General features: G+C 62.3%; 58 protein-coding genes and 1 pseudogene (2 of these 59 only partly in view). 25 read left to right on the plus strand and 34 right to left on the minus strand.

Annotation, left to right across the window (positions count from 1 at the left end; genetic code table 11):
- The 3 genes in view from B9A31_RS00270 to B9A31_RS00280 are tightly spaced (at most 9 nt apart) and all read right to left on the minus strand, a layout consistent with a single transcriptional unit that may run on beyond the window.
- Positions 1 to 338, minus strand: the start of a protein-coding gene (locus B9A31_RS00270) for a COX15/CtaA family protein (protein WP_084296577.1). 742 nt of this gene lie to the left of the window's left edge; 338 of the gene's 1,080 nt are visible here — the first part of the coding sequence; its start codon is at positions 336 to 338; its stop codon lies beyond the left edge, outside the window.
- Between the two features lie 9 nt (positions 339 to 347).
- Entirely contained in the window at positions 348 to 929 is a 582-nt protein-coding gene (locus B9A31_RS00275; protein ID WP_025754204.1) for a hypothetical protein, read from the minus strand.
- Positions 898 to 1,635: an SURF1 family protein gene (locus B9A31_RS00280; RefSeq protein ID WP_027614788.1), complete on the minus strand. Its 738-nt coding sequence runs from the start codon at positions 1,633 to 1,635 to the stop codon at positions 898 to 900. Before B9A31_RS00280 ends, B9A31_RS00275 begins: the two co-directional genes overlap by 32 nt.
- A 52-nt stretch (positions 1,636 to 1,687) precedes the next feature.
- Between B9A31_RS00280 and B9A31_RS00285 the strand changes: the two genes are divergently transcribed.
- Complete coding sequence (locus B9A31_RS00285) at positions 1,688 to 1,891, plus strand: twin transmembrane helix small protein (protein ID WP_019098091.1); 204 nt, start codon at positions 1,688 to 1,690, stop codon at positions 1,889 to 1,891.
- Positions 1,892 to 2,000: 109 nt separating this feature from the next.
- Here the strand turns inward: B9A31_RS00285 and B9A31_RS00290 are convergent, their stop codons facing one another.
- From B9A31_RS00290 to coxB, 4 genes are read right to left on the minus strand one after another with little or no spacing between them, the layout of a single operon-like run.
- Positions 2,001 to 2,888: a cytochrome c oxidase subunit 3 gene (locus B9A31_RS00290; RefSeq protein WP_019098090.1), complete on the minus strand. Its 888-nt coding sequence runs from the start codon at positions 2,886 to 2,888 to the stop codon at positions 2,001 to 2,003.
- 16 nt (positions 2,889 to 2,904) lie between these two features.
- On the minus strand, positions 2,905 to 3,471 hold the full coding sequence (locus tag B9A31_RS00295) for a cytochrome c oxidase assembly protein (RefSeq protein ID WP_016712829.1): 567 nt from the start codon (positions 3,469 to 3,471) through the stop codon (positions 2,905 to 2,907).
- 10 nt (positions 3,472 to 3,481) lie between these two features.
- Positions 3,482 to 5,071, minus strand: a complete 1,590-nt coding sequence (gene ctaD / locus B9A31_RS00300) for a cytochrome c oxidase subunit I (RefSeq protein WP_016497403.1) — start codon at positions 5,069 to 5,071, stop codon at positions 3,482 to 3,484.
- Positions 5,072 to 5,114: 43 nt separating this feature from the next.
- Positions 5,115 to 6,242, minus strand: coding sequence for a cytochrome c oxidase subunit II (gene coxB, locus B9A31_RS00305; RefSeq protein WP_019098089.1), 1,128 nt, complete (start codon positions 6,240 to 6,242; stop codon positions 5,115 to 5,117).
- A gap of 369 nt (positions 6,243 to 6,611) precedes the next feature.
- Between coxB and B9A31_RS00310 the strand changes: the two genes are divergently transcribed.
- On the plus strand, positions 6,612 to 7,253 hold the full coding sequence (locus tag B9A31_RS00310) for a hypothetical protein (RefSeq protein WP_019098088.1): 642 nt from the start codon (positions 6,612 to 6,614) through the stop codon (positions 7,251 to 7,253).
- A gap of 76 nt (positions 7,254 to 7,329) precedes the next feature.
- Here the strand turns inward: B9A31_RS00310 and B9A31_RS00315 are convergent, their stop codons facing one another.
- The 6 genes from B9A31_RS00315 to prlC all read right to left on the minus strand — a co-directional run bounded on the left by B9A31_RS00315 (position 7,330) and on the right by prlC (position 15,609).
- Positions 7,330 to 8,862, minus strand: coding sequence for a SulP family inorganic anion transporter (locus tag B9A31_RS00315; protein WP_025754206.1), 1,533 nt, complete (start codon positions 8,860 to 8,862; stop codon positions 7,330 to 7,332).
- Positions 8,863 to 9,052: 190 nt separating this feature from the next.
- On the minus strand, positions 9,053 to 9,772 hold the full coding sequence (locus B9A31_RS00320) for a carbonic anhydrase (protein ID WP_016712825.1): 720 nt from the start codon (positions 9,770 to 9,772) through the stop codon (positions 9,053 to 9,055).
- Positions 9,773 to 10,045: 273 nt separating this feature from the next.
- Complete coding sequence (locus B9A31_RS00325; RefSeq protein WP_084296578.1) at positions 10,046 to 11,104, minus strand: PA0069 family radical SAM protein; 1,059 nt, start codon at positions 11,102 to 11,104, stop codon at positions 10,046 to 10,048.
- Positions 11,105 to 11,174: 70 nt separating this feature from the next.
- On the minus strand, positions 11,175 to 13,169 hold the full coding sequence (locus tag B9A31_RS00330) for a M3 family metallopeptidase (protein WP_084296579.1): 1,995 nt from the start codon (positions 13,167 to 13,169) through the stop codon (positions 11,175 to 11,177).
- A 110-nt stretch (positions 13,170 to 13,279) separates the two neighbouring features.
- Complete coding sequence (locus B9A31_RS00335; protein WP_019098084.1) at positions 13,280 to 13,561, minus strand: YheV family putative zinc ribbon protein; 282 nt, start codon at positions 13,559 to 13,561, stop codon at positions 13,280 to 13,282.
- The gene (gene prlC / locus B9A31_RS00340; protein WP_232889095.1) at positions 13,558 to 15,609 is read right to left on the minus strand and encodes an oligopeptidase A; all 2,052 of its coding nucleotides are present in this window, start codon (positions 15,607 to 15,609) and stop codon (positions 13,558 to 13,560) included. The genes B9A31_RS00335 and prlC overlap by 4 nt, the downstream gene beginning before the upstream one ends.
- 102 nt (positions 15,610 to 15,711) lie before the next feature.
- On the opposite strand from prlC, the gene B9A31_RS00345 reads away from it, so the two are divergent.
- Together B9A31_RS00345 and B9A31_RS00350 are read left to right on the plus strand one after the other, a co-directional pair.
- The gene (locus B9A31_RS00345; protein ID WP_016712820.1) at positions 15,712 to 16,260 is read left to right on the plus strand and encodes a gamma carbonic anhydrase family protein; all 549 of its coding nucleotides are present in this window, start codon (positions 15,712 to 15,714) and stop codon (positions 16,258 to 16,260) included.
- Positions 16,261 to 16,319: 59 nt separating this feature from the next.
- A complete protein-coding gene (locus tag B9A31_RS00350; RefSeq protein ID WP_025754209.1) occupies positions 16,320 to 16,970 on the plus strand; it encodes an HAD family hydrolase in 651 nt (216 codons plus the stop codon).
- Positions 16,971 to 17,003: 33 nt separating this feature from the next.
- Here the strand turns inward: B9A31_RS00350 and B9A31_RS00355 are convergent, their stop codons facing one another.
- Complete coding sequence (locus B9A31_RS00355) at positions 17,004 to 18,077, minus strand: aminopeptidase (RefSeq protein WP_027614791.1); 1,074 nt, start codon at positions 18,075 to 18,077, stop codon at positions 17,004 to 17,006.
- Positions 18,078 to 18,162: 85 nt separating this feature from the next.
- Here B9A31_RS00355 and B9A31_RS00360 point away from each other — a divergent pair, with 85 nt between their 5' ends.
- Positions 18,163 to 18,576 carry a PA0061/PA0062 family lipoprotein gene (locus tag B9A31_RS00360; RefSeq protein ID WP_016712817.1) on the plus strand — a complete coding sequence of 138 codons (414 nt, stop codon included), beginning with the start codon at positions 18,163 to 18,165 and terminating at the stop codon, positions 18,574 to 18,576.
- 55 nt (positions 18,577 to 18,631) lie between these two features.
- On the plus strand, positions 18,632 to 19,045 hold the full coding sequence (locus tag B9A31_RS00365; protein WP_019098083.1) for a PA0061/PA0062 family lipoprotein: 414 nt from the start codon (positions 18,632 to 18,634) through the stop codon (positions 19,043 to 19,045).
- 35 nt (positions 19,046 to 19,080) lie between these two features.
- On the opposite strand, the gene B9A31_RS00370 is transcribed toward B9A31_RS00365, so the two are convergent.
- Positions 19,081 to 19,314, minus strand: coding sequence for a DUF1161 domain-containing protein (locus B9A31_RS00370; protein ID WP_016712815.1), 234 nt, complete (start codon positions 19,312 to 19,314; stop codon positions 19,081 to 19,083).
- Between the two features lie 73 nt (positions 19,315 to 19,387).
- Entirely contained in the window at positions 19,388 to 19,813 is a 426-nt protein-coding gene (locus B9A31_RS00375) for an OsmC family protein (RefSeq protein WP_027614792.1), read from the minus strand.
- A 154-nt stretch (positions 19,814 to 19,967) separates the two neighbouring features.
- Between B9A31_RS00375 and B9A31_RS00380 the strand changes: the two genes are divergently transcribed.
- Entirely contained in the window at positions 19,968 to 20,972 is a 1,005-nt protein-coding gene (locus tag B9A31_RS00380; protein WP_025754211.1) for an LLM class flavin-dependent oxidoreductase, read from the plus strand.
- Positions 20,973 to 21,009: 37 nt separating this feature from the next.
- On the opposite strand, the gene B9A31_RS00385 is transcribed toward B9A31_RS00380, so the two are convergent.
- Together B9A31_RS00385 and B9A31_RS00390 are read right to left on the minus strand one after the other, a co-directional pair.
- Complete coding sequence (locus B9A31_RS00385) at positions 21,010 to 21,231, minus strand: DUF1161 domain-containing protein (RefSeq protein WP_025754212.1); 222 nt, start codon at positions 21,229 to 21,231, stop codon at positions 21,010 to 21,012.
- 101 nt (positions 21,232 to 21,332) lie between these two features.
- Positions 21,333 to 21,548: a dodecin gene (locus B9A31_RS00390; RefSeq protein WP_003253076.1), complete on the minus strand. Its 216-nt coding sequence runs from the start codon at positions 21,546 to 21,548 to the stop codon at positions 21,333 to 21,335.
- Positions 21,549 to 21,699: 151 nt separating this feature from the next.
- On the opposite strand from B9A31_RS00390, the gene B9A31_RS00395 reads away from it, so the two are divergent.
- On the plus strand, positions 21,700 to 22,023 hold the full coding sequence (locus tag B9A31_RS00395; protein ID WP_016712811.1) for an ElaB/YgaM/YqjD family protein: 324 nt from the start codon (positions 21,700 to 21,702) through the stop codon (positions 22,021 to 22,023).
- Here the strand turns inward: B9A31_RS00395 and B9A31_RS00400 are convergent.
- On the minus strand, positions 22,020 to 22,916 hold the full coding sequence (locus B9A31_RS00400; protein ID WP_027614793.1) for a LysR family transcriptional regulator: 897 nt from the start codon (positions 22,914 to 22,916) through the stop codon (positions 22,020 to 22,022). The two genes, B9A31_RS00395 and B9A31_RS00400, sit on opposite strands and share 4 nt — an antisense overlap.
- A 110-nt stretch (positions 22,917 to 23,026) precedes the next feature.
- Here B9A31_RS00400 and trpB point away from each other — a divergent pair, with 110 nt between their 5' ends.
- Positions 23,027 to 24,244, plus strand: a complete 1,218-nt coding sequence (gene trpB, locus B9A31_RS00405) for a tryptophan synthase subunit beta (RefSeq protein ID WP_015268451.1) — start codon at positions 23,027 to 23,029, stop codon at positions 24,242 to 24,244.
- Positions 24,241 to 25,050 (plus strand): tryptophan synthase subunit alpha, encoded by an 810-nt coding sequence (trpA, locus tag B9A31_RS00410; RefSeq protein ID WP_019098079.1) that lies wholly within the window; start codon positions 24,241 to 24,243, stop codon positions 25,048 to 25,050. The genes trpB and trpA overlap by 4 nt, the downstream gene beginning before the upstream one ends.
- Positions 25,051 to 25,170: 120 nt before the next feature.
- On the opposite strand, the gene B9A31_RS00415 is transcribed toward trpA, so the two are convergent.
- Together B9A31_RS00415 and B9A31_RS00420 are read right to left on the minus strand one after the other, a co-directional pair.
- Positions 25,171 to 25,503, minus strand: coding sequence for a DOPA 4,5-dioxygenase family protein (locus B9A31_RS00415; RefSeq protein ID WP_019098078.1), 333 nt, complete (start codon positions 25,501 to 25,503; stop codon positions 25,171 to 25,173).
- A 23-nt stretch (positions 25,504 to 25,526) separates the two neighbouring features.
- The gene (locus B9A31_RS00420) at positions 25,527 to 26,426 is read right to left on the minus strand and encodes a choline sulfate utilization transcriptional regulator (RefSeq protein ID WP_025754213.1); all 900 of its coding nucleotides are present in this window, start codon (positions 26,424 to 26,426) and stop codon (positions 25,527 to 25,529) included.
- A 108-nt stretch (positions 26,427 to 26,534) separates the two neighbouring features.
- Between B9A31_RS00420 and betC the strand changes: the two genes are divergently transcribed.
- The 4 genes from betC to B9A31_RS00440 all read left to right on the plus strand — a co-directional run bounded on the left by betC (position 26,535) and on the right by B9A31_RS00440 (position 30,975).
- The gene (gene betC / locus B9A31_RS00425; protein WP_019098076.1) at positions 26,535 to 28,052 is read left to right on the plus strand and encodes a choline-sulfatase; all 1,518 of its coding nucleotides are present in this window, start codon (positions 26,535 to 26,537) and stop codon (positions 28,050 to 28,052) included.
- 14 nt (positions 28,053 to 28,066) lie between these two features.
- Complete coding sequence (choX, locus tag B9A31_RS00430) at positions 28,067 to 28,990, plus strand: choline ABC transporter substrate-binding protein (RefSeq protein ID WP_027609958.1); 924 nt, start codon at positions 28,067 to 28,069, stop codon at positions 28,988 to 28,990.
- A gap of 158 nt (positions 28,991 to 29,148) precedes the next feature.
- Complete coding sequence (locus tag B9A31_RS00435) at positions 29,149 to 30,714, plus strand: SulP family inorganic anion transporter (RefSeq protein WP_019098074.1); 1,566 nt, start codon at positions 29,149 to 29,151, stop codon at positions 30,712 to 30,714.
- 75 nt (positions 30,715 to 30,789) lie between these two features.
- Positions 30,790 to 30,975 carry a hypothetical protein gene (locus tag B9A31_RS00440; RefSeq protein WP_084296580.1) on the plus strand — a complete coding sequence of 62 codons (186 nt, stop codon included), beginning with the start codon at positions 30,790 to 30,792 and terminating at the stop codon, positions 30,973 to 30,975.
- A gap of 43 nt (positions 30,976 to 31,018) precedes the next feature.
- On the opposite strand, the gene aroE is transcribed toward B9A31_RS00440, so the two are convergent.
- Positions 31,019 to 31,843 carry a shikimate dehydrogenase gene (gene aroE / locus B9A31_RS00445; protein WP_019098073.1) on the minus strand — a complete coding sequence of 275 codons (825 nt, stop codon included), beginning with the start codon at positions 31,841 to 31,843 and terminating at the stop codon, positions 31,019 to 31,021.
- 25 nt (positions 31,844 to 31,868) lie between these two features.
- The gene (gene hemF, locus B9A31_RS00450) at positions 31,869 to 32,780 is read right to left on the minus strand and encodes an oxygen-dependent coproporphyrinogen oxidase (protein ID WP_019098072.1); all 912 of its coding nucleotides are present in this window, start codon (positions 32,778 to 32,780) and stop codon (positions 31,869 to 31,871) included.
- A gap of 135 nt (positions 32,781 to 32,915) precedes the next feature.
- Here hemF and B9A31_RS00455 point away from each other — a divergent pair, with 135 nt between their 5' ends.
- A complete protein-coding gene (locus B9A31_RS00455) occupies positions 32,916 to 33,893 on the plus strand; it encodes an NADPH:quinone reductase (protein WP_025754217.1) in 978 nt (325 codons plus the stop codon).
- A gap of 162 nt (positions 33,894 to 34,055) precedes the next feature.
- Here B9A31_RS00455 and B9A31_RS00465 read toward each other — a convergent pair whose 3' ends face one another.
- The 5 genes and pseudogenes from B9A31_RS00465 to dprA all read right to left on the minus strand — a co-directional run bounded on the left by B9A31_RS00465 (position 34,056) and on the right by dprA (position 36,946).
- A complete protein-coding gene (locus B9A31_RS00465; RefSeq protein ID WP_084296581.1) occupies positions 34,056 to 34,355 on the minus strand; it encodes a Txe/YoeB family addiction module toxin in 300 nt (99 codons plus the stop codon).
- The gene (locus tag B9A31_RS00470; protein ID WP_019099397.1) at positions 34,321 to 34,605 is read right to left on the minus strand and encodes a type II toxin-antitoxin system Phd/YefM family antitoxin; all 285 of its coding nucleotides are present in this window, start codon (positions 34,603 to 34,605) and stop codon (positions 34,321 to 34,323) included. The genes B9A31_RS00465 and B9A31_RS00470 overlap by 35 nt, the downstream gene beginning before the upstream one ends.
- Before the next feature lie 283 nt (positions 34,606 to 34,888).
- Positions 34,889 to 35,170 (minus strand): annotated as a pseudogene (locus B9A31_RS27370) (hypothetical protein); the annotation flags it as partial.
- A 78-nt stretch (positions 35,171 to 35,248) separates the two neighbouring features.
- Positions 35,249 to 35,806: an L-threonylcarbamoyladenylate synthase type 1 TsaC gene (locus B9A31_RS00480; RefSeq protein ID WP_016712799.1), complete on the minus strand. Its 558-nt coding sequence runs from the start codon at positions 35,804 to 35,806 to the stop codon at positions 35,249 to 35,251.
- A gap of 42 nt (positions 35,807 to 35,848) precedes the next feature.
- Positions 35,849 to 36,946 carry a DNA-processing protein DprA gene (dprA, locus tag B9A31_RS00485; RefSeq protein ID WP_084296582.1) on the minus strand — a complete coding sequence of 366 codons (1,098 nt, stop codon included), beginning with the start codon at positions 36,944 to 36,946 and terminating at the stop codon, positions 35,849 to 35,851.
- 206 nt (positions 36,947 to 37,152) lie between these two features.
- Here dprA and def point away from each other — a divergent pair, with 206 nt between their 5' ends.
- Genes def through B9A31_RS00510 form a run of 5 tightly spaced genes read left to right on the plus strand, consistent with a single transcriptional unit; the run spans position 37,153 to position 41,676 of the window.
- Positions 37,153 to 37,659, plus strand: coding sequence for a peptide deformylase (gene def, locus B9A31_RS00490; protein ID WP_016712797.1), 507 nt, complete (start codon positions 37,153 to 37,155; stop codon positions 37,657 to 37,659).
- 60 nt (positions 37,660 to 37,719) lie between these two features.
- A complete protein-coding gene (fmt, locus tag B9A31_RS00495) occupies positions 37,720 to 38,652 on the plus strand; it encodes a methionyl-tRNA formyltransferase (RefSeq protein WP_025754219.1) in 933 nt (310 codons plus the stop codon).
- Entirely contained in the window at positions 38,649 to 39,959 is a 1,311-nt protein-coding gene (gene rsmB, locus B9A31_RS00500; protein WP_019099401.1) for a 16S rRNA (cytosine(967)-C(5))-methyltransferase RsmB, read from the plus strand. Before fmt ends, rsmB begins: the two co-directional genes overlap by 4 nt.
- A 23-nt stretch (positions 39,960 to 39,982) precedes the next feature.
- Positions 39,983 to 41,356: a Trk system potassium transporter TrkA gene (gene trkA, locus B9A31_RS00505; protein ID WP_016712794.1), complete on the plus strand. Its 1,374-nt coding sequence runs from the start codon at positions 39,983 to 39,985 to the stop codon at positions 41,354 to 41,356.
- An 11-nt stretch (positions 41,357 to 41,367) separates the two neighbouring features.
- Positions 41,368 to 41,676 (plus strand): tetratricopeptide repeat protein, encoded by a 309-nt coding sequence (locus B9A31_RS00510; RefSeq protein WP_019099402.1) that lies wholly within the window; start codon positions 41,368 to 41,370, stop codon positions 41,674 to 41,676.
- Positions 41,677 to 41,796: 120 nt separating this feature from the next.
- Here the strand turns inward: B9A31_RS00510 and B9A31_RS00515 are convergent, their stop codons facing one another.
- Complete coding sequence (locus B9A31_RS00515) at positions 41,797 to 42,684, minus strand: lysophospholipid acyltransferase (RefSeq protein WP_016712792.1); 888 nt, start codon at positions 42,682 to 42,684, stop codon at positions 41,797 to 41,799.
- A gap of 41 nt (positions 42,685 to 42,725) precedes the next feature.
- Positions 42,726 to 43,277 (minus strand): DNA-3-methyladenine glycosylase I, encoded by a 552-nt coding sequence (locus tag B9A31_RS00520; protein ID WP_016712791.1) that lies wholly within the window; start codon positions 43,275 to 43,277, stop codon positions 42,726 to 42,728.
- 83 nt (positions 43,278 to 43,360) lie between these two features.
- Here B9A31_RS00520 and glyQ point away from each other — a divergent pair, with 83 nt between their 5' ends.
- From glyQ to B9A31_RS00540, 4 genes are read left to right on the plus strand one after another with little or no spacing between them, the layout of a single operon-like run.
- Complete coding sequence (gene glyQ, locus B9A31_RS00525; protein ID WP_003253126.1) at positions 43,361 to 44,308, plus strand: glycine--tRNA ligase subunit alpha; 948 nt, start codon at positions 43,361 to 43,363, stop codon at positions 44,306 to 44,308.
- Positions 44,305 to 46,356, plus strand: a complete 2,052-nt coding sequence (glyS, locus tag B9A31_RS00530; protein WP_019099403.1) for a glycine--tRNA ligase subunit beta — start codon at positions 44,305 to 44,307, stop codon at positions 46,354 to 46,356. The genes glyQ and glyS overlap by 4 nt, the downstream gene beginning before the upstream one ends.
- Before the next feature lie 3 nt (positions 46,357 to 46,359).
- Positions 46,360 to 46,887, plus strand: coding sequence for a D-glycero-beta-D-manno-heptose 1,7-bisphosphate 7-phosphatase (gene gmhB, locus B9A31_RS00535; protein ID WP_016712789.1), 528 nt, complete (start codon positions 46,360 to 46,362; stop codon positions 46,885 to 46,887).
- Between the two features lie 46 nt (positions 46,888 to 46,933).
- Positions 46,934 to 47,719 (plus strand): lysophospholipid acyltransferase family protein, encoded by a 786-nt coding sequence (locus B9A31_RS00540; RefSeq protein ID WP_027609961.1) that lies wholly within the window; start codon positions 46,934 to 46,936, stop codon positions 47,717 to 47,719.
- A gap of 177 nt (positions 47,720 to 47,896) precedes the next feature.
- Here the strand turns inward: B9A31_RS00540 and B9A31_RS00545 are convergent, their stop codons facing one another.
- Entirely contained in the window at positions 47,897 to 49,516 is a 1,620-nt protein-coding gene (locus B9A31_RS00545; RefSeq protein ID WP_019099405.1) for an MFS transporter, read from the minus strand.
- Between the two features lie 96 nt (positions 49,517 to 49,612).
- The gene (locus B9A31_RS00550) at positions 49,613 to 51,259 is read right to left on the minus strand and encodes a GMC family oxidoreductase (protein ID WP_084296583.1); all 1,647 of its coding nucleotides are present in this window, start codon (positions 51,257 to 51,259) and stop codon (positions 49,613 to 49,615) included.
- 163 nt (positions 51,260 to 51,422) lie between these two features.
- On the opposite strand from B9A31_RS00550, the gene B9A31_RS00555 reads away from it, so the two are divergent.
- The gene (locus B9A31_RS00555; RefSeq protein WP_019099407.1) at positions 51,423 to 52,310 is read left to right on the plus strand and encodes a LysR family transcriptional regulator; all 888 of its coding nucleotides are present in this window, start codon (positions 51,423 to 51,425) and stop codon (positions 52,308 to 52,310) included.
- On the opposite strand, the gene B9A31_RS00560 is transcribed toward B9A31_RS00555, so the two are convergent.
- Positions 52,299 to 53,117, minus strand: coding sequence for a sulfite exporter TauE/SafE family protein (locus tag B9A31_RS00560; protein ID WP_019099408.1), 819 nt, complete (start codon positions 53,115 to 53,117; stop codon positions 52,299 to 52,301). The genes B9A31_RS00555 and B9A31_RS00560 overlap by 12 nt on opposite strands.
- Positions 53,114 to 54,368, minus strand: partial view of an NAD(P)/FAD-dependent oxidoreductase gene (locus tag B9A31_RS00565; protein ID WP_019099409.1) — the 3' portion only. Its footprint extends 17 nt past the window's final position; 1,255 of the gene's 1,272 nt are visible here — the last part of the coding sequence; its start codon lies off the right edge, out of view; its stop codon occupies positions 53,114 to 53,116. Before B9A31_RS00565 ends, B9A31_RS00560 begins: the two co-directional genes overlap by 4 nt.

Genomic DNA, 54,368 nt, shown 5'->3' on the forward strand with positions numbered 1-54,368 from the left:
AGTAACAACACAGGCAGGCGATAGGGCTGGCCATCGCGGGCATGCCGGCGCACCGCCTGAAAGGCGAGCAGGGCAATCACCACGGCCAGCGTGCCGGCGAAGTAGCGATGGACCATCTCGGCCCAGCCCTTGGCCTCTTCCACGGGGTGATCGGGGAAGTGCAGCTCGGCATGGGCCAATTGGGCCTCGCTCTTGGGCACGCTGATGAAGCCGTAGCAACCTGGCCAGTCCGGGCAGCCCAGGCCGGCGTGGGTCAGGCGGGTATAGGCACCGAGCAGGACGACCAGCAGTGCCAGCAGGGTGGCGAATACAGCCAAGCGGAATCCAGGTCTGGCCATGGCAGGCTCCTAGCCGATGTTGGACAGCTTGAGCAGGTGGCGCAGATCGTCCAGCACATGCTTGCCGTTGACCTTGCCGTCGTAACGCAGCACCAGGTTGCCGTGCGGGTCGACGATCCACAGCTGCGGGCCAGGCTCGCCAACCTTCTGCAGGTAGTGCTGGGCATCCAGCGGGTAACGTTGCAGTTGCGGGTACTCACGGCCAAGCAGCGCCTGGTAGTCGGCGCTCAGCGGCTGGGCGGCGGCCAGCGCATGGCTGGCGCGGCTGGCATCGCGGCCCAGGCCGACCTGGATCTGCCGGGCCAGGTACACCAGGCGCTGGCAGTCCTCGGCGCAGGCCTCAGGCGCGCTGACCAGCAGCTGCCAGCGCTCGTCCTCACCCGCCACGCCGATATCGGCACGGCTTTCACCATTGCCGATCATGGCGCCGTGGTAGCTGCGGCCATCCGGCACCCAGAACTGAAGTTTGTACATGCTGGTGGCCAAAATCATCGGCCCGAGCACCACCAGCAAAATCAGTAATAGCTGCAAACGCCCGCGGGCTCTGGGTTTGCCACGTTCAGGCACGTCCAGTGGAGTGGCGGTGGCCATGGCGTTTCTCCTTGTTGTGGTGCCAGCCAAAGTAGAGGTAGAGCAGAACCAATGCGGCAGAAAGGGCAAACCACTGCACGGCGTACCCCAGGTGTTTTTCCGGGCCCATGGCGACTACTGGCCAATCCAGGCGATAGGCTGCCGGGCCTGGTTCCAGACGCAGCTCATGGGCGTAGCCTTCGCGGTCCAGTTGCGGCCAGAGCTGTGCGGCATCAACGGCCGTGAGCAGATGCGGCCATTGGCCGCCTTCCGGGTCGGGATGCAGCTGGAACGTGCTGCCGGGTGATACGTACACTGAAGCGTCCAGCGCCATGGCCTGGGAAGGGGTATCGAAATGCACAGGCACGCGGCGGTCTGGCCAGGGCAGCCAGCCGCGGTTGACCAGCAGCCACAGGCCGCTGGCCTGGTCATGGAAGGGTTGCAGCAGTTCCACACCGGCCTGGCCGTCGCGCATGCGGTTGTCCAGCAACAGGCTGTGCCCGGCGTCGAAGCGGCCATAGAGGTGAACGCGGCGGAAGGCGTTGTCTTCGTTTGATACGAGCTGGGCCGTGGCGATCGGGGCTTCGATTCGCCGTTCGGCATAGCTGGCCAGCAGCGTACGCTTTTCCTCGGCACGGCCGAGTTGCCAGCAGCCAAGCGCTATCAGGCCCGGCAGCAGCGCAAGCATCGCCAGGGTCGGTACCCAGCCTGGGCGAAACGGCCTCACGGGCGCCTCGCTATACTTATCCACATCACCGCATCCCCCCCGGAGTAGCGCCATGCTCAAGGCCGCGATTGTCCTGATGCTGTTGGCCACGATTGCCAGCCTGTTCAGTGGCCTGGTGTTTCTGGTCAAAGACGATGAAAACTCGACCCGCCTGCTCAAGGCGCTGACCGTGCGGGTGACCCTGGCGGCCCTGACAGTCGGCCTGGTCGCCTGGGGCTTTATCAGTGGTCAGCTGGTTTCGCATGCTCCCTTCTGAATGTGCAGTTGGTTTGATGGCCTCATCGCCAGCAAGCCAGCTCCCACAGGAACCCCACATGCCTCAGGGTCAGTGCCCCCTGTGGGAGCTGGCTTGCCGGCGATTGGCCCTAGAGCACATACACGAAGATGAACAACCCCACCCAAACCACATCAACGAAGTGCCAGTACCAACTGGCCGCCTCGAAGCCGAAGTGTTTCTCCGGGTTGAAGTGCCCACGCAAAATGCGCACGAACATCACGATCAGGATGATCGTCCCCAACGTCACGTGGGCGCCGTGGAAGCCGGTCAGCATGAAGAACGTCGCACCATAGATCCCCGAACCCAGCGTCAGCCCCAGCTTGGTATAGGCCTCGTGGTACTCGTAGGCCTGCAACGTAATGAAGCTGATACCCAGAAGAATGGTCAGCGCCATCCAGAACTTCAGTGGCCCACGGTGATCACGGCGCAGCGCATGGTGCGCAATGGTGATGGTCACACTGGAACTGACCAGCAGGATGGTGTTGATCAGCGGCAGGTGCCACGGGTCGATCACTTCCTTGGGCGGCGGGAACAGTTTCGGGTCGGGCGTGTGCAGCAGCGGCCAGGTGAACTCGAAAGTCGGCCACAACATGTGCGCAACCCCTTTGGCCCCTTCGCCCCCCAGCCACGGCCCGGCCAGCACACGCACGTAGAACAGCGCACCGAAAAAGGCGAGGAAGAACATCACCTCGGAGAAGATGAACCAGCTCATGCCCCAGCGGAACGAGCGGTCCAGCTGCGGGCTGTACAACCCCGCGCGGCTCTCCTTCACCACGGCGCCGAACCAGCCAAACAGCATGTAGGCCAGGAACAATGCACCCACGAAGAAAATCAGCGGCCCGTGCGATTCCGGGTGGCCGGCCTTCATGTCATTGAACCAGGTGCCCAGGCCGAACACCGTGATGAACATGCCGATGGTGGCGATGATCGGCCACTTGCTCTGCGCCGGAACGTAGTAGTGCTCATGACTTGCCATTGCTGTTCTCCTTCCCTTAACGGGCGCCCTGAACGTCCTGGGCCGCAACATGCGCGACCGGCGGGTGGCGAGCGGTGATGTCGAACAAGGTGTAGGCCAGTGTCAGGTGCTTCACGCTGGCCGGCAGGTCGCGGTCGACGATGAAGCGCACCGGCATCTCGATGCGTTCGCCGGGCTGCAGCACCTGCTGGGTAAAGCAGAAGCACTCGGTCTTGTGGAAATACGCGGCGGCCTCGGCCGGGGTAATGCTGGGTATCGCCTGCGCACTCATCGGCCGGTCGGTCGGGTTGTGGGCAATGAAGATCATCTGGTTCACCGCACCCGGGTTGACCTCCAACTGGTCAGCCGTGGAGTAGAAATCCCAGACCATGTCGCTGGCATTGGTCGACATGAACTGCACCCGCACCGAACGCGACGGGTCGCTGACCTGGCTGCCTTCGTATTGCCCGCCAGTCTTGCCGTTGATGCCAAAGGCCTTGCACATCACGTCGTAGATCGGCACCAGGGCGAAGCCGAAGGCGAACATCACCACCGTCAGCATCAGCAGGCGCGTTACCAGGCGTTTGAGCGACAGGCCGTTCATGGCGGGCTTCCTATTTCACTTCCGGTGGCGTCTGGAAGGTGTGGTAGGGCGCAGGCGAGGGGATCGACCACTCAAGGCCCTCGGCGCCATCCCAAGGCTTGGCCGGTGCCGGCGCGCCGCCACGGATGCACTTGATGACGATGAACAGGAAGAAGATTTGCGTGGCACCGAACATGAAGGCCCCGATCGACGACACCATGTTGAAGTCGGCGAACTGCAGGTTGTAGTCCGGAATGCGCCGTGGCATGCCGGCCAGCCCCACGAAGTGCATGGGGAAGAAGGCCATGTTCATACCGATGAACGACAGCCAGAAGTGCAGCTTGCCGAGGGTTTCGTCGTACATGTGGCCGGTCCATTTCGGCAGCCAGTAGTAGGCCGAGGCGAAGATGCCGAAGATCGCCCCGGGCACCAGCACGTAGTGGAAGTGTGCGACCACGAAGTAGGTGTCGTGGTACTGGAAGTCCGCCGGGGCGATGGCCAGCATCAAGCCGGAGAAGCCGCCGATGGTGAACAGGATGACGAAGGCGATGGCAAACAGCATCGGCGTCTCGAAGGTGAGCGAGCCTTCCCACATGGTGCTGACCCAGTTGAACACCTTCACCCCGGTGGGCACGGCGATCAGCATGGTGGCGTACATGAAGAACAGTTCGCCCACCACCGGGATGCCGACCACGAACATGTGGTGGGCCCAGACGATGAACGACAGGAAGGCAATCGCGCCGGTGGCGTACACCATCGAGGTGTAGCCGAACAGCGGCTTGCGCGAGAACGCCGGGATGATCGAGCTGACCGCACCGAAGGCGGGCAGGATCATGATGTACACCTCGGGGTGGCCGAAGAACCAGAACACATGCTGGAACAGCACCGGGTCACCGCCACCGGCGGCGCTGAAGAAGCTGGTACCGAAGTGGATGTCCATCAGCATCATGGTCACCACACCGGCCAGCACCGGCATCACCGCAATCAGCAGGAACGCGGTAATCAGCCAGGTCCAGACGAACAGCGGCATTTTCATCAGGGTCATGCCGGGGGCACGCAGGTTGAGGATGGTGGCGATCACGTTGATCGCGCCCATGATCGAGCTGATGCCCATCAGGTGGATGGCGAAGATGAAGAAGGTGACGCTGGCCGGTGCATAGGTGGTGGACAGCGGGGCGTAGAAGGTCCAGCCAAAATTCGGCCCGCCGCCGGGGCTGAACAGGGTCGACACCAGCAACAGAAACGCCGCCGGCAACAACCAGAAGCTGAAGTTGTTCATGCGCGGCAGGGCCATGTCGGGCGCGCCGATCATCAACGGGATCATCCAGTTGGCCAGGCCGACGAAGGCCGGCATCACCGCGCCGAACACCATGATCAGGCCGTGCATGGTTGTCATCTGGTTGAAGAACGCCGGTTCCACGATTTGCAGCCCGGGCTGGAACAGCTCGGCGCGAATCACCATGGCGAACGAGCCGCCAAGCAGGAACATGATGAAGCTGAACCACAGGTACATCGTGCCGATGTCTTTATGGTTGGTGGTCAGCACCCAGCGCATCAGGCCCTTGGCCGGGCCGTGGGCGTGCTCATGGCCGTGGGCGTGGTCGTCGATCACTGTGCTCATGTCCTGTCTCCTGCAACCCATTGATTGCCGCGAGTAACCCGGTTCATTGCGCTTCTGCCTGCTTCAGCGCCAGCACGTCCTTCGGCGTGACCATGTCGCCCTTGTTGTTGCCCCAGGCGTTGCGCTCGTAGGTGACCACGGCGGCAATATCCACTTCCGAGAGCTGCTTGCCGAATGCAGCCATGGCGGTACCGGGTTTGCCGTGGAAGACGATGCTCAGGTGGCCTTCCTTGGGCCCGGTAGCGATCTTCGAGCCCTTCAATGCCGGGAACATCGGTGGCAAGCCCTGGCCTTCGGCCTGGTGACAGGCCACGCAGGTGGTGTGGTAGACCTTGTCGCCACGCTCCACCAGCTCTTCCAGGGTCCATTCCTTGCTGGTCAGCTCCTTGAGCTTGGCGGCTTCGGCTTTGCGCTCACCCAGCCAGGTGTCGTAGTCGGCCTTGGATTTCACCTCGACCACCACCGGCATGAAACCGTGATCCTTACCGCACAGCTCGGTGCACTGGCCGCGATAGATGCCGGGCTTCTCGATACGGGTCCAGGCTTCGTTGACGAAGCCGGGGATGGCATCGCGCTTGACCGCAAAAGCCGGCACCCACCAGGAGTGGATAACGTCGGCGGCCGTTACCAGGAAGCGCACTTTGGCACCCACCGGCAGCACCAGCGGTTGGTCGACTTCGAGCAGGTAGTGCTCGTCCTTGGGGGCTTTGTTGTGAATCTGGTCGGCGGGGGTGGCCAGGTTGCTGAAGAACTCCACGTCCTGGCCCAGGTATTTGTAGTGCCACTTCCACTGGTAGCCGGTGACCTGAATGTCGATGTCCGACTCGCTGGCGTCGTAGATGTCGATCAGGGTCTTGGTGGCCGGGATGGCCATGGCCACCAGAATCAGGAAGGGCACCACGGTCCAGAGGATTTCCACCCAGGTATGCTCGTGGAAATGCGCGGCCTGCTGACCGGTGGAACGGCGGTGGATGACCATCGACCAGAACATCGCGCCGAAAACCACGATGCCGATGATCACGCAGACCCAGAAGATGGTCATGTGCAGGTCGAAGACGGCGTTGGAGACTTCCGTCGCCCCCGGGTGCATGTTCACGGTCCAGGCGGCGTTGGCCTGACCAAAAACCGACCACAACAGGAGGCCCATCCAGACATGTGGATGTCGCATCATTGCGGGTTCCCCTTCTAATTCTTGTTGTCCCGGAGGCGTGGCCTGCGGCAAGAGGGAACGGCGGTCAAGACTGCCTGGCTTCGACGACCGAGCCCCTGCTAAAAGCAGTCGGGCCTCATCAACGAATCACGTTCACCGGGAGTATAGACAGCGACCAATGGCACGCAATGAAGCCTGTGAAATGAACTTCACGAAATGGCCAAATTGCCTGAAAACCGCACGCTTGAGGGGGCATGGCGCAATAATGGCACCTTGATATGCCTGAGAGCGCACACGTTTGCGAGATTTATAACAAATAGGTCTTAGGTATTCTGTATACCGAGCTAATTTAGTGTCTTCCGTTTGAAACGTAATGTCCCTGGAGTTGTCATGAACATCGCTGCTGTACGCGAGCAGGTAAGCCAAGCCCATCAACATGAAGGCCAGACTGGCCAATTGAAACAGCGTCTCGAGCTGCAACTGCCGCACCTGCACCCCTCGATCCAACTGCCTGAGCAGGACGCCCAGGGTACTTTGGCGCGCTTCGTCAGCGCCTACATCGACCAGGTTCCGGAACTGCTGGAGGCCGCACATGCGGTTGCCCGCGAGGCCGGGATCGAGTCGCAGATCAAGCCGGTACTGAAAATTGCCGAAGCCTACTTCCTGCAGCCGCCCAGCGTGATGCAAGGGCATGTGGGCCTGGACTGCCTGCTGGACGAGGCCTACCTGGCGCACCGGCTGGTGGAAGAGGTGAACGATCTGTATATCCGTCACTTCCAGCAGCCGCTGATCCCGGTCGATACGACCGTCGCCAATCTGATTGCCCACCAGCTGATTGGCGAGGAATTTGCCAACCAGCTGGATGAAGTGGTGCATCACTCGGTTGACGAAATGCTCAATGACGAGAGTTTTGCGGTGGAGTCAGTGGAGGCTTATCGCGAAAAACTGAGCAGCCCGGCAACTGGCGAGGCCTGGAAGCGCTGGCCGTGCCTGTCGCGGCAGCTGGGTGTGGAGCTGGGTCAGCCGGCCTGAATCCAGAGCCCGGTGAGATCCCTGTAGGAGCGGCACAAGGCTGCTCCTACAAAAATCACCCTGTTAAGGATCGGTATCAGGTACCAAGCCCCGCCGTAGTCCGCAACCGCCCCTCGATCCGCCGCTTCAAGCGCCGCTGTTCTATCAGCAACCGCGCCCCATTCGCCGCATTGCTGCGGCCCCAGTCTTCAAGCAGCTCAAGGCACGAGTGGTCGATGTAGCTCAGGTTACCCAACGGCACATGCAGCGTGGTCCCCGCCGGTACACTATCCAGCACCTGAGTCAGCGCCGGCACCTTGAGGAACGTCGCCGCACCGCTAAGCCGCAGCTCCATGTGCCCAGCCTTCTCCAGGCTCACCAGATTGATCTTCAGCCGCGCCGCCTTGAACGCCAGCTTCAGCAAGGTCAGGGCAAAGCCAAGCAGCACGCCGGTCAGCAGGTCGGTAAAGATGATCGCCAGCGCTGTCGCCGCATAGGTGAACATCGGCATGCGGCCATAACGGCCCAATCCGCGAAACGCCTTGAAGTCCACAAGCTTTACCCCGGTAAACACCAGCACACCCGCCAGGCTCGCCACCGGAATCTGTTGCAGCACGCTACTCAGCGCCACTACGAACGCCAGCAGCCAAAGGCCATGGAAGATCGCCGAAGCCCGGGTTTGCGCACCCGCTTGCACATTCGCCGAACTGCGCACGATCACGCCAGTCATCGGCAAAGCACCCAACACACCGCAGAGCATGTTGCCGATCCCCTGGGCCGACAACTCACGGTCGAAGTCCGAGCGCTGGCCGCTGTGCATGCGGTCTACCGCCGCAGCCGACAGCAGGGTTTCAGCGCTGGCAATGAACGCCAGGGCGAAGGCTGCGACCAGCAGGGTAGGGTCGGCCAACTGCATCAGATCTTCCGGGCGGATCCAGTCGATGGCCTCGGACAAGTCTGCCGGCACCTGCACCCGGTTGACCGGCAAGGCCAGCCACATGCTGATGCCGGTCATCGCCGCAACACCCAGCAGGGCACCCGGGACGAAGCGCAGCCGCTGCGGCCGCAAGCGCTCCCAGCCCCACATGATGGCGATGGTACCCAGGCCCAGCGCACCGGCCATCCAGCCGGTACCAGCGCTTTCCTGTGGCAAGGCTGCGGCCACGGTTGCCGGGAACTCCAGCAGGTTCTGCATGCCGGAAGGCTGGGGCGCGGTGTCGAACATGACATGCACTTGCGACAGCACGATCAGCACGCCAATCCCCGCCAGCATGCCGTACACCACCGCTGGCGCGGTGACGCGGAACCAGCATCCCAGGCGCAGGCGCCCAGCCAGCAACTGCAGTAACCCGGCCAGCAGCAGTATCGGCCCCAGCATGGCCATGCCGTGCTGGCGCACCAGCTCGAACACCAGCACCGCCAAGCCGGCGGCCGGGCCGCTGACTTGTAGCGGCGAACCGGCGAGGAAACCCACGACAATGCCGCCGATAATGCCGGTAATCAGGCCTTTGGCCGGCGGCATGCCCGAGGCGATCGCAATGCCCATGCACAACGGCAAGGCCACCAGAAAGACCACCACCGACGCCAGCAACTCACGCGGCAGGGCCGCTTTCAACTGTGTAATGTTCACCGTGTTTCTCCATTCTCAGTCACACGGCCATTCCCCTGGCCGTGGGCACGTTTGCCCCTGACGAGCGCGCAGGCGCGGGCCGCCAGCGGGCGTGCCGGCAGGGCAGTCAGGGAATTCAAGGCAGCAGAAGGCCGCGCCACACCCTGAAGGGTGCAGCCGGCTATCAAAGTTCTAGCGGTGGATGGGTCGCTTAGTAGCGGCCTCTCGGGGTAGCGCAGGGGACCGGCTCGCCAGCAGCCAGGGGCAAGAAGCTGTCGCTGGCGGCATCGTAGGCTTCGATCTTGCTGGTCTCGATGTCGTAGACCCAGCCATGGATGTACAGCTCACCGGCTGCCAGGCGCGAGGCAACCGAAGGATGGGTACGCAAGTGATGCAGTTGGGCGATGACGTTTTCCTTGGTCAGCACCTGCATCGTCTCGTGTTCGCTACCGCACGAGCAGTTGTTCTCGACCACGGTGCGCGCCACTTCAGCGTGACGCAACCAGGCGGAAACGGTTGGCATCTTGGTCAGCGATTGCGGGTTGAGTACCGCACGCATGGCGCCGCAGTCGGAGTGGCCACATACGATGATGTGGTGCACTTTCAGTGCAAGTACGGCGTACTCGATCGCGCTGGAAACACCGCCATTCATCTGGCCGTAAGGCGGTACCACGTTACCCACGTTACGGGTCACGAACAGGTCGCCTGGCGAGCTTTGGGTGATCAGCTCGGGGACGATGCGCGAGTCGGCGCAGGTAATGAACATGGCACGCGGCGTTTGCGCAGTGGCGAGCTTCTTGAACAGCTCTTGCTGCTCGGGGAAGACGTCATGGTGAAAGCGCAGGAAGCCGTCGACGATGTGCTTCAGGGCTGCATCGGCGCCCTCGGCGGGTACATCCGGAACGACCTTGGATGGGTCCTTGACGGGCATGATTCATCCTCTTGACGGTGTGTAGGTAAATCCATTTTACCGGTGAAAGATTCTGGCTATGCAGGGATTTAGATGACACGCACGGGCCATTGATCACAGTCGGTGTGGACTGATTTCCTACGCTAGCGGGGAAAACTTAACTGAAACTTAATTCGACGGCTCTAGAACGGGCGTTCCAGACAGGAAAGGCGGGATCTGGATAATAGCAAAAAAGCATCAGTTGCCAATATAGATTAGCAAAATTATTGGGTGTCATTAGCTGAGTTGCAGGCATCAGAACAACGCCATCTGGCCCCCAGGTGGGCAGAATGCCGAGCAATCCAGCGCCTGCGCTTCCCGCCCCTCAAAGTTCAGCCGCTTCATGGCCTTGGCAAAACGCTGGGCCAACAGCTCGGCAAACACCCCTTCGCCGCGCATGCGCGCGCCAAACCGGCTGTCGTACAGCTCGCCGCCCCGGCTCTGGCGAATCAGGCTCAGTACATGCGCAGCCCGTTGCGGGTAATGGTCCTGCAGCCACTGCTCGAACAAGGGCGCCACCTCCAGCGGCAGGCGGAGCATCATGTAGGCCGCGCTCTGTGCGCCGGCTTCCTTGGCCGCCTCCAACAGGCGTTCCAGTTCACTGTCATTGATCATCGGAATCATCGGCGAACACAACACACTCACCGGCACACCCGCTTCGCGCAATACCCGGATAGCCCTCAACCGAGCGCCGGGAGAGGCCGCGCGTGGCTCCAGCACCCGCTTGAGATCATCGTCCAGCGTGGTCAGGCTGATCATTACCCGCGCCAGGCGCTGGCGGGCCATCTCGGCCAGCAAGTCGAGATCACGCAACACCAGCGAACCCTTGGTGACAATGGTCACCGGATGGCGAAAACGCAGCAAAACCTCAAGCAGCCGCCGGGTGAGCATGTGCTCCCGCTCGATCGGTTGGTAAGGGTCGGTGTTGGAGCCCAGGTTGATCGGCGCGCACACGTAGCCCGGTTTGCTCAATTGTTGCGCAAGCACCTCGGCGGCGTTGGTCTTGGCAATCAGCTTGGTCTCGAAATCGAGGCCGGGGGAAAGGTCCCAATAGGCGTGCGAGGGGCGGGCATAGCAGTAGATGCAACCATGCTCGCAGCCACGGTAAGGGTTGATGGAGCGGTCGAAGGGCAGATCGGGCGAGGTGTTACGACTGATCACCGACTTGGCGGTCTCGACCCGCACTTCAGTGCCTTGCGTCTGTGGCACTTCCTGGTACCAGCCATCATCCACTGCCACCGAATGGCTCGGGGCAAAGCGGTTATGGGGGTTGTGCGCCGTGCCACGGCCCTTTCGCGGTGCTGGAGCAATCATGGCTCACCTCTATACTGTATCCATATACAGTATAATGCACGCCAGAATCTTTCCAGCACCTCTGGTCTGGCTACTTCAGGCCATGCCAGCTCAGGTACGCTGCCTGTTCAGGTTGCCGCCCCAGAAACACCTCGATGCCTTCGCGCAGTGGGCGCGATGCACCCGGGGCGAACAACGCGTCCTGCAGGGCCTGGCCCGTGGCCCGGTTCAACAGGCCCTCGGCCTCGAAGCGTGTGAACACGTCAAAGGCCTGCACATCCGACCACAGGTAGGCGTAATAACCCGCATCGTAGCCATTCACCAGGTGCTCGAAGGCATGCGCCGGGTGCTCGAAATCAGCGAGTGGCCAGTAGCCACAGCGCTCACGGGCCTCATTCAGGCGCTGCTCAAAGGACCTGCCATCGTTCGGTGCGGCATGCAGGTCCATGTCGAACAGCGCCAGGCTCAGATGACGCGCGATTTCCTCCACGCCCTGCTGCCGCAGCGCCTCCAGGCATTCATCGGCTTGCCGCCGGGTCAGCGGGCTGCCATCGCTTGCATGAGCCGAAATCGACACCAGGTAATCAGCATCCCAGACCCAACGCTCGAACAGCTTGCCAAACAGCTCCACACCATCGGTGCCCAGTTCGGTCACGTTGGACATCACGTGGTTCGTCGTACGCACCAGTAAATGGTGCAGGGCATGGCCGAACTCATGGAACAACTTGCGCAGTGACAAGTGGTCGAGCAATGGCTGGCTACCTGGCGGTGCCTGCGGCACATCGCTGAAAACCACCACCGACGCGGCCTGGTAGATACCCTCGGCATCGACCCGGCGGTTGCGTAGGTATGTGGTGACCACGGCGTCTGGCTGCTTTCCGGCATGCTGCACGGCATCCAGATACAGAAAACCGATGAAGGCGTTGTCCTGCCACACCTCGAACGGCTGCACGCTTTCATCCCAGGTAGCGAGCGGCTTAGGCTGGAGCACCACACCAAACAGCCTCTGCGCCAGCGCCTGTAGCGCGCTGACAACCGTGTTCAGCGGAAAGTAGTCACGCAGGATTTCGCTGGACAACTCGCCGCGCGAAGACGCCTGCAAGTAGTCGTAGTCCCAAGGTTGCGGATTCTCCAGCCCGTGATCGGCAGCCTGACGCGCCACCTGTGAGCGCCAGCGCAACATGGCCGGGCGCACATCATCGGCCAAAGCATGAAGAAAGCCGCGCACCTGAGCCACGGAACCCGCACTCTTCACATGCAGGCTCTGCTCCAGATGGCCGGGAAAACCGAGCAGAAGGGCCTTTTCCTCGCGCAGTTGGGCCAAGTGCTGCAGATATGAGCGGTTGTCCAGTTTGAGATCCTGGCTGACGCCACGGGCGTGGAATGCCCGGTAAACACGCTCACGTAGCTGGCGGTTGGCGGCATGCTTGAGCACCTCATCAGTGGTCACGCTGTCACAGGCTATCAACCAGCCCGGCTCACCGCTTTCCTGCGCCCGTGCAGCCAATGTGTCGCGTATCCGCTGTGGGATGCCGCTCAATTCGGACTCATCGGCAATACTCAGCCCTGGCCGGTTGATGTTGCTGCGAAATGCGTTGCAGGCAACAGCGATCTGCGCCTGAAGGTCTGCCAGGCGCGCCTTGCCAGCGGCATCGAGCAACGCCCCGCTGGAGGCGAACTTGTCCAGATGCCAACGCAAGGTGGCGCGTTTCTGGGCATCCAACTGCTTGCCAATGTCACTGTTGGCCAAACGCTCATAGAGTGCATGCAAACCCATGTTGACGAACTTCTGTTCGAAACATGCCGTCGCTTTACCGTAAAACTCGATGATGGCGTTGGCCCAGGCTTCATCCCGGCCAACCAATGGCGAGGCGGCATACAACACCGCCAGTAGCTGGCTGTCCAGGCCGTCCACCGCCAGCACCATGTCATCCCAGGTGGGCATGGCCTGCTGATCACGGATGATGCGCTCGATCCCTTGCTCGTGCGCCAGTAGCACATGATCGAAAGCCGCACGCATGCTTTCAAGGGTGATGGAAGGGAAATCGATAGGGATGTGGCTAGCTTGCAGCAGAGGGTTGTCCATGGCACGTCACTTTGCTCGTGGAAAGAAGCAAGAGAGCGTGCATGGCCAGCGTATGCCGGAGGGCCTGACTATCTACCACCCGGGCTTTGCACCCGGGTGGCACGACAGCATTACTCTGCCGGTTTCTTCAGCTTCGGATTCGGGAAGAACTGCACCGTCTGCACCTTGGCTGGCGTGGCCTTGGGTGCCAGGTGGTTGACCCGGGTGCCAAGCTCCTTGGGCACCGAAAGCCCCTGCTCGTTGAGGGTGTCGGTGAAGCCGCAGGCCACACACTCACGGTGCGGGGTGTCGTCTTCGCTCCACATCATCAGCTTGTCAGGCTCGCTGCACGCCGGGCATACCGCCCCGGCAATGAAGCGTTTCTTGGTCTTGTTCACGGCAACCTCGCTCATGCTGCGGCGCTCTCGGTGAGGCCACTGTGGCGCAGCAACGCATCGATGGAAGGCTCACGCCCACGGAAGTCGACAAACAGCTCCATTGGCTCGCGCGAACCACCACGGGCCAGGATCGCCTCACGGAACGCGCGGCCAGTTTCGGCATTCAGCACGCCTTCTTCCTCGAAACGCGAGAAGGCGTCGGCCGACAGCACTTCGGCCCACTTGTAGCTGTAGTAGCCGGCTGCGTAACCGCCCGCGAAAATGTGCGCAAAGCTGTTGGGGAAGCGGTTGTACGCCGGTGGGCGCATCACCGACACCTCGTCGCGCACGCCTTCGAGCACCTGCAACACGCTGCGGCCGTCGCCATGGGTCGCATGCAGTTCGAAGTCGAACAGCGAGAACTCCAGCTGGCGCACCATCATCATGCCCGACTGGAAGTTCTTTGCCGCCAGCATCTTGTCCAGCAGGTCCTGGGGCAGGGGGGCGCCAGTTTCGTAGTGGGCGGAGATCAGCGCCAGGCCTTCCGGCTCCCAGCACCAGTTTTCCATGAACTGGCTCGGCAGCTCGACCGCGTCCCAGGCCACGCCGTTGATGCCGGATACACCGGCATGCTCGATGCGGGTCAGCATGTGGTGCAGGCCATGGCCGAACTCGTGGAACAGGGTGGTGACTTCATCGTGGGTCAGCAACGCCGGCTTGCCGGGTGCGGCCGGGGTGAAGTTGCACACCAGGTTGGCCACCGGGCTCTGCAGCTCGCCAGCAGCAGTGCGGCGACGGTCACGGGCGCCGTCCATCCAGGCGCCGCCGCGCTTGTTGGCACGGGCGTACAGGTCGAAGAAGAAGCGGCCGACGTGCTGGCCGTTTTCCTTGATTTCGAACAGACGCACGTCCGGGTGCCAGCTGTCGAAGCCCTTGAGCTCAGCGATTTCAATGCCGTACAGGCGCTGCACGATGCTGAACAGGCCGCTCAGCACCTTGTCGATCGGGAAGTAAGCACGCAGGGCTTCCTGCGAAACGCTGTAGCGTTGCTCGCGCAGTTTCTCGCCAAAGTAGCCGGCGTCCCAGCTGGCCAGCTCAGGGCAGCCTTGTTCGGCGGCGTAGGCTTTCAGTTGCTCCAGGTCCTGAGCGGCAAATGGCTTGGAACGCTTGGCCAGGTCACGCAGGAAGTTCAGCACCTGGTCGCTGGACTCGGCCATCTTGGTGGCCAGGCTCAGCTCGGCGTAGTTCTTGTAGCCCAACAGTTCGGCCAGCTCCTGGCGCAGGCCGAGGATTTCCTGCATCACCGGGCCGTTGTCGAACTGGCCGGCGTTCGGGCCCTGGTCCGAGGCGCGGGTGCAGTAGGCGGCGTACAGCTCTTCGCGCAGGGCGCGATCGCTGGCGTAGGTCATGACTGCGTAGTAGCTGGGGAATTCCAGGGTGATCAGCCAGCCGTCGAGGCCCTTGGCCTGGGCAGCGGCGGCCATCTGCGCCTTGGCCGAGTCGGTCAGGCCAGCCAGCGCGGCTTCGTCGGTGACGTGCTTGGTCCAGGCCTGGGTCGCATCGAGCAGCTGGTTGGAGAAGCGGCTACCCAGCTCGCTGAGCTTGCTCTGCACTTCGGCGTAACGCTGCTGCTTGTCTGCCGGCAGGTCGATGCCCGACAGGCGGAAGTCACGCAGGGCATGCTCGAGGATAGTCTTTTGCGCCACGTCGAAACCGGCGGCTTCGGGGCTGTTGATCAAAGCCTGGTAGGCGTCGAACAGCGCACGGTTCTGACCCAGTTCGGTAGAGTAGGCGCTCAACGCCGGCAGGCACGACTCATAGGCCTCGCGCAGTTCAGCGCTGTTGCACACCGCATTCAGGTGGCTGACCGGGCTCCAGGCAGCACCCAGGCGGTCGTTCAGTTCATCCATGGCCAGCACCAGGCCAGCCCAGGAGGGGTTCTTGCCCTGCTTGTCGAGGATCTCGGCAATGGCTTTACGGTTGTCGGCCAGGATCGCTTCGATCGCCGGCAACACGTGTTCGGCACGGATTTGCGAGAAGGGCGGCAGATCGTGGGATTGCAGAAGCGGGTTGTTCGCAGTCACGGTTTGGATACCTTGGCAGAAGAAACACTGCCCCATCTTAATTACAATCGACGCCGACCGCAGCAGGCAGCCTGCCTATCGGCACAGATGAGAGACGCTATCATGGCCATCCGAAGCTTCCAGCAACACACTCCGAAAGTTGGATCACGGGCCTTTATCGACCGTTCGGCGGTAGTGCTGGGCGATGTGGAGATTGGCGAAGACAGCTCGGTCTGGCCGTTGACCGTGGTGCGCGGCGACATGCACCGCATTCGTATCGGCGCACGCACCAGCGTGCAGGATGGCAGCGTGCTGCACATCACCCATGCCGGCCCTTTCAACCCGGACGGCTTCCCGCTGATCATCGGCGACGAAGTGACCATCGGCCACAAAGTGATGCTGCACGGCTGCACCCTGGGCAACCGCATTCTGGTCGGCATGGGCAGCACCATCATGGACGGCGCCATCGTCGAGGACGAAGTGATCATCGGCGCCGGCAGCCTGGTGCCGCCCGGCAAACGCTTGGTCAGTGGCTACCTGTACATGGGCAGCCCGGTGAAACAGGCCCGGCTGCTGAACGACAACGAGCGCGCATTCTTCTCCTACAGCGCCGGCAACTACGTGAAGCTCAAGGACCAGCACCTGGCCGAAGGCTACGACCAACCGGAATGACCGCATTCGCGGGCAAGCCCGCGAAGAAGGCAATGCAGCACTCAAGTGGAACTCAGTAAATGCATCAGCAAAACATTCTGTTCGACCTCGACGGCACCCTGACCGACCCACGCCTGGGCATCACCCGTTCAATCCAGTATGCCTTGGCCAAGCTGGGCATCGACGAACCCGACCTTACCCGCCTCGAGCACTTCATCGGCCCACCCCTGCTGCAGGCCTTCATGCAGTTCTACAGCTTCGACGAAGCCAAGGCCTGGGAGGCGGTGAACTTCTACCGGGAGCGCTTCCGCGTAACCGGCCTGTACGAAAACCTTGTGTTCCAGGGTGTGCCGGAGTTGCTTGAAGCCCTGACCGGGCAAGGCCGCACGCTGTACATCGCCACCTCCAAACCCTGGGAGTTCGCCCGTGAAATCGCCCGGCACTTCGCCTTCGACCACCACTTCAAGGTGATCTACGGCAGCGAACTGGACGGCACCCGAACCAACAAGGTCGAGCTGATTCGCCACCTGCTGGACGAAGAAGGGCTGGACCCGGCCCAGACACTGATGATCGGCGACCGCAAGCATGACCTGATTGGCGCACGCAGCAATGGCTTGCAGGCCGTGGCGGTGGGGTATGGTTTTGGTAGCCAGGAGGAGTTGATGGCGGAGGAACCGGCCTATCATTTTGCGACCTTGGCCGAGATGCATCAGGCATTTATCAAGGCTTGATGGCCCTGGGGGCTGCTTTGCAGCCCCAAAATCTCACTGGCTAACCATCAACCCCTGTAACGCCGCCTTCCTTTCAGAAATCGGCAACCGTCCCAGTTGCTCGACCCGCTCATAAAACCGCCCCCAATCCCCACCCACCTCGCGGAACAGCGCCTCAAAAGCCGGCACCCATTGGTCATAAAGCCCGAACGGCAACAACTTGGCATTGCTCAACGGCCCATACACCCAGGCGTCATAGCGTTTGTCCCCCCCCCACTGGCCATCACGCACCTGCCGGTACTCGCGCCTCAAGCGCTCGAACTCGGCCCGCTTGGCCTGCCGCTTGTGCGCTTCGTCCAGTGTGCCTGAATAGATCGCCTGCAGCCGTTCACGGCTGGCCAGCACCAGCCGGATGAACTGCTCACGCTGCTGCCCCTGATCCCCGCCAATGGCGGCAAGCCCACGCGCCACGCGCCATTGCCGCGTGCCTTCCTGCTCGACGAAGGAGGCAAACGACTCGTTGAACTCGGTGTCGTTCTGCACATAAAAGCGCTGGTGAGCCAGTTCATGGAAGATCAGCGTGGCCAGGCGCTCGTCGCCCCAGCCCACCATCGAAGAAAGAATCGGGTCATCGAACCAACCCAGCGTCGAATACGCCTCCACACCGCCAACGTACACATCCAGCCCGTCTTGCCGCATCAGCGCCGCCGCCCCACGGGCCGCGCCTTGCTGGTAGTAGCCGCGATACGCCACGCACCCCGCGATCGGGAAGCAGTGCGTAATAGGCTGCAACGACAGCTCGGGCGTGGCGAAGACATTCCACACCACATAAGGCCGGCCAATGTCGGCGTAAACCCGGTAGCTGCGGTTATCCGGCAGTTTCAGCTGCTGGCTGGCGAATACCCGCGCCTGTTCAGCGTGTGCCAGGTGCGATCGTAATTGCGGGGGCGTCGCCGGGTCGGCTATCACCTGCGCGACAGGCTGCCGCGCACGCAGCAATTGCCACTGGCCCTCAGCCAACTGCCCATAGTAGGCAACGCTGCTGCAACCGTTCAGCAGGAGCGCGGCCAGCAGGGGAACCAAAGGGATGAAAACGCGGTCGAGTGCCCCAGGGCCTGAGCGCTGCATAAGAAAAAGTCGAAGCATCCGGGACTGTCTGACTCGCTCAAGGCCGATTCACTCCAAGACTATCTCGCCAAGGGGGAGTTTCGCCATGCGTGCATTGTTGGTCGCCGGTTCACTGTCGCTACTTTGTGCCTGTTCAACGTTGCCAGACCCGGACCCGAACCAGGCCTGGATCGACCTCACCCCCTACGACAACACGTCGCTGCACGCCGTGCAGGTCGACGAACGAGAGTGGGTCGACAGCCGCTATTTTGAGGTACCGCCTGGCAGCCACGAGCTGACCGTGCGCTACCAGTTTCCGGTTACCCCCAGCAATATCGGCCCGGTCGATGAGCCGCTGTGGCGCGATTGCCAGGTCAAGCTGACCTTCAAGGACTTCAGCGCCGGGCAGCGCTACCAGCTGCAAGCCGGCAGCATTGGCTTCCGCCCCTGGATCAAGCTCTACGACCAGCAGCAAAAACTGCTCGGCCAAGGCCTGCCTGCAGGCTGCCAACGCACCTGAACCCCGCAAACGGCGCTATGCTTGTACCTTGTACATCGCAAGTGGGAGTCTTGCCATGCGCCAGCCCATGATGCTGATCGCCCTCAGTGCACTGGGGGCTTGCGCCAGCCCCTTGCCGCCCGTCGACCCCAAGCAGGCCTGGGTCGACCTCTACACCATGACCCCCGGCCGGGTGATCATGGCCGACCGCCTTGACGGGAAACGCCTGGAGGATGGCCGTTACTTCCAGGTAACCCCCGGCAAGCACGAACTGGTGGTGCGCTTCGATTATGAAATCTACTCCGGCGGCATCATGAGCGAGCCCCGGGACCGCACCTGCTACCTGACCGTGCGCTTTGACAACTTCAAGGCCGGCGAGCGCTATCGCCTGGAGGCACGGGCTCCGGTGATGGAGCCGCAGGTGCTGCTGTACGACGCCAGCCGCAAGGTGCTGGTGAACGAGCCTAGCAATGTGTTCTGTATTCCGTGAAAGCCGGGGCTGCCACGCAGCCCCGGGTCTCATGGCTACCGGTCATTCTTCTGGTAGATGATCTTCTTCGTCCCGCCATCGCAGGTCCCGACCACCATATTCTGGTCCTTGACCTCGCTGTTGGGCACGATCTCCAAGGTGTAGGAAGGCACGCCCTGCGCCTGGATCTTGGCCTCGATCTCGGCTTTCAGCTCCTCGCACGGTTTCACTGCCGCCAACGTGGAGGTGGCGGCCAGGGAAGCCAACACGGCGATTGCTACGCGAATCATGGAACGGCTCCTGAAGAGGCAGCGTGCTGCCGACGCTGTTTAGACTACAGCAAACCGCCACCGTTGCGCCGCTTCAGCCAACCAGCGCGGCATCCAGGCTGATCTTCGCGTTCAGCACCTTGGACACCGGGCAACCTTCCTTGGCCTTGTTGGCTATCTCCAGAAACTGCGCTTCGCTTGTACCAGGCACCTTGGCCCTGAGCACCAGGTGCACGGCTGTAATGGCAAAGCCATCAGGCAGCTTGTCTAGCGTCACCTCGGCAGCAGTGTCGATCCGGTCCGCCGTGAGCCCCGCTTCACCAAGCATCATCGACAGCGCCATCGAAAAACAGCCCGCATGGGCTGCACCGATCAACTCTTCCGGATTGGTGCCCGGCGAGCCCTCAAAGCGGGTGTTGAAGCCATAAGGGTTCTGCTTGAGCGCGCCGCTTTCTGTGGAAAGCAGGCCAGTGCCGTCCTTCAGGCCACCTTGCCAGATCGCCGATGCTGTCTTTTTCATGCTGCCTCCTTGTCTTTCGGTTACGTGCTTATGGGTTCAGAGGCCAGCCGCCTACAGCAAGTTCAGACCAATCTCACAGCAAGCATTGAATCCCCCGAATATGCCCATACAGAGATCAAAAGGCCTCTGGCCAACCACCTTTGCGGAGGCTCCAATGACGCAACTGCGCGACCTGAAAATTTCCACCCTCGATCTGGTGCCCGTACGCGCCGACGCCGGCCCCGCGCAGTCGCTGCGCAATTCGCTGGACCTGGCACAACACGTCGAGCGCTTTGGCTACAACCGCTTCTGGGTGGCCGAGCACCACAACATGGACGGCATCGCCAGTTCAGCCACCTCGGTGCTGATCGGTTATCTGGCAGGGGGGACGTCGACCATTCGCGTGGGCTCAGGAGGGGTGATGCTGCCCAACCATGCGCCACTGGTGATCGCCGAGCAATTTGGCACCCTGGCCAGCCTGTACCCCGGGCGAATCGACCTGGGCCTGGGCCGTGCGCCAGGTTCCGACCAGATGACGGCTTACGCCTTGCGCCGAGATCGCGCCGGTGGCCCGGACGACTTCCCGGACGATGTCGAGGAGCTTTCGCGCTACCTCGGCCCACGCACCGATGATCAAAAAGTGATCGCCGTACCGGGGCATGACACCGACGTACCCATGTGGTTGCTGGGTTCCAGCCTGTTCAGCGCCCAGCTGGCCGGGATGCGCGGCATGCCCTACGCCTTCGCCTCGCACTTCGCACCGCGCTACATGCACGAAGCCATCCGCGTTTACCGCAACCACTTCAAACCATCGACCACGCTGGACAAGCCGTATGTGATGCTGGGCATTCCCATGGTGGTGGCCGAAACCGATGAAAAGGCCGAGTACCTGGCTACCTCGGTGTACCAGCGCATCCTGGCGCTGATTCGCGGGCAGAGCCTGATGCAAAAGCCGCCAGTGGAAAGCATGGATGGGCTATGGCTGCCGCATGAGCGGGATGCTGTGGGTAGCTTCCTGGGCCTGGCGATGATCGGTAGCCCGCAGAAAGTACGGGCCAAGGTGGAGGTGCTGCTGGAGCAAACCGGAGCGGATGAGCTGATCTTTACCTGTGACTTGTATGAGCATGCGGACCGGGTGAGGTCCTATGAACTGTTGGCGCAGGCCTTGAAAACCGAGTGACCTCCTTCGCGGGCTTGCCCGCGAAGGAGCCAACACTTCAACCGCGGCGGTACACAATCTCCTTGGTACCGGCCTCACAGCTGCCAATCACCTTGCCGGCCGGCTCGCCTTTGTTGACGATCTCCAGCTTGTATCCGGTGACGCCCTTGGCATCCAGCTTGGCCGCAATCTCCGCCTTCAGCTCCTCGCACGGCTTGCCCGCCGCCATGGCGCCGCCAGCCAGGGTCATAAGGCCCAGGGCCAGAATCAGTTTGTTCATCGATCGCTTTCCTTGTGCAGATGAAATCAGAAAGGGCGCCCGCCAAGGCGCCCCCTTCCTAAATACCCCATCAAGCCGGGATCATCTACCCCGGCGCAGCATCAGCTGTTGGCGATACGGAAACCGACTTTCAGCGTGACCTGGAAGTGCGCGGCCTTGTTATCGCGGATATGACCACGGGTATCGACCACTTCGAACCACTCCAGGTGCTTGATGCTCTTGCCCGCTTCGGCCAGGGCATTGTTGATCGCCTCTTCGATGCTGGTAGGCGAAGACCCCACCAGTTCGATCTTCTTGTACGTGTGATGATCGGTCATGAGCGTTCTCCTTGGGTGACGGTGATTTTTTAGCCTAGCAGCGCAGGCCTGGTTTATCTGCGAGCCGTCACCCACGGCCAAAGTTCGATCGCACTTTCACGCATACCAACGGTCGCACTCCTTACAGCCCATACTGCAAAGGAGAGTCAACATGCACCGTAACTCGCTGCGTAAAACGTCCCTGGAAAGCATGGAAGCAGAGATCGAGAGCCTTCTGAAAAGCCTGGAGAACCTCAAGCACGATGCGTCGGAAGAGTCCCAGAAGTCGGTGAAGGCAATCCGCAGCAACGCTGAGAGTGCCCTCCGTCATTCGCGCAGCCTGCTGAGCGATGCCTATGAAGAAGTGAAGCAGCGCACCCGTCAGACCGGCATCGCCACCCGCGACTACGCCCAGGAACACCCGTACACCACCGCTGGCGTGGCCATTGGGGCACTGGGCCTGCTGGCGGCCTACCTGATGTGCAAACGAAACTAGGCGCTCTGCCGCGCCAATTCGGCACGTAGCCACTGCGCCAACTGCTCGGCGCGCCCGTCTGCGGCGCGCCTGGGCACCCACAATGCCAACGCGGCAGGGGTAGGGGAAAAGCCCCACGGCGCACTCAAGCGGCACGCACGCAAGTCATCAGCAACCAATGGCTGTGGCGCAATCGCCACACCCAACCCCGCCACAGCGGCTTCCAGCAAGTAATACAGGTGCTCGAACGCCTGGCCATAGTGAATGGCTGCAGGGTCCAGTCTCTGTTCCTGCGCCCAGGTAGGCCAGGCCTGCGGGCGCGAGGTGGTGTGCAGCAAGGCTTCGCCCAGTAACGCCTTGGCAGGCGCTCCCTGCAAGCGTTCAAAGCCGGCGTAATGGGGGCTCACAACTGGCCCGATACGTTCCTCGGCCAGTACATACACCTGCATGTCCGCAGGCCACGGGGGTTCGGCATACACCAGCAGCGCGTCCAGCCCAGGCCGCCGCGGGTCGAGGTCACCTTCACCCGCCGACAGGTGCAAGCGCAGCTCGGGCAAATCCGCCTGTAGCCGCCCCAGCCGTGGGATGAACCAGCGCGCCAACAGGCTACCGGAGCAGCCCAACACGAACGGCGCTTCGCTGACATCACGGCTGAGCTCGGCACACACGCTGCGCAGCCGGTCGAAGGCTTCGCCACTGGCATCGCGCAGGCGCACCCCGGCATCTGTGAGTTTGATGCCGCGCCCGTCCTTGACGAACAGGGCCACGCCCAAGTGCTCTTCAAGCACTTTGATCTGCCGGCTGACGGCACCGTGGGTCACATGAAGGGCCTCGGCCGCCTGGCTGACGCTGTTAAGCCGGGCAGCGGCTTCAAAGGCTCGCAGTGCATTGAGGGGAGGGAGGTCGTGGGCCATTTTACCTGTGAGTTTTTCTGACAAGTTTGCGCAATCTTATCGGTTTTCAGCCGGGCTTGCCGTGGTTAGAGTAAAGCCCATCACTCATTCATTACGCCCTGGAGCGCCCCATGACCCAGTCCCAATACCGCCCCGGCCCCGACGCCAACGGCCTGTTCGGCTCGTTCGGCGGCCGCTACGTGGCCGAAACCCTGATGCCACTGGTGCTGGACCTGGCCCGCGAATACGAAGCGGCCAAGGCAGACCCCAAGTTCCTCGAAGAACTGGCCTACTTCCAGCGCGACTACATCGGCCGCCCGAACCCGCTGTACTTCGCCGAGCGCCTGACCGAACACTGTGGCGGCGCCAAGATCTTCTTCAAGCGTGAAGAGCTCAACCACACCGGCGCGCACAAGGTGAACAACTGCATCGGCCAGGTGCTGCTGGCCAAGCGCATGGGCAAGAAGCGCCTGATCGCCGAAACCGGCGCCGGCATGCATGGCGTGGCCACCGCCACCGTCGCTGCCCGCTTCGGCCTGCCTTGCGTGATCTACATGGGCGCCACCGACATCGAGCGCCAGCAGGCCAACGTGTTCCGCATGAAGCTGCTGGGCGCCGAGATCGTCCCGGTCACTGCCGGCACCGGCACCCTGAAAGACGCCATGAACGAAGCCCTGCGCGACTGGGTGACCAACGTCGAAGACACCTTCTACCTGATCGGTACCGTGGCCGGCCCACACCCGTACCCGGCCATGGTCCGTGACTTCCAGTCGATCATCGGCAAGGAAACCCGCGCCCAGCTGCAAGAAAAGGAAGGCCGCCTGCCAGACAGCCTGGTTGCCTGCGTGGGGGGTGGCTCCAACGCCATGGGCCTGTTCCATGAGTTCCTCGAAGAACCAAGCGTGCAGATCATCGGCGTCGAAGCTGGTGGCCACGGCGTACACACCGACAAGCACGCCGCCAGCCTGAACGGCGGTGTACCGGGCGTGCTCCACGGCAACCGCACCTACCTGCTGCAGGATGAAGACGGCCAGATCACCGACGCCCACTCGATTTCCGCAGGCCTGGACTACCCGGGCATCGGCCCGGAGCACGCCTACCTGCACGAAGTGAAGCGCGTCGAGTACGTCAGCATCACCGACGACGAAGCGCTGGATGCGTTCCACGCCACCTGCCGCCTGGAAGGCATCATCCCGGCCCTGGAAAGCTCCCACGCCCTGGCCGAAGCGATCAAGCGCGCACCGAAGCTGCCCAAGGACCACCTGATGGTCGTGTGCCTGTCGGGCCGCGGCGACAAAGACATGCAAACCGTCATGAACCACATGGCCGCCCAGGAGAAACAGGCATGAGCCGTCTTGAACAACGCTTCGCCGAACTGAAGGCCGAAGGCCGTTCGGCACTGGTCACCTTCGTCACCGCAGGCGACCCGGGCTACGACGCTTCGCTGCAGATCCTCAAGGGCCTGCCGGCCGCTGGCGCCGACGTGATCGAACTGGGCATGCCGTTCACCGACCCGATGGCCGACGGCGTGGCCATCCAGCTGGCCACCCTGCGCGCCCTGGAGGCTGGCCAGACGCTGGCCAAGACCCTGCAGATGGTTCGCGAATTCCGTGTGGATAACCACACCACGCCGATCGTGCTGATGGGCTACTACAACCCGATCCACCGCTTTGGCGTGGAAAAGTTCGTGGCTGAAGCCAAGCAAGCCGGCGTCGATGGCCTGATCATCGTCGACCTGCCGCCCGAACACGACGCCGAACTGGCCACCCCGGCCCAGGCTGCAGGCATCGACTTCATCCGCCTGACCACCCCGACCACCGACGATGCGCGCCTGCCGCGCGTACTGGAGCGCAGCTCCGGGTTCGTCTACTACGTGTCGGTGGCCGGTGTAACCGGTGCCGGCTCGGCGACCACCGAGCACGTGACCGAGGCCATTGCCCGCCTGCGTCGGCATACCGATCTGCCGATCAGCGTTGGTTTCGGCATTCGCACCCCGGAGCAGGCCGCGAACATCGCCCGCTTGGCGGATGGTGTGGTGGTGGGGTCGGCGCTGGTCGACAAGATTGCCCAGGCCACTAGTGCGGACCAGGCAGTGAATGATGTGTTGAGCTTGTGCTCGGCACTGGCTGAAGGCGTGCGCGGGGCTCGTCGCTAAACCGCATCGCCTTCTTCGCGGGCAAGCCCACTCCCACAGGGACGACACAGATGCTGAATTTTGTGGAGGACTTGTGGGAGCGGGCTTGCCCGCGAAGAGGCCATCACAGGCAACTGAGATTTACCCACCAAAAATAGAAAGATCCAAAGGCCGCACAGCACCCATCCAGATCGCATGGTCCCGGTGGTCCGCCAGCTCATCCCCGGTCAGCGGGTGCATGAACACCACCAACCCCTTGCGGTACAGCGCCAACCAAGGCAACACCACCCCGACAAATTCCGGCTCGAACGCCAGCTGGCAACTCCAGTCCGGGTGCGGCCCCACCGGCTTCTGGTGCATACGCCCCATGGTCACAGGGAACAGCCGCGCCGCCTCCTCACACAGCTCACGTGCCTGCTCCATCGTTGCCGCGTCGTAATAAACGTGTGCGTGGTAGCCCTTGATTCTTTGCACAATAACTCCCGATTACACCGCCATCAGCCACTGCGTTCCTGCTCCAGCCAGCTGACGAACCGCTCGATCAACGCCCCGCGCCGCTTGCGCGGTGGCAAAACCAGATAATAGCCCCGACTCGACGTCAGGCTCCCCTCTAATGGCCGACATAGCAAGCCTTGATCCACCAGGCCATCCACCAGGTGCCGCCAACCGATCGCCACACCCTGACCGGCAATCGCCGCCTGGATCAGCAAGGTGTAGTTGTCAAAGCGCAACTGCCCCGCCGGTGGCGGGCTGGCCACGCCAAACCCGCGAAACACCCCCGTCCAATCAAACCAGCGGCTGGCCTGCTCGCCCTTCAAATGAAGCAAGGGCAATTGTTGCAAAGCCACGGCTGACAAGGGTTTGCCATGGGTCAGCCGGGGGCTGCACACGGGGAAAACTTCCTCATCGAACAGCCAACGGCTTTCGCCTTGATGAAAGCGCCCATCGCCAAACAGCACCGCCACATCGATGTCCGGCCGCAACATGCCCTGGCTGCGCTCACCGGTCACCAGGCTCACATCCACCTGTGGATAAGCTTCGTGAAAGCGCTGCAACCGGGGCATCAGCCAGAACGCGGCAAAGGCAAAGTCGGTGGCCACCTGCAGCACCTCGCGCTGACCACGCCCGCTGGCTTGGGCAATGCCGTCATCCATCGCCTGCAATCCCTGATGCACCTGCTCGAACAGCACCTGTCCGGCTTCGGTCAGCTCGATGCCCCGGTAAATACGGTCGAACAGGCGCGTGCCCAGCTGGGCTTCCAGGCGTTTCACCTGCTGGCTCACGGCCGGTTGTGTGGTACCCAGCTCCAGCGCGGCGGCAGTAAAGCTACGCAAGCGCGCTGCTGCCTCGAACACGCGCAAGGTATCCAGTGACAGCTCGGCGAGGTGATCAAACATAAGCTCAGATAATCCCAGTCATTGCCCGCCATGGGCTTTACCCATGTTAGCCACAGTCGCATCTTGGTAGGCAAGCGGTTCGCATAACCCTCAACGATGGAAGCCACCATGACGCGCCCGAATATCCTGTTCATCATGGCCGACCAGATGGCCGCACCTTTGCTGCCGATCTACGCCCGCTCGCCCATCCAGATGCCGCACCTGAGCCGTCTGGCCGAGCAGGCGGTGGTGTTCGACTCGGCCTACTGCAACAGCCCGCTGTGCGCGCCGTCGCGCTTCACCCTGGTCAGCGGCCAGTTGCCCAGCCGCATAGGTGCCTACGACAACGCCGCCGACTTTCCCGCAGACGTACCGACCTATGCCCACTACCTGCGCCGGCTGGGCTACCGCACAGCACTGTCGGGCAAGATGCACTTCTGCGGCCCGGACCAGCTGCACGGCTACGAAGAACGCTTGACCAGCGATATCTACCCCGCCGACTACGGCTGGGCGGTGAACTGGGACGAACCGGATGTGCGCCCCAGCTGGTACCACAACATGTCCTCGGTGCTGCAGGCCGGCCCATGCGTACGCACCAACCAGCTGGATTTCGACGAAGAGGTGGTGTTCAAGGCGCGCCAGTACCTGTACGACCATGTGCGCGGGAACGATGGCCGGCCGTTCTGCCTGACCGTGTCCATGACCCACCCGCACGACCCGTACACCATCCCCAAGCGCTACTGGGACCGCTACGAGGGTGTGGATATCCCCATGCCCCACGCCGGGTTCAGCCAGTCGGAACTCGACCCACACTCGCAGCGCCTGCTCAAGGTCTACGACCTGTGGAACAAGCCGCTGCCTGTGGAAAAGATCCGCGATGCCCGCCGCGCCTACTTCGGCGCCTGCAGCTATATCGACGACAACATCGGCCAGCTGCTGCAAACCCTGGAGGAATGCAACCTGGCAGACAATACCGTGATCGTGTTCTCCGGCGACCACGGCGACATGCTCGGCGAGCGTGGCCTCTGGTACAAAATGCACTGGTTCGAGATGTCGGCACGGGTGCCGTTGCTGGTTCATGCGCCGAAGCGCTTCGCAGCAGGCCGGGTCAGCGCCTCGGTCTCCACCTGCGACCTGTTGCCAACCCTGGTCGAACTCGCTGGCGGCGCTGTGGATAACCACCTGCACCTGGACGGCCGCTCACTGGTAAGCCACCTGCAAGGGCAGGGCGGCCACGACGAAGTGATCGGCGAATACATGGCCGAAGGCACCGTCGGCCCGCTGATGATGATCCGCCGTGGGCCGTACAAGTTCGTGTACAGCGAAGACGACCCATGCCTACTCTATAATTTGAGCCGCGACCCGCACGAGCGGGAGAACCTCACCGGCAGCCCGGACCATCAGGCGCTGCTGCAGGCATTGGTCGATGAAGCACAGCAGCGTTGGGACATCCCCAGCCTGCGCCAGCAGGTGCTGGCCAGCCAGCGCCGCCGCCGCCTGGTGGCCGAAGCGCTGGCCATCGGCAAGCTGAAAAGCTGGGACCACCAACCGCTGGTGGATGCCAGTCAACAGTACATGCGCAACCACATCGATCTCGATGACCTCGAGCGCAAGGCACGTTATCCACAGCCCGCACCCATGGATTGAGAAGAGAGGCCGCCATGCACAAGTTCTCCGCCGCCGTGTTCGCCCTGGCCCTGGGCACCGCCACGGCCCACGCCGCCGACAGCGACGCGCAATGCAGCACCGTGAAAATGGCCGACCCCGGCTGGAGCGATATCGCTTCGACCAACGCCGTGGCCCGCCTGCTACTGGAAAGCCTGGGCTACCAGGTGAAAATCGACAGCCTGGCCGTACCGATCATCTACGGTGGCCTGAAGGACGGCCGTGTGGATGCCTTCCTCGGCAACTGGATGCCGGCGCATCAAGGCTTCCATGAAAAGTTCATCGCCAACGGCGATGTGCAGCAACTGTCGCGCAACCTGGAAGGCACCGAGTTCACCCTGGCCGTGCCCGATCATGTGTGGAATGCCGGGGTGAAGGACTTTGCCGACCTGCAAAAGCATGCCGACCAATTCGACAAGAAGCTATACGGCATCGGCTCCGGCGCACCGGCCAATCTGTCGCTGAAGGAAATCATCGACAAGAATGATTTCAACCTCGGCCAGTGGAAGCTGGTGGAATCCAGCGAACAGGCCATGCTGGCGCAGGTCGACCGGGCAGTGAAGAAGCAGCAGTTCATCACCTTCCTTGGCTGGACACCGCACCCGATGAACGTGAAGCTGAAGATGCATTACCTGACCGGCGGGGAGAAGTGGTTCGGCAGCAAAGGCGAGGTGTATACGCTGACCCGCAAGGGTTATCCACAGGCCTGCCCGAATGCGGCGAAGCTGCTGGGTAACCTTAGGTTCACGCTGGACATGGAAAACAGCATCATGGCCGAGGTTGTGGACAAGAAGATCAGCTTTGATGAAGCAGCCAAGGGCTGGGTGAAGGCGCATCCCGAGTTGCTGGATGGGTGGTTGGCTGGGGTCACCACCAAATCTGACGGCAATGCCCTGGAGGCCGTCAAAGCCAAACTGTAATCTCGCAAGCAACACACCTCCCCTGAGGGAGCGGGCAAGCTCGCGAAGAGGCCAGCGCGGTGGATGGCACCGGCTTTGCCGGTGTTCGCGGCGGTTCGACGCCTCGACATGCCCGCTCCCACAGGGTTTGGCGAAACCTTAAGGATTGTGGATAAACCATGCATCGCCTCACTCACCTGCTGCCCTTCCTCACCTGGCTCCCCCGCCAATCGGGCCGCAGCCTGCGCCAGGACCTGCTGGTGGGCCTGAGCGGTGCCATCCTTGCCCTGCCGCAATCCATCGCCTACGCCCTGATCGCCGGCCTGCCCGCCGAATATGGCCTGTATGCCGCCATCGTGCCGGTGCTGATCGCTTGCCTATGGGGTTCATCCTGGCACCTGATCTGCGGCCCGACCGCTGCCATTTCCATCGTCCTCTACGCCAGCATCAGCCCGCTGGCCGTGGCGGGCAGCGCCGACTACATCACCCTGGTGCTGCTGTTGACGTTCCTCGGCGGCATCTTCCAGCTACTGCTGGGGCTTGTGCGGTTTGGCGCGCTGGTCAATTTCGTCTCCCATTCCGTGGTGCTCGGTTTCACCCTGGGCGCCGCCATCGTCATCGCCCTGGGCCAACTGCCCAACCTGCTGGGCATGGACCTGCCCAGCCAGGCCACTGCGCTGAAGACCGTGCAGGATCTGGCCAGCCATGCCGGAGAAGTCGACCTGCCTTCACTGGTGCTTGGCCTGGCCACCGTGCTGCTCGGCGTGACCTTGAAACTCTGGCGCCCACGCTGGCCGAGCCTGTTGATAAGCCTGATCCTGGTCAGCCTGCTGGCGTGGCTGTTGCCAGGCTTCTTTGGCCATGTACCACGAGTAGCAGCCTTCACCGGGCGACTTCCCCCGCTTAGCCCGCTGCCCCTGCTGGACGTGGAACTGATGTTGCGCCTGCTGCCCAGCGCCGTGGCAGTGGGTATGCTGGGGCTGGTCACCAGCCTGTCGATTGCCCGCTCTCTCTCGGCACGCTCAGAACAACTGATCGACCCGGATCAGGAAATACGTGCCCAGGGCCTGTCGAACATCGCGGGGGCGTTTTTCTCTGGTTACCTGTCTGCCGGCTCCTTCACCCGCTCGGGCCTGAGCTATGAAGCAGGTGCCCGTTCGCCCATGGCCGGGGTGTTCTCGGCGCTGTGGGTAGCGTTGTTCGCCGTTACCGGCGCCAGGTTGATCGCACACCTGCCGATACCCGCCATGGCCGGCAGCATTTTGCTGATCTGTTGGGGGTTGGTGGACCATCGGGGGATTCGCGCGCTGTTCCGGGTCAGCCGCTCGGAGTTTCTGGTAATGGCACTGACGGCAGCGGCGACCTTGTTGCTGGAATTGCAGACGGCGATCTATGCCGGGGTACTGGCGTCGCTCTTCTTCTATCTGAAGCGCACGTCACGGCCACGGGTACAGCAGAGCCGTGAGGGTGATGCGGATGTATTGCGGGTGGGCGGGTCGATCTTCTTTGGTGCGGCGCATTACCTGCAGGTGCGCTTGCAGCGTTGCCAGGGGCCACATGTGGTGATCGATGCGCGGCAGGTGAATTTTATCGATTACTCGGGTGTGGATATGTTGCACCGCGAGGCGCGTCGGTTGATGCGCACGGGGGGGAGTTTGACCTTGCACCGGGCCAGGCCGCAGGTGGTCGAGGAGTTGCAAAAGCTGGAGGGTGTTGAATTGTGCCCGATCCGGTTTGAGGAATGACCTGACAATTTTGCCAGTTGTGCCAAAAACAAGGCTGCGGAAAATCAGAGGTATCAACAGCGCAAGGACTGCCTCATGGCGTCTTACACAGGGTTCATGGCCTTGATCCTTTTGTCATCCACTGCCTTCGGCGCAACCAGTGACGAATGCATCACCCAGGCGGAGCAGCGAATTTCCCGGCTCGAGTTGCTGATGAACGAACGGGAGGCCTACACGGGCAAGAAGCAATCGGCCGAGAAAATTGCTCACTATGACGAGTAGATCCGCCTGGAGAAATCTCGCCTCCAGGCGAATGGAGGTCGAGTCAGTTGCGCATCAGTTGACGCCGCAGCTCAGCCAGCACCGGCGCCGTGTCCGGACGCACTCCCCGCCAGATGAAGAAGGCTTCAGCCGCCTGCTCAGCCAGCATCCCCAGCCCATCCAGCACCTTGGCCGCCCCCAGCTTGGTAGCCCACTGGCAAAACGGCGTCGGCTCCTTGCCATACATCATGTCGTAGCAAACCGTGCGCCCGGCCTCGACCAGACTGTCGGCAATCGGCGGCAATTCCCCGGCCAGGCTCGCCGAGGTGGCGTTGATGATCACATCCACCGGCTCCTGCAACCAGGCAAACCCGCTGGCCACCACCGGCCCCAATTCATCGAACTCACGCGCCAGCTGCTCGGCCTTTTCCACTGTGCGGTTGGCGATTACCAGCGACTGCGGCTTGTGCGCCAGAATCGGCTCCAGCACGCCGCGCACGGCGCCGCCGGCACCGAGGATGAGAATGCGTTTACCAGCCAGTTCGACGCCGGCATTCAGCGTGAGGTCGCGCACCAGGCCAGCGCCATCGGTGTTGTCGCCCTGCAAGGTACCGTCGGCCAGCTTGCTCAGCGTGTTCACTGCCCCAGCGCGCTGTGCACGAGGGGTCAGGCTGTCGCACAGGCGATAGGCCTCTTCCTTGAACGGCACCGTGACGTTGCCGCCACTGCCTTGCTTGAAGAAGCCGCGCGCGCAATCGCTGAACTCGTCCAGCGGCGCCAGCAGGGTGGTGTATTCCAGGTCCTGGCCGGTCTGCTCGGCGAACAGGCGGTGAATCAGCGGCGACTTGCTGTGGCCGATGGGGTTACCGAAAACGACGTACTGGTCCATGGCGGTTCCTTGGTTGTCCACAGGCTTACTGGCCAAGCCAGTCGCGGTCTTGCAAGAAGTACTCGGTCAGGCGCGCTTCTTCGCTACCGGGCGCAGCCTTCCAGTCGTAGCCCCAACGTACCTGCGGCGGCAGCGACATGAGGATGGACTCGGTACGGCCACCAGACTGCAGGCCGAACAGGGTGCCACGGTCGTAGACCAGGTTGAACTCCACGTAGCGGCCGCGCCGGTATTCCTGAAACTCGCGCTGCTGCGGGGTGTAGGGCGTGTCCTTGCGGCGCTGGATGATCGGCAGGTAGGCGTTGACGTAGGCATCGCCGATGGCGCGGATGAAGGCAAAGCAGGTGTCGAAATCCCACTCGTTCAGGTCATCGAAGAACAGGCCGCCGATGCCGCGTGGCTCGCCACGGTGCTTGAGGTGGAAATAGCGGTCGCACCAGGCCTTGTAGCGCGGGTACACGTCGGCGCCGAAGGGCGCGCAGGCCTGCTCGGCCACGCGGTGCCAGTGGATGCAGTCTTCTTCATTGCCGTAGTACGGGGTCAGGTCGAAGCCACCACCGAACCACCACACAGCTTCTTCACCTTCCTTTTCGGCGATAAAGAAGCGCACGTTGGCGTGGGATGTAGGCACATGCGGGTTGTGCGGGTGAATCACCAGCGACACGCCCAAGGCCTCGAAACCACGGCCCGCCAGCTCAGGGCGGTGGGCACTGGCCGAGGGCGGCAGACCCGCACCGAACACATGGGAGAAGTTGACCCCGCCTTTCTCGATCACCTTGCCGTCGCCGATCACCCGCGTGCGGCCCCCGCCACCGGCTTCGCGCACCCAGGCGTCCTCGACGAAGCGAGCACCGCCGTCTTCAGCTTCGAGGGCAGAGCAGATGCGGTCTTGCAGGTCGAGCAGGTAGGCTTTCACGGCCTCGGTGCGGCTAGTCATCGGGTCACCAGGAACGGGCAGGGAAGAATTCGCCGCGTAGCATACCACCGCCAGCGCGCGCGCCGCAGTTGACGGCGATCAAGCAAAGGCGTCCGATAGAAGGCCTTTTCCCGATCCCGACGACAGGAGTGCGAGATGGCCAAGCGTATCCAGTTCAGCCAGCATGGCGGCCCGGAAGTGCTGCAGTTTGTGGAATTCGAACCCGCCCCACCGGGGCCGCAGCAGGTGCGCGTGCGTAACCATGCCATCGGCCTGAACTTCATCGATACCTACTTCCGCAGTGGGTTGTATGCGCCGCCGTCCCTGCCTTCAGGCCTGGGCACCGAGGCTGCCGGTGTCGTCGAGGCCGTGGGCGAAGGCGTCACCCGGCTGAAGGTAGGTGACCGTGTGGCCCATGCCGGCGGCCCCCTGGGTGCGTACAGCGAGGTGCATACGTTGCCGGAGGCCAACCTGGTCAAGCTGCCCGACAGCATCAGCTTCGAGCAGGCGGCGGCGGTGATGCTCAAGGGTTTGACCGTGCAGTACCTGCTGAAGCAGACCTATGAGGTGAAGGCGGGTGACGTGATTCTGTTCCACGCGGCGGCTGGCGGTGTGGGTTCGCTGGCGTGCCAGTGGGCCAAGGCCTTGGGCGCCAAGCTGATCGGTACCGTGAGTTCTGCCGAAAAGGCCGAGCGGGCCAAGGCGCTGGGGGCATGGGAAACCATCGACTACAGCCGTGAAGATGTCGCCAAGCGCGTGCTGGAGCTGACCGATGGCAAGAAATGCCCGGTGGTGTACGACGGCGTGGGCGCCGATACCTGGCTGACTTCGCTTGACTGCCTGCAACCGCGTGGATTGATGGTGAGCTTCGGCAATGCCTCGGGCGCGGTGAGCGGGGTGAACCTGGGGATTCTGGCGCAGAAGGGCTCGCTGTATGTCACACGCCCCACGTTGGCGAGCTATGCCAACAATGCCCAGAACACTCAGGCCATGGCCGATGACCTGTTTGCGATGATTGGCAGTGGCAAGCTGGTTGTGGATATCCAGCAGCGGTATCCATTAAGTGAGGCGGCCAAGGCGCAGGCGGAGCTGTCGGCGCGCAGGACTGTGGGGTCGACTGTACTGATCCCCTGAGCCGGGCACATTCCCTGTGGGAGCGGGCATGCCCGCGAAGAAGCCACCGCGATTGATGGCACCGGCTGTGCCCGTGTTCGCGGGTGAACCAGCTCCCACAGGTATTGAGTCGGCCCGGATTACAGCAATCCCGTTTAGATTGCTTTGCCTTGATTAATCGTCCTAGTGATATCGGCACTGCAAGATTGTCATCTGCCCACCTTCGAAGAGGTAGACCAACCGATGCTCGCGAGTAATGCGGCGAGACCAGAATCCTGAAAGGTCGCCCTTGAGCGGTTCAGGCTTGCCAGTACCTTTGAAAGGAGTACGAAGGCACTCCCTGATCAGTGCGTTGATCGTTGCAAACACATCCGGGTCAGCATCTTTCCAATGGCAGTAGTCTTCCCAACCCTCTGAAGTAAACGCAACGCTTACAGAGTTGCGAGCCTCAGTCTTGTTGCGTTGTTTTGACTTCATGTTCATCTATGGACAGCTCATGGGTAGCAGCTTTACCCGACCGCAGCTGATCAATGGATGCTCGCAAACGCTTGGCATTGGCTGAAGAACCCAGCAGGTACATGGTTTCTTGCATGCCGTTGTAGTCTTCAAGCGAGAGCATAACCACCGGCTCACCGCGCTGGCGGGTAATGATCGCAGGTTCGTGATCCCGACATACATCATCCATCGTCTGCTTCAGGTCGGCGCGAGCCTGGCTAAAAGTCAGTACATGCATTTCTCAAATCCCTCCCAGGCAGGGCCCGGATCAGGTTTTTCTCGACCCATTCAGTTCTGCTGAATGGGCGCTAGGCTTGGTGGCTTCCGATAGTTAATTTGGCAGATACCAACTCAAACATTGTACAAGCCTAGGTACAAACCTCAACATCCCATGGTCGGGAACCTTGAGAATGCAAAGCATAAATTGGATGTCTTCTGGTGGGCAGGTGATTGCTGCCGACAGCGCTTGTAGGAAATTGCTGTGAAACCAGGCCTACCTGCTCCCACAGCAATGCATTGAATTAAGGGACCCCGCCGTTTTGGGGTGAACAGCTTGTCGGTGGTGGGGTCGACTCGATGCCATCGAGGATCGCCTCAATCACCCCCTCCGCCATTTCAATCGCATGCAGGTTCGACCAGAACATGCCACGGCCTTCTTCGCGCATGTAGTCCAGGGCTTTGTAGCCGGTTTCGTAGGTGCTGCGCAGGTACAGGGCTACATGGACCAGAGCGTCCTCGGCGGAAATGTTCGGGTTGACGGTGAAGAGCGGGTCATGGCCGGCAAGCCAGCTCCCACACCGACCGCACCGGTTTCAAGCCATCTGCAGTACCTGTAGGAGCTGGCTTGCCTGCGATCGAGGGCGAAGGCCTCGCCAGCGGTATCAGCCCGGGCGAACGACTTCGCCGGTTGCCAGGTTGCGAATCACACTCGGGTTCTTCCGCCCGCCCAGCGCCCCACCGAGCACCAGGTCCAACTGGCCGTGGAAGTACTGCTCCACCCGCAACCGGGTCTTCGCCGCCGGGCGCCCGCCGGGGTTGCACGAGGTGGAAATCAATGGCCCCACCAACGCACACAACTCACGCACCACCGGGTGGTCGCTGACCCGCAGCGCCACGGTGTCATGCTGCCCGGTCACCCATTCAGGCAACAGGTCCTGATGGGGCACCAACCAGGTGTTCGGTCCCGGCCAGGTGCTGCCCATGCGGTCGATCCAGTCTTCGGGGAAGTCCTCGAACAGGAAATCGAACTGGCGGATGTTGTCGGCGATCAGAATCAGCCCTTTATCCACAGGCCGCGATTTCAGCGCCAGCAGGCGATACACCGCGTCCTCGTTCCACGGGTCGCAGCCCAGGCCCCAGACCGCTTCCGTCGGGTAGGCGATCACTGCGCCCGCCCGTACCTCACGTGCGGCTTGTTGCACACGAAAACTGCTCACCATTGCTGTCTCTCCGCCTATATACCTTGCTTGTGTGCAGTGTACTTAGCCCGCACGGGCAAACCAACGCCCGGCTTCATTGCTGACCCGGCCTTCCAGCTCCAGCTCGGTCAGTTGCGCCAGCACTTCGGCCAGCGGCAGCTCGCTGCAATGCGCCAGGCTTTCGCTGGTTTGCGGTGCGGCATGCAGCAGGGCAAGCAGGGGATGGTCGAATTTGTCCACAACGGCGGGCGGCAGGTTTTGCCAGCCCTGCAAGCTTTCGAGGATCTGATCCACGCTTTCCACCAGCAGCGCGCCATCGCGGATCAACTGGTGGCAGCCCTTCGAACCCGGGTGGTGAATGGAGCCCGGAATCGCATACACCTCGCGGCCTTGCTCAGCCGCCACGCGGGCGGTGATCAGCGAACCACTGGCCAGGCTGGCTTCGACCACCAGCACGCCCAGCGACAGCCCACTGATGATGCGATTGCGCCGTGGGAAGTTGCCGGGCAATGGCCCGGCATTCAGCGGGTACTCGGAAACCAGTGCGCCGCCATGGTCGATCATCGCCTGTGCAAGCTCCAGGTGCCGCTGTGGATAAAGTTTTTGCAACCCCGTGCCAAGCACGCCAATCGTCCCCCCACCAGCCTGCAACGCAGCCCGATGAGCGGCACCATCGATACCCACAGCCAAGCCGCTGGTGATAGTAAAACCGGCCTGCACCAGGTAGCGGGAAAATGCCGCAGCGGTGTCGAGCGCCGGTGGTGTGGCACGCCTGCTGCCCACAATAGCCAGCTGTGGACGTTCGAGCAACGCAGGTTCGCCAGCCACGAAAAGCAGCGGTGGCGCATCGTCGATTTCCGCCAGCAATGCAGGGTAATCGGGGCCGTCCCACATCAGTAAATGCTGGCCAGGTCGCTCTAGCCAGGCCATTGCGGCCAGTGCGCCATCGCGCACTTCGGCACTGCGCCGCGCGTCAATGGTGATCTGTGGGATGCCCAATGCACGCCAGGCCGAACCCGGTGCACTGAGTGCAGAGGAGGCACTGCCAAAGGCATCGAACAATGTGCGAAAACGTCGCAGTCCCATCCCGTTCAGGCAGTGCAGGCGTAATCGTGCATCCAGTTCGGCAGGCGAACAGAGCGACGAATGGTGAATTGGCATAGGGATCATCCTTGATCGAAACAGGGCCATTTACGTGGCACAACTTGTGGATAACTCTGTGAGTAACACTTTGAAAAGCTGTCCATTGATTGAAGGCTATCAAGCCCATAAACACCCTAGACGAGCTTGCCAGGTGCCGAAATCCTCGTTTCCCTTTATTATGTGTGCTCAGTTTTCAACCGAACGCACAGTGACTGCCTGACCTTATGGCCATCTTGAACATTCTCGAATTCCCGGACCCGCGCCTGCGCACCATCGCCAAGCCGGTGACGGTGTTCGACGACGCCCTGCGTCAGCTGATCGACGACATGTTTGAAACCATGTACGAAGCCCCTGGCATCGGCCTGGCCGCCACCCAGGTGAACGTGCACCTGCAGGTCGTGGTCATGGACCTCAGCGAAGACCGCAGCGAGCCGCGCGTCTTCATCAACCCGACGGTCGAAGAGCTGACCCATGACATGGGCCAGTATCAGGAAGGCTGCCTGTCGGTACCGGGCTTCTACGAGAACGTCGACCGCCCGCTGCGCGTACGGGTCAAGGCCCAGGACCGGGACGGCAAGCCGTACGAGCTGGAATGCGAAGGCCTGCTGGCGGTGTGCGTGCAGCACGAATTCGATCACCTCAACGGCAAGCTGTTCGTTGACTACCTGTCGCAGCTCAAGCGCGACCGGATCAAGAAGAAGCTGGAAAAGCAGCACCGCCAGCAAGCCTGATCCCCACCTTCCAGAAGGCTTGCTCCGGCAAGCCTTTTTCTTTTTTGAAGCGAGAACTCCATGCGCATCGTCTTTGCAGGCACTCCAGAGTTTGCCGCCGAACACCTCAAGGCCTTGCTCGACAGCCCCTACGAGATCGTGGCCGTCTACACCCAGCCCGACCGCCCGGCCGGCCGCGGCCAGAAGCTGATGCCGAGCGCGGTCAAGCAACTGGCTGTGGCCCATGACATCCCGGTGTTCCAGCCGCCGACCCTGCGCAACGCCGAAGCCCAGGCCGAACTGGCCGCGCTGAAGCCGGACCTGATGGTGGTGGTCGCCTATGGCCTGATCCTGCCGCAGGTGGTGCTGGATATCCCCCGCCTGGGCTGCATCAACAGCCATGCCTCCCTGCTGCCACGCTGGCGCGGTGCCGCACCGATCCAGCGCGCCGTGGAAGCCGGCGACGCCGAGAGCGGTGTGACCGTGATGCGTATGGAAGCAGGCCTGGACACCGGCCCGATGCTGCTCAAGGTAGCCACCCCGATCAGCGCCGAAGACACCGGCGGCAGCCTGCATGACCGCTTGGCCGAGATGGGCCCGCCAGCAGTCGTCCAGGCCATTGCCGGCCTGGCCGAAGGTTCGCTGCAAGGCGAAGTTCAGAACGACGCCCTGGCCACCTACGCGCACAAGCTGAACAAGGACGAAGCACGCATCGACTGGAGCCGCCCGGCCGTCGAGCTGGAACGCCTGATCCGTGCCTTCAACCCGTGGCCGGTTTGCCACAGCTCCCTCGATGGCGAAAGCGTGAAAGTGCTGACCGCCAACTTGTCCACAGCGACAGGCACCCCCGGCGAGATCCTCTCCGCCAGCAAGGACGGCCTGGTGGTCGCCTGCGGTGACCAGGCCCTGAGCCTGACCCGCCTGCAACTGCCCGGCGGCAAGCCGCTGAACTTCAGCGACCTGTTCAACAGCCGTCGCGAGAAATTCGCCAGCGGCAAGGTGCTGGGCCAATGAACCCACGCCTCGCCGCCGCCCGTGCCCTTGCCGCTGTACTTAGCGGCAAGGCTTCGCTGAACAGCTCGCTGCCGGCGCAGCTGGACAAGGTCGACGAGCGCGACCGTGGCCTGACCCAGGACCTGGCGTTCGGCACCGCACGCTGGCAGCCTCGCCTCGACCTGTTGGCCGCGCAACTGCTGCAAAAGCCGTTCAAGGCCGCCGATGCCGATGTGCAGGCGCTGCTGCTGGTCGGCCTGTATCAGTTGTTCTACACCCGTATTCCCGCCCACGCCGCCATCGGCGAAACCGTCGGCTGTGCCGACAAGCTGAAGAAACCGTGGGCCAAAGGGCTGCTCAATGCCGTACTGCGCCGCGCCCAGCGCGAAGGCGAGGAGCTGTTGGCAAGCATGGAGCGCGACCCGGTGGTACGCACCGCCCACCCGCGCTGGCTGCAGAAATCGCTGAAAGCGTTCTGGCCGGAGCAGTGGGAAGCCATCTGCGCCGCCAATAACGCCCACCCACCGATGATTTTGCGAGTAAACCGCCGTCATCACAGCCGCGATGCCTATTTGGCCCTGCTGGCCGAAGCTGGCGTGGCCGCCAGTGCCTGCCAGTTCAGCCGTGACGGCATCGTGCTGGCCGAAGCCTGCGACGTACGCGCCCTGCCAGGCTTTGCTGAAGGCTGGGTGAGCGTGCAGGACGAAGCCGCGCAACTGTCTGCCGATCTGCTTGAACTGGCCCCCGGCCAACGCGTGCTGGACGCCTGCTGTGCACCCGGAGGCAAAACCTGCCACCTGCTCGAAGCCGAATCTGGCCTGGCCCACGTAGTGGCCATCGACCTTGAAGCCAAGCGTCTGACCCGCGTACGCGAGAACCTCGACCGCCTCAAACTCGACGCCGAGCTGATCGCCTGCGATGCCCGCGACACCGCCAGCTGGTGGGACGGCAAGCCGTTCCAGCGCATCCTGCTCGACGCCCCGTGCTCGGCCACTGGCGTGATCCGCCGCCACCCGGACATCAAGCTGACCCGTCAGGCCGACGACATTCCGGCCCTGGCCTCGCTGCAAGGCGAGCTGCTGGATGCCCTGTGGCCGACCCTGGAAGTGGGCGGCATGCTGCTGTACGCCACCTGCTCCAGCCTGCCGACCGAGAACACCGAAGTGATCGACGCCTTCCTGGCCCGCACCCCGGGCGCCCGTGAGCTGGACCTGGCCACCGAGGCCGGCCTGCGCCAGCCCCACGGTCGTCAGTTGCTGGCCCAGGAAGGCGGCCACGACGGTTTCTACTATGCCAAGCTGATCAAGATCGCCGCCTCGCGCGGATAAGAACAAAAGGTAGGGAGTAGCGGATGAAGATCATCATCCTCGGCGCAGGCCAGGTAGGCGGTACGCTGGCAGAGCACCTGGCCAGCGAAGCCAACGACATCACCGTGGTCGACACCGATGGCGACCGCCTGCGCGACCTGGGCGACCGCCTGGACATCCGCACCGTGCAAGGCCGCGGCTCGCTGCCGACGGTGCTGCGCCAGGCAGGCGCTGACGACGCCGACATGCTGGTAGCGGTGACCAACAGCGATGAAACCAACATGGTCGCCTGCCAGGTAGCCTATTCGCTGTTCCACACCCCGACCAAGATCGCCCGGGTACGCGAGTCGGCCTACCTCACCCGCGAAGAGCTGTTCGACAACGACCATATCCCGGTCGACGTGCTGATCAGCCCCGAGCAGGTGGTGACCAACTACATCAAGCGCCTGATCGAACACCCGGGCTCGCTGCAGGTGATCGATTTCGCCGAAGGCAAGGCCCAGTTGGTGGCGGTAAAGGCTTACTACGGTGGCCCGCTGGTCGGCCAGCAACTGCGCCAGATTCGTGCGCACATGCCCAACGTCGATACCCGCGTGGCGGCCATCTTCCGCCGCGACCGGCCGATCACCCCACGGGGCGACACGGTAATCGAAGCTGACGACGAAGTGTTCTTCATTGCCGCGAAGAAGGACATTCGCGCCGTGATGGGCGAGCTACGCCGCATCGACGAAACCAACAAGCGCATTGTCATCGCCGGGGGCGGACAGATCGGCGAACGCTTGGCCGAGGCCATCGAAAGCCGCTATCAGGTGAAGATCATCGAGATGAGCCCGGCCCGTTGCCGGCACCTCTCCGATACCCTGGAAAGCACTGTGGTGCTGCAGGGCAGCGCGTCGGACAAGGACCTGATGCTCGAAGAGAACATCGCCGACGCCGATATTTTCCTGGCCCTGACCAACGACGACGAAGCCAACATCATGTCGTCGCTGCTGGCCAAGCGCCTGGGCGCGGGCAAAGTGATGACCATCATCAACAACCCGGCCTATGTCGACCTGGTGCAGGGCGGCGATATCGACATCGCCATCAGCCCGCAGTTGGCCACCATCGGCACCCTGCTGGCGCACGTGCGCCGTGGCGACATTGTCAGTGTGCACTCGCTGCGCCGTGGCGCGGCCGAGGCCATCGAAGCAGTGGCGCACGGGGATTCGAAGTCGAGCAAGGTGGTGGGCAAGGCGATCGAGGATATTGCCCTGCCGCCGGGCACCACCATTGGCGCGATCATTCGTGACGAAGAGGTGATGATTGCCCACGACGACACCATGATCGAGTCGGGTGACCATGTGATCCTGTTCGTTGTGGATAAAAAGCATATTCGGGATGTGGAAAAGCTGTTCCACGTCGGCTTGAGTTTCTTCTAGGAGAAGAGGGCATGCGCGAATCGCTGGAGAAGATGCTGGCCAAGGGTGTGGATAACCCGCTGCTGAGGTTTGGCTTGGGCAAGGCCTGGCTGGATGAAGGCAACGGCGCTGAAGCGGCGGAGCACCTAGCCCGGTGTGTTGAGCAGGATCCGAAGTACTCCGCAGCCTGGAAGCTGCTGGGCAAGGCGTATCAGTTGCAGGGTGACCTGGCGGCGGCGCGCAAAGCCTGGGAGGAGGGGATCGAGGCAGCTCTGGCCCATGGGGACAAGCAGGCCGAGAAAGAGATGACCGTGTTTCTGAAGAAGCTCAACAAAGTCTGAAATTGCCGGGGCGGCTTTGCAGCCCATCGCAGCGGTTCGTCGCCACGACAAGCCAGCTCCCACAGGGACCGAGTGGGAGCTGGCTTGCCTGCAAATGGGGCGCGAAGCGCCCCCAAAATCTCAGTACCAGCGCGGCTCGCCCGCCGGGCGCTTCTTGAAGCGCTTCATGCTCCACATGTACTGGCTCGGGTACTCGCGCACATAGCGCTCGACCACCTTGCTCATCGCAGCCGCCGACTCGGTCACGTCGGTGCTATACATCGCCTCCGGCGCCGCCTCCAGGAACACCTTGAAGCCCGAGCCATCCGGTAGCCGCAGCGCATGCAGGAACACCCCCACCGCCTTGCCACCGGCCAGCATGTTCGGCACGAACTTGCTGGTCAGTGCCTGGGTACCGAGAAACGGCACGAACACGCCCGCCGATTCCGCTGGCTCCGGGTCGGCAGGGATGCCTACCTGGCCACCCCGGCGCACTTCCTTGATCACGCTGAGAATGCCTTCCTTGGTGGAAGGCGCCACCCGGTTGCCCATCTGCACGCGCTGCTCGCGCAGCAGGTCATCCACTGCCTTGAGCTTGGGTGGGCGGTAAAAGATGATCGGTTTGCACTGGTTGCAGTAGAAGTGGTTCAACACCTCCCAGTTGCCCAGGTGACTGGTAATGCCCACCACACCCTTTCCCGAAGCCAGGGCCTGTTCCAGCACTTCCAGGCCGTGCACTTCCTTGACCAGCTCCAGCGAGCGCTGCGGCGGCCAGATCCAGGCACAGGCACTTTCGACAAAGGACTTACCAATATCCCGTAGTGCCTGGCCAACCAGTTGCTCACGGGCAACCGGGTCCATCTCCGGGAAACACTTGGCCAGGTTGATGCGCACCACGTTGCGCGAACTGTTGGGGATCTTCCACATCAGCCAGCCAATACCCGCGCCGACGCGCTGCACAGCGCCCCAGGGCAGCTTGGCAAACAGGCGCAGCACCCCGACCATCAGGGCGCCCTTGAACTTTTCCACAGGCGAATTCCTTATTTCAGCAAGGCGCGCATTGTAACCCCTCAACGCAACAAGGCGGCGTAGCGATCGCAATCGGTGGTGTGGTCCATGACCATGCCGGTGGCCTGCATGAAGGCGTAGCAGATGGTCGGGCCGACGAAAGTGAAGCCGGCTTTCTGCAGGGCCTTGCTCATGGCCTTGGCTTCATCGGTGACCGCCGGCACATCGCTACGGCCCGCGAAATGGTTGACCTTCGGCTCCCCGCCAACGAACGACCATAACCACTCGGCAGGGTTATCCACAGCCAGCCAGGCCTGCGCGTTGCGCCGGGCGGCCTTGAGTTTGAGCCGGTTGCGGATGATGCCGGCATCCTGCATCAGTTCTTCGATGCGTTCGTCGCTCATGGCGGCCAACTGCACAGGGTCGAAGCCGTACATCACCTCGCGATAACGCTCGCGTTTGCGCAAAACAGTGATCCACGAAAGCCCCGCCTGGAACCCTTCAAGCAAAAGCATCTCGAAGAGCAACGCCGGGTCGCGCTGTGGCGTTCCCCATTCCTGGTCATGATAGGCCTGGTACAACGGATCGTCGGTACACCAAAAGCAGCGTGGCATAAGGCTCCAATGAGTAGAGGGCGAGGCGAATCAGGTTATACTCCCGCTCTTTACATCCGCATCCCCAGATACAGGTGAATTTCGTGAGCCAGCCTACGCCAGCCGTGCGTACCTTCCAAGACCTGATCCTCGCCCTGCAAAACTACTGGGCAGCTCAAGGTTGTGTGGTGCTTCAGCCCTACGATATGGAAGTAGGCGCCGGCACTTTCCACACCGCAACATTCCTGCGCGCCGTGGGTCCAGAAACCTGGAACGCCGCCTACGTGCAGCCCAGCCGTCGCCCTGCCGACGGGCGGTATGGCGAGAACCCCAACCGCCTGCAGCACTACTATCAGTTCCAGGTGGTGCTCAAGCCAAACCCGGCCAACTTCCAGGAGCTGTACCTCGGCTCGCTGAAAGCCATCGGCCTGGACCCGCTGGTGCACGACATCCGCTTCGTCGAAGACAACTGGGAATCGCCAACCCTCGGCGCCTGGGGCCTGGGCTGGGAAATCTGGCTGAACGGCATGGAAGTCACCCAGTTCACCTACTTCCAGCAGGTAGGCGGCATCGAGTGCTACCCGGTCACCGGTGAAATCACCTATGGCCTGGAGCGCCTGGCCATGTACATCCAGGGCGTCGACTCGGTGTACGACCTGGTGTGGGCCGACGGCCCGTTCGGCAAGGTCACCTATGGCGACGTGTTCCACCAGAACGAAGTGGAGCAGTCGACCTACAACTTCGAACACGCCAACGTCGACAAGCTGTTCGAACTGTTCGACTTCTACGAAAGCGAAGCCAACCGCCTGATCAAGCTGGAGCTGCCGCTGCCGACCTACGAAATGGTCCTGAAGGCCTCGCACACCTTCAACCTGCTGGACGCCCGCCGCGCCATCTCGGTAACCGAGCGCCAGCGTTACATCCTGCGTGTACGTACCCTGGCCCGGGACGTGGCGCAAAGCTATCTGCAAGCCCGCGCACGCCTGGGCTTCCCGATGGCCACCCCTGAACTGCGTGACGAAGTGTTGGCTAAGCTGGAGGCTGCACAATGAGTGCTCAAGATTTCCTGGTAGAACTGGGCACCGAAGAGCTGCCACCGAAAGCCCTCGCCAGCCTCGGCGAAGCCTTCCTGGCCGGTATCGAGAAGGGCCTGCAGGCTGCTGGCCTGAACTACACCGGCAAGCAGGTTTATGCCGCACCGCGTCGCCTGGCCGTGCTGATTCGCCAGCTGGACGTGCAGCAGCCTGACCGCAGCATCAATATCGACGGCCCACCCCTGCAGGCTGCTTTCAAAGACGGCGAGCCGACCCAGGCTGCCCTGGGCTTCGCCAAGAAGTGTGGCGTGGAGCTGGCCGAAATCGACCAGAGCGGCCCCAAGCTGCGCTTCTCCCAGCACATCCCGGGCAAGGCGACTGCCGGCCTGCTGCCGACCATCGTCGAAGATTCGCTCAACGACCTGCCCATTCCCAAGCGCATGCGCTGGGCGGCCAGCCGTGAAGAGTTCGTGCGCCCGACCCAATGGCTGGTAATGCTGCTGGGCGACCAGGTGGTCGACTGCACCATCCTGTCGCAGAAGGCCGGCCGTGAATCCCGTGGTCACCGCTTCCACCACCCGGAGAACGTGGTCATCACCACCCCGGCCAACTACGTCGAAGACCTGCGCAAAGCCTACGTGCTGGCCGACTTCGCCGAGCGTCGCGAGCTGATCAGCAAGCGTACCGCCGAGCTGGCCATGCAGCAGGAAGGCACTGCCATCGTGCCACCGGCGCTGCTGGACGAAGTGACTGCCTTGGTCGAGTGGCCAGTGCCGCTGGTGTGCTCGTTCGAGGAGCGCTTCCTCGAAGTGCCGCAGGAAGCCCTGATCACCACCATGCAGGACAACCAGAAGTACTTCTGCCTGCTGGACAGCGAAGGCAAGCTGCTGCCGCGCTTCATCACCGTGGCCAACGTTGAAAGCCGCGACCCGAAGCAGATCGTGCAAGGCAACGAGAAGGTCGTGCGCCCACGCCTGACCGACGCCGAGTTCTTCTTCAAGCAAGACAAGAAGCAGCCGCTGGAAACCTTCAACGAGCGCCTGAAGAACGTGGTGTTCCAGGCCCAGCTGGGCACTGTGTACGACAAGGCCGAGCGCGTTTCCAGGCTGGCTGCCTTCATCGCCCCGCTGATCGGCGGCGACGCCCAGCGTGCTGGCCGTGCCGGCCTGCTGTCCAAGTGCGACCTGGCCACCGAGATGGTTGGCGAGTTCCCTGAAATGCAGGGTGTTGCCGGTTACTACTACGCGCTCAACGACGGTGAGCCGGAAGATGTGGCCCTGGCCCTGAACGAGCAGTACATGCCGCGCGGTGCTGGCGCCGAGCTGCCGCAGACCCTTACCGGGGCTGCTGTGGCCATCGCCGACAAGCTCGATACCCTGGTGGGTATCTTCGGTATCGGCATGCTGCCAACCGGCAGCAAAGACCCGTACGCCCTGCGCCGTGCTGCCTTGGGCGTGCTGCGTATCCTGATCGAGAAGCAGCTGGACCTGAACCTGACCGGTGCGGTCGAGTTCGCGGTCAAGCAGTTCGGTGCCAAGGTCAAGGCTGCCGGCTTGTCGGAGCAGGTGCTTGAATTCATCTTCGACCGCCTGCGTGCACGTTACGAAGACGAAGGTATCGATGTGGCCACCTACCTGTCGGTGCGTGCCCTGCAGCCTGGTTCTGCCCTGGACTTCGACCAGCGCGTACAGGCCGTGCAGGCCTTCCGCAAGCTGCCGGAAGCCGAAGCCCTGGCTGCGGTGAACAAGCGTGTGTCGAACCTGCTGAGCAAAGCCGAAGGCGCCATCGCCGAACAGGTCGAGCCGAAGTACTTCGACAATGCCAACGAGTTCTCCCTGTACTCGGCCATCCAGCAGGCCGACCAGGCCGTGCAACCGATGGCTGCTGCACGCCAGTACAGCGAATCGCTGGCCCGCCTGGCGGCCCTGCGTGACCCGGTCGACGCCTTCTTCGAGGCGGTGATGGTCAACGCCGAAGACGCCAAGGTACGCGCCAACCGTTATGCCCTGCTCAGCCGCCTGCGCGGTCTGTTCCTGGGTGTGGCCGACATTTCGCTGCTGGGGTAAGCCTTGAAACTGCTGATTCTCGACCGTGACGGGGTGATCAACCATGACTCCGACGCCTATATCAAGACGCTGGAAGAGTGGGTACCGATCCCAGGTTCGGTCGAAGCGATCGCGCAGTTGAGCAAGGCGGGCTGGACGGTGGCCGTGGCCACCAACCAGTCCGGTATTGCCCGTGGCTATTACACACTGGCAACCCTCGAGGCGATGCACGCGCGCCTGCGCGCGCTGGTGGCAGAGCAGGGCGGCGAAGTGGGCCATATCGTGTATTGCCCGCACGGGCCGGACGAGGGCTGCGATTGCCGCAAGCCCAAGCCTGGCATGCTGCGGGCCATCGCCGAGCATTATCAGGTCGGCCTTGAGGGCATCTGGTTTGTTGGCGACAGCAAAGGTGACCTGGAGGCCGCCCTGGCCGTCGGTGCACAACCCGTGTTGGTGAAAACCGGCAAGGGCGAGCGGACCCTGGAAAAAGGTGTCCCTGAAACTACACTGATTTTCGACGATCTGGCAGCTATCGCCAGAGAACTAATTTAATCAGTGCGCCTTCGGGCGCACTTTTCTCAGGCGGGCATGCCCCGCAATGGTACAAGCCACTATGTCGATCCTGCAGGCGATCAGAATCTTTCTTTTTTACCTGCTGCTGGGCACCAGTTCGCTGCTGTGGTGCTCGCTGAGCTTTTTCGTCGCGCCGTTCCTGTCGTTCCCCAAGCGCTACAAGTTCATCAACGTATATTGGTGCCGCTGCGCGCTGTTTCTGGTGCGCACCATCCTCGGCATCGACTACAAGATCACCGGCGCCGAGAACGTGCCCAATGAGCCTTGCGTGATCCTGTCGAACCACCAGAGCACCTGGGAAACCTTCTTCCTGTCCCAGTACTTCTCGCCGTTGAGCCAAGTGCTCAAGCGCGAACTGCTGTATGTGCCGTTCTTCGGCTGGGCCATGGCCATGCTGCGACCGATCGCGATCAACCGCGACAACCCCAAGGAAGCCCTACGCCAAGTGGCGAGCAAGGGTGACGAACTGCTCAAGCAGAAGACCTGGGTGCTGATTTTCCCGGAAGGCACCCGCGTGCCCTTCGGCACTGTGGGCAAGTTTTCCCGTGGCGGTACCGCTCTGGCGGTAAATGCCGGGCTGCCGGTACTGCCGATTGCCCACAACGCGGGCAAGTTCTGGCCAAAGACGGGTTGGGGCAAACGCTCCGGCACCATCGAGGTGGTCATTGGCGAACCCATGTACGCCAATGGCAGCGGGCCACGTGCCATTGCAGAGCTCAACGACCGCGCCGCAGCGTGGAACGAGGCGACTCAGCGGGCCATGGGTTCGCTGCCACCAGCAGCGGAAAAACCCCAGGAACAGACAGTTTGATGTTCTGTGGATAACTTGTGAGCAGTTTTTCGATCAGATGCTTCAAGTGATCTCTAAGTAGTTGAATTATCTGTTTATTTCTACGTATGACATTTTTCTTAAAATCGTGCATAAGTTTTTTCGGGGCATAAAAAAACCGGCTTTTACAGCCGGTTTTTTTATGGCGTGGGGACAGCATCACACCTTGTCGATATCCACATCCTTGGTTTCTTTCAGGCAGAAAATCCCCACCACCAGGCTCACCCCTGTCACCAGAATCGGGTACCACAGCCCGTAGAAAATATCCCCGGTGTACACCACCAACGCGAACGAGACCGTCGGTAGGAAGCCGCCGAACCAGCCGTTGCCAATGTGGTAGGGCAGTGACATCGAGGTGTAGCGGATACGGGTCGGGAACAGTTCGACCATCACCGCCGCCAAGGGGCCGTAGGTCATGGTCGCGATCAGGATCATCGCCACGATCAGCACCACCACCATCACCTGGTTGACCTGCGCCGGGTCGGCCTTGGCCGGGTAACCCGCCTGTTCCACTGCCGAGCGCATGGCCGCTTCATCGAAGCCATTGATGGCCTTGTCGCCAATATTCACCACTACATCACTGCCCGCCACGCTCACCGATTTGTACGGCAAGCCCTGCTTGACCAGGAACGTCTTGACCTTGTCGCACGGGCTGTCGAAACGCGCCTTGCCCACCGGGTCGAACTGGAAGGTGCAGCCTTTAGGGTCGGCGGTTACCACGATCGGCGCCTGTCGGCTGGCGGCATCAATCTGCGGGTTGGCGTAATGGCTCAGCGCCTTGAACAGCGGGAAGTACAGCACGGTGGCCAGCAGCAGGCCGAGCATCAGGATCGGCTTGCGGCCGATACGGTCGGACAACCAGCCGAAGAACACGAAGAACGGCGCACCGATCACCACACTGATGATCAGCAGGGTGTTGGCCTGGGCCGGATCCATCTTCAGCATCTGGGTCATGAAGAACAGCACGTAGAACTGTGCCGTGTAGAAGGTCACGGCTTGCCCGGCGTTGATGCTGAACAGGGCGGTAAGTACCACCTTCAGGTTTGGCCAGGAGGTGAACGACTCACGGATCGGCGATTTGCTGATCTTGCCTTGGGCCTTCATTTTCACGAACGCCGGCGATTCGTGCATGCTCATACGAATCCAGGTCGAGATGGCCAGCAGCACGATCGACAGCAGGAACGGCAGGCGCCAGCCCCAGGTTTCGAACTGGTCGCCGCTGATGTAGCGGCTGCCCAGCACCACCAGCAGCGAAAGCAGCAGCCCAAGGGTGGCGGTGGACTGGATGAAACCGGTGTGGAAGCCACGCTTGCCGGGCGGTGCGTGCTCCGCCACATAAGTGGCAGCACCGCCGTACTCACCGCCCAGCGCCAGCCCCTGCAACATCCGCAGAATCACCAGGATGATCGGTGCTGCGATGCCGATGCTGGCATAGGTGGGCAACAGCCCCACCGCGAAGGTGGACAGGCCCATCAGCACGATGGTGACCAGGAAGGTGTACTTGCGCCCGATCATATCGCCCAGGCGGCCGAACACCAGCGCCCCGAATGGCCGCACCAGGAAGCCGGCAGCAAAGGCCATGAGGGCGAAGATAAAGGCGGTGGTGTCGTTCACCCCAGCGAAGAACTGCTTGCTGATGACCGCTGCCAACGCGCCATAGAGAAAAAAGTCATACCACTCGAAAACCGTCCCGAGGGATGACGCGAAAATGATCTTGCGTTCTTCACGGCGGCTGGAGCTGCTGGCCGCCGCACCCTGCTCTTGGATGTAATCCGACATCGTTGCTGTCCTCGGCCCGCAGGCCACAGTGATTATTCTTGTTGTTCCACTGTCGGCAGCCTCTGACCGCAAGCCGCCGGTACTGCACGCACCCGGTCAGGGCGTCGGTAAGGCGTCTTCATTCAGATAGGTTTGGGTCGCAGCTCCTTTGAGAATCAGTTGCGCCGCCTTTTCGGCGATCATGAGGGTGGGTGAGCAGGTATTGCCGGAAGTGATCTGCGGCATGATGGAAGCATCCGCTACGCGCAGGCCGGGAATGCCGTGTACGCGCAGCTGGTTATCCACAACATCCAGTGCGCCGGAGCCCATGCGGCAGGTACCGACCGGGTGGAAGATGGTGGTGCCGATTTTGCCAGCGGCCTCGAACAGTTCTTCCTCGGTTTGCAGGCCCGGGCCCGGCAGGTATTCCTTGGGCTCGAACGCCGCGAGGGCAGGGGCCTGGACGATACGCCGGGTAAGGCGAATGGCATCGGCAGCGACTCGCAGGTCCTGTGGGTCGCTGAGGTAATTGGGGTCGATCAGCGGCGTGCTGTTCATGTCGGTGCTGCGGATGTCGATACGCCCGCGGCTGGCCGGGCGCAGGTTGCACACCGAAGCGGTGAAAGCCGGAAACTGATGCAACGGCTCACCGAAGCGCTCCAGTGACAGCGGTTGCACATGGTACTGCAGGTTGGCAGTGGCCTGATCCGGGCTTGAACGTACAAATGCACCCAGTTGACTCGGCGCCATGGCCAACGGGCCACTGCGGTCATAGAGGTAGCACAGGCCCATACCCATCTTGCCCCACAGGCTGTTGGCCATCTGGTTCAAGGTGCGGGTGTTGCGGATCTGGTAGATCAGACGCAGTTGCAGGTGGTCCTGAAGGTTGCCGCCCACCCCCGGCATATCGTGGCGTACACCGATACCCAGGCCTTCCAGCAGCTGACGCGGGCCGATGCCTGAGCGCTGCAAAATGCCAGGTGAACCGACGGCGCCAGCACACAGGATGATCTCGCGGCGCGCCGCAAACTCGTGCCACGCGCCTTGCCAAAACGCTTTCACGGCGCGCGCCCGGGTATTGTTGAGCAGTACCTGGTCAACCTGTACGCCCGTCAGCACGGTGAGGTTGGCGCGGTCCCTGATCGGTCGCAGGAAGGCTTTGGAGGCGTTCCAGCGCACGCCGCTGCGCTGGTTGACCTGAAAATATCCACAGCCTTGGTTGTCACCGGTGTTGAAGTCATCGACCTTGCCGACGCCGCTTTGCTCAGCGGCATCGCGGAAAGCATCGAGGATCGGCCAGCTGTAGCGCTGGCGTTCGACCCGCCACTCACCTCCACCGCCATGGTGCTCGCTGGCGCCGGCAAAGTGGTTCTCGCTGGCCTTGAACAGCGGCAGTACATCCTTCCACGCCCAGCCGTCATTGCCTTGCTCGGCCCAGCGGTCATAGTCAGCGGCCTGGCCACGCATGTAGATCATGCCGTTGATCGAAGAACAACCACCGAGAACCTTGCCACGCGGGTAGCCCAGGGCGCGACCGCCAAGGCCAGGTTGGGCCTCGGTCTTGAAGCACCAGTCGGTGCGCGGGTTGCCGATGCAATAGAGATAGCCGACGGGAATGTGAATCCAGGGATAGTTGTCGCGACCACCCGCTTCCAGCAGCAGAACGCGGCAGGAAGGTTCGGCGGACAAACGATTGGCCAGCAGGCAACCGGCGGGACCGGCCCCTACGACCACGTAGTCGAAGACAGAATCGGCTGATGGCATGTGCAACCTCGGGCCTGTTTTTTTATTCTTGTCCCGATCCATCTTAGTGAGTAATTTCGTGGAGGAAACACGAGATTTCGCGCAGCCGCTGTGCGTTTTAGCACAGGAGCAAGCCTGGACAGGCCCATTCGCGGGCCGGAACGAACTGCCAAAAAGGATCAGCATGTTCGACTGGAACGATCTACGGTTTTTTCTTGAGCTGCAACGCAGCGGCCGTCTGTTGACCGCCGCCAAGCGCCTCAACACTACCCACAGCACCGTAGCCCGGCACATCGAGAGTATCGAGCAAAGCCTGGGTACCGCACTGTTTGTACAACATGCCCAAGGTTATGAGCTGACCCCGTCAGGCCAGGCCCTGCTCAAGCACGCCGAGGCCATGGAAAATGTCGCCCTGCTGGCGCAGGAAGAAATCACCCAGGCCATCACCCCGCTGGGCAAGATTCGCCTGGGGGTGACCGAAGGCATCGGCATCATGTTCTTCACCCCACGCATGAACGCGTTGTTCGAGCGCTACCCCGGCCTGGAAGTGGAGCTGGTAGCCGTACCGCGTTTCGTCAGCATCCTCAATCGCGAAGCAGAAATCAGCATCCACCTGGAACGGCCCAATGCCGACCTGCTGATCACCCGCAAACTTACCGATTACCGCCTGGCGCTGTACGCCAGCCAGAACTACCTGGACCGCGCGCCACCCCTGCGCAACCGCGAAGACCTGGCCAGGCATAGCTGGATCGGCTACGTAGACGACCTGCTGTTCAGCCAGGAACTGCTGTTTCTCAACAGTTTCTGCCGGGCCCCGAATGTCGTGTTTCGCAGCACAAGCGTAATCGCCCAACAGGCCGCTGCCCGTGCCGGCCTGGGCATCGCCGTGCTGCCCAACTACATGGCTCGCCACGACCCGACGCTGGTGCGCGTGCTGCCGAGCGAGACCATCCAGCGCAGCTACTGGATCTGCACCCGCCGCGAGCTGCACAAATCGGTGCGCCTGCGGGTGGTGTGGGACTACCTGCTGGCGCTATGTGCGGCAGAACAGCACGAATTGCTAGCCCAGTAGTGCCTTGCCGGCCAGCAGCAAGGCCGCCACCCAACCAGCCACTGCAAACATCTGCTGCAAACGCGGCCCGGCCAGCCTGGCCGTCAATGGCCGTGCCAGCAGCAAACCCAGCACCGCGCCGGCGGCGAATGGGGCGCCTACCTGCCAATGCATGACCCCCGCCAGGCTGGCGCTGACCACACTGCCGGTGGATACCAGGGCGATTACTGCCAGCGAAGTGGAAACGATGCTGGCCATGCGCAGGTTGGTATAGCGGTTCAGCGCAGGGATGATGACGAACCCTCCACCCACACCCAACAGGCCGGACATTAACCCGGACAACGCCCCGGTGAAAGCCAGGGCACGCGCGCAGGGAAGGGTCCAGCGCAAGCGGCCCTGCAACGGGTTCAACACACAGGGTTCGATATAGCGATGGGCGTCATTGGCCTCACCGCGCAGCTCCTTGGCAGCCTTGCGCCAGATACGCAGGCAGGCGTACACCAACACACCCGCGAACACCAACTGCAAGGGTGTGTTCGGCAAGCGGTGCGCCAGCATCAGCCCGAACGGCGCGGCAACCACACCCACCATCGCAATGAACAGCGCCGCCCGATAACGCACCAGCCCCTGTCGTAGGCCCAGCACCGCGCCAACCGCTGCAGCCAGGCCTACGGCCAGCAGGCCAACCGGAGCGGCCTCGACCATCGATAGCCCCAGCCCGAACACCAACAAAGGCACTGCGAGAATGCCACCGCCTGCGCCGGTCAATGCCAGGACCGCGCCGATGATCGCGCCCAGGCCCGCCCCCAACAATTGATGTTCGATCACTTCCCACCCTCTGCACCCAACGGCTGCGGCCGAGCCAGCCACTCGCGGCCCTTCAGCATGCCTTGCCAGTACAACGGTGGCAGCGCTTGCGCCTTCAGCAACCAGGCCAGGCGCGTTGGTTTGCGGCCATCCAGCAACCAGCTGGGGAAGCTCGGCGCCAGCTTGCCGCCATAGGTAAACTCGGCCAGGACGATTTTGCCGCGCTCTACAGTCAGCGGGCACGAGCCATAGCCGTCGTACTGGGCGAGGGTAGGCAACCTGCCCAATGCCACCAACACGTTGTTGGCCACGACCGGCGCTTGCTTACGGGCAGCCGCAGCAGTCTTGGCATTGCTGGTGTTGGCCACATCACCCAGGGCATGGATGTTGATGTACTTGCGGTGGCGCAGGGTATGCGGGTCGACATCGACCCAGCCAGCGTTATCGGCCAACGGGCTTTCACGAATGAAGGCCGGCGCCACCTGGGGAGGGACCACATGGAGCATGTCAAAGGCCTCGATGTGCGTTTCGCTGCTGCCGTCGGCCAGGGTGCACACGAAGGTGGCGCGCTTGTTCGGGCCATCCACGGCCACCAGTCGGTGGGAGAAATGGAGGTCCACGGCGTATTTGTCTATGTACTTCATCAGCGCGGGCACATAGTCCGCCACACCGAACAACACAGCACCAGCATTGAAGAAACTGGCTTTCACCGCCCCCAGATGGCCGTGGCGTAACCAGTGGTCGCAAGACAAGTACAACGCCTTCTGCGGCGCGCCCGCACATTTGATCGGCATGGGCGGCTGGCTGAAGATGGCACGGCCTCGCTTGAGCTTCTGCACCAGCTCCCAGGTATAGGGCGCCAGGTCGTAGCGGTAGTTGGAGGTGACACCGTTGCGGCCCAGGGTTTCGCTGAGCCCGTCAATGGCCGCCCAGTCCAGCGTAAGGCCGGGGCAGACTACCAGCTGCTCATAGCTGATGGCGCGACCGTCCTCGAGGACGACCAACTGGCCCAACGGATCGAAAGCCTGCACCCGCGCCTTGACCCAGCGTACCCCGCGCGGAATGGTCGAGGCCATGGTGCGGGCAGTGCTCGGTGCCTTGAACACACCGGCACCGACCATGGTCCAGCCGGGTTGGTAGTAATGCACTTCGGCGGGATCGATCAAGGCAATGTCCAGCGACGGGTCACGGCTGATAAGGCTGGAAGCGGTAGCGATACCGGCGGCACCGGCACCGACGATGACCACCTTGTGATGGTCGGTATTGGCAGGG

Source organism: Pseudomonas sp. URIL14HWK12:I5 (assembly GCF_900176445.1).
Taxonomy (GTDB): Bacteria; Pseudomonadota; Gammaproteobacteria; order Pseudomonadales; family Pseudomonadaceae; genus Aquipseudomonas; species Aquipseudomonas monteilii.

What these genes read in the sequence shown, in the direction of transcription:
- B9A31_RS00365 (WP_019098083.1), top strand. Translation starts at nt 18,632, where the DNA reads ATGCGCCAGCCCATGATGCTGATCGCCCTCAGTGCACTGGGGGCTTGC.
- B9A31_RS00555 (WP_019099407.1), top strand. Translation starts at nt 51,423, where the DNA reads ATGTTCGACTGGAACGATCTACGGTTTTTTCTTGAGCTGCAACGCAGC.
- B9A31_RS00400 (WP_027614793.1), bottom strand. Translation starts at nt 22,916, where the DNA reads ATGGCCCACGACCTCCCTCCCCTCAATGCACTGCGAGCCTTTGAAGCC.
- B9A31_RS00360 (WP_016712817.1), top strand. Translation starts at nt 18,163, where the DNA reads ATGCGTGCATTGTTGGTCGCCGGTTCACTGTCGCTACTTTGTGCCTGT.
- B9A31_RS00350 (WP_025754209.1), top strand. Translation starts at nt 16,320, where the DNA reads ATGCATCAGCAAAACATTCTGTTCGACCTCGACGGCACCCTGACCGAC.
- choX (WP_027609958.1), top strand. Translation starts at nt 28,067, where the DNA reads ATGCACAAGTTCTCCGCCGCCGTGTTCGCCCTGGCCCTGGGCACCGCC.
- B9A31_RS00545 (WP_019099405.1), bottom strand. Translation starts at nt 49,516, where the DNA reads ATGTCGGATTACATCCAAGAGCAGGGTGCGGCGGCCAGCAGCTCCAGC.
- B9A31_RS00390 (WP_003253076.1), bottom strand. Translation starts at nt 21,548, where the DNA reads ATGACCGATCATCACACGTACAAGAAGATCGAACTGGTGGGGTCTTCG.
- trkA (WP_016712794.1), top strand. Translation starts at nt 39,983, where the DNA reads ATGAAGATCATCATCCTCGGCGCAGGCCAGGTAGGCGGTACGCTGGCA.
- aroE (WP_019098073.1), bottom strand. Translation starts at nt 31,843, where the DNA reads ATGGACCAGTACGTCGTTTTCGGTAACCCCATCGGCCACAGCAAGTCG.
- betC (WP_019098076.1), top strand. Translation starts at nt 26,535, where the DNA reads ATGACGCGCCCGAATATCCTGTTCATCATGGCCGACCAGATGGCCGCA.
- B9A31_RS00380 (WP_025754211.1), top strand. Translation starts at nt 19,968, where the DNA reads ATGACGCAACTGCGCGACCTGAAAATTTCCACCCTCGATCTGGTGCCC.
- B9A31_RS00540 (WP_027609961.1), top strand. Translation starts at nt 46,934, where the DNA reads ATGGTACAAGCCACTATGTCGATCCTGCAGGCGATCAGAATCTTTCTT.
- B9A31_RS00375 (WP_027614792.1), bottom strand. Translation starts at nt 19,813, where the DNA reads ATGAAAAAGACAGCATCGGCGATCTGGCAAGGTGGCCTGAAGGACGGC.
- B9A31_RS00480 (WP_016712799.1), bottom strand. Translation starts at nt 35,806, where the DNA reads ATGGTGAGCAGTTTTCGTGTGCAACAAGCCGCACGTGAGGTACGGGCG.
- B9A31_RS00440 (WP_084296580.1), top strand. Translation starts at nt 30,790, where the DNA reads ATGGCGTCTTACACAGGGTTCATGGCCTTGATCCTTTTGTCATCCACT.
- coxB (WP_019098089.1), bottom strand. Translation starts at nt 6,242, where the DNA reads ATGATGCGACATCCACATGTCTGGATGGGCCTCCTGTTGTGGTCGGTT.
- B9A31_RS00285 (WP_019098091.1), top strand. Translation starts at nt 1,688, where the DNA reads ATGCTCAAGGCCGCGATTGTCCTGATGCTGTTGGCCACGATTGCCAGC.
- B9A31_RS00325 (WP_084296578.1), bottom strand. Translation starts at nt 11,104, where the DNA reads ATGATTGCTCCAGCACCGCGAAAGGGCCGTGGCACGGCGCACAACCCC.
- B9A31_RS00455 (WP_025754217.1), top strand. Translation starts at nt 32,916, where the DNA reads ATGGCCAAGCGTATCCAGTTCAGCCAGCATGGCGGCCCGGAAGTGCTG.
- B9A31_RS00465 (WP_084296581.1), bottom strand. Translation starts at nt 34,355, where the DNA reads ATGAACATGAAGTCAAAACAACGCAACAAGACTGAGGCTCGCAACTCT.
- B9A31_RS00330 (WP_084296579.1), bottom strand. Translation starts at nt 13,169, where the DNA reads ATGGACAACCCTCTGCTGCAAGCTAGCCACATCCCTATCGATTTCCCT.
- dprA (WP_084296582.1), bottom strand. Translation starts at nt 36,946, where the DNA reads ATGCCAATTCACCATTCGTCGCTCTGTTCGCCTGCCGAACTGGATGCA.
- ctaD (WP_016497403.1), bottom strand. Translation starts at nt 5,071, where the DNA reads ATGAGCACAGTGATCGACGACCACGCCCACGGCCATGAGCACGCCCAC.
- B9A31_RS00510 (WP_019099402.1), top strand. Translation starts at nt 41,368, where the DNA reads ATGCGCGAATCGCTGGAGAAGATGCTGGCCAAGGGTGTGGATAACCCG.
- B9A31_RS00520 (WP_016712791.1), bottom strand. Translation starts at nt 43,277, where the DNA reads ATGCCACGCTGCTTTTGGTGTACCGACGATCCGTTGTACCAGGCCTAT.
- B9A31_RS00550 (WP_084296583.1), bottom strand. Translation starts at nt 51,259, where the DNA reads ATGCCATCAGCCGATTCTGTCTTCGACTACGTGGTCGTAGGGGCCGGT.
- B9A31_RS00385 (WP_025754212.1), bottom strand. Translation starts at nt 21,231, where the DNA reads ATGAACAAACTGATTCTGGCCCTGGGCCTTATGACCCTGGCTGGCGGC.
- trpA (WP_019098079.1), top strand. Translation starts at nt 24,241, where the DNA reads ATGAGCCGTCTTGAACAACGCTTCGCCGAACTGAAGGCCGAAGGCCGT.
- trpB (WP_015268451.1), top strand. Translation starts at nt 23,027, where the DNA reads ATGACCCAGTCCCAATACCGCCCCGGCCCCGACGCCAACGGCCTGTTC.
- B9A31_RS00335 (WP_019098084.1), bottom strand. Translation starts at nt 13,561, where the DNA reads ATGAGCGAGGTTGCCGTGAACAAGACCAAGAAACGCTTCATTGCCGGG.
- B9A31_RS00355 (WP_027614791.1), bottom strand. Translation starts at nt 18,077, where the DNA reads ATGCAGCGCTCAGGCCCTGGGGCACTCGACCGCGTTTTCATCCCTTTG.
- B9A31_RS00470 (WP_019099397.1), bottom strand. Translation starts at nt 34,605, where the DNA reads ATGCATGTACTGACTTTTAGCCAGGCTCGCGCCGACCTGAAGCAGACG.
- B9A31_RS00310 (WP_019098088.1), top strand. Translation starts at nt 6,612, where the DNA reads ATGAACATCGCTGCTGTACGCGAGCAGGTAAGCCAAGCCCATCAACAT.
- B9A31_RS00370 (WP_016712815.1), bottom strand. Translation starts at nt 19,314, where the DNA reads ATGATTCGCGTAGCAATCGCCGTGTTGGCTTCCCTGGCCGCCACCTCC.
- B9A31_RS00435 (WP_019098074.1), top strand. Translation starts at nt 29,149, where the DNA reads ATGCATCGCCTCACTCACCTGCTGCCCTTCCTCACCTGGCTCCCCCGC.
- B9A31_RS00295 (WP_016712829.1), bottom strand. Translation starts at nt 3,471, where the DNA reads ATGAACGGCCTGTCGCTCAAACGCCTGGTAACGCGCCTGCTGATGCTG.
- def (WP_016712797.1), top strand. Translation starts at nt 37,153, where the DNA reads ATGGCCATCTTGAACATTCTCGAATTCCCGGACCCGCGCCTGCGCACC.
- B9A31_RS00275 (WP_025754204.1), bottom strand. Translation starts at nt 929, where the DNA reads ATGGCCACCGCCACTCCACTGGACGTGCCTGAACGTGGCAAACCCAGA.
- glyS (WP_019099403.1), top strand. Translation starts at nt 44,305, where the DNA reads ATGAGTGCTCAAGATTTCCTGGTAGAACTGGGCACCGAAGAGCTGCCA.
- hemF (WP_019098072.1), bottom strand. Translation starts at nt 32,780, where the DNA reads ATGACTAGCCGCACCGAGGCCGTGAAAGCCTACCTGCTCGACCTGCAA.
- B9A31_RS00345 (WP_016712820.1), top strand. Translation starts at nt 15,712, where the DNA reads ATGGCCATCCGAAGCTTCCAGCAACACACTCCGAAAGTTGGATCACGG.
- B9A31_RS00320 (WP_016712825.1), bottom strand. Translation starts at nt 9,772, where the DNA reads ATGCCCGTCAAGGACCCATCCAAGGTCGTTCCGGATGTACCCGCCGAG.
- rsmB (WP_019099401.1), top strand. Translation starts at nt 38,649, where the DNA reads ATGAACCCACGCCTCGCCGCCGCCCGTGCCCTTGCCGCTGTACTTAGC.
- fmt (WP_025754219.1), top strand. Translation starts at nt 37,720, where the DNA reads ATGCGCATCGTCTTTGCAGGCACTCCAGAGTTTGCCGCCGAACACCTC.
- B9A31_RS00395 (WP_016712811.1), top strand. Translation starts at nt 21,700, where the DNA reads ATGCACCGTAACTCGCTGCGTAAAACGTCCCTGGAAAGCATGGAAGCA.
- B9A31_RS00290 (WP_019098090.1), bottom strand. Translation starts at nt 2,888, where the DNA reads ATGGCAAGTCATGAGCACTACTACGTTCCGGCGCAGAGCAAGTGGCCG.
- B9A31_RS00420 (WP_025754213.1), bottom strand. Translation starts at nt 26,426, where the DNA reads ATGTTTGATCACCTCGCCGAGCTGTCACTGGATACCTTGCGCGTGTTC.